The 57008-nt window shown below is 57.5% G+C and carries 54 protein-coding genes, 5 tRNA genes and 1 other annotated feature (1 of these 60 running past the window's edge); of the genes, 47 read left to right on the top strand and 12 right to left on the bottom strand.

Annotated elements, in window-relative coordinates; translation table 11 throughout:
- Both cysI and F3J36_RS20615 read left to right on the top strand, forming a co-directional pair.
- Nucleotides 1-517, top strand: partial view of an assimilatory sulfite reductase (NADPH) hemoprotein subunit gene (cysI, locus tag F3J36_RS20620; RefSeq protein WP_021507358.1) — the end only. The gene continues 1208 nt to the left of window position 1, outside the view; the window shows 517 of its 1725 coding nt (coding positions 1209-1725); its start codon lies beyond the left edge, outside the window; it ends in the stop codon at nt 515-517.
- Nucleotides 514-1248 (top strand): phosphoadenylyl-sulfate reductase, encoded by a 735-nt coding sequence (locus F3J36_RS20615; RefSeq protein ID WP_058759741.1) that lies wholly within the window; start codon nt 514-516, stop codon nt 1246-1248. The genes cysI and F3J36_RS20615 overlap by 4 nt, the downstream gene beginning before the upstream one ends.
- 55 nt (nt 1249-1303) lie before the next feature.
- Here the strand turns inward: F3J36_RS20615 and F3J36_RS20610 are convergent, their stop codons facing one another.
- Nucleotides 1304-2323: an aminopeptidase gene (locus F3J36_RS20610; RefSeq protein WP_166720471.1), complete on the bottom strand. Its 1020-nt coding sequence runs from the start codon at nt 2321-2323 to the stop codon at nt 1304-1306.
- 248 nt (nt 2324-2571) lie between these two features.
- On the opposite strand from F3J36_RS20610, the gene cysG reads away from it, so the two are divergent.
- The 17 genes from cysG (at nt 2572) to rpoS (ending at nt 20413) form a co-directional block, all read left to right on the top strand.
- Nucleotides 2572-3987 carry a siroheme synthase CysG gene (gene cysG / locus F3J36_RS20605; protein WP_021507355.1) on the top strand — a complete coding sequence of 472 codons (1416 nt, stop codon included), beginning with the start codon at nt 2572-2574 and terminating at the stop codon, nt 3985-3987.
- Nucleotides 3988-3996: 9 nt separating this feature from the next.
- The gene (cysD, locus tag F3J36_RS20600) at nt 3997-4905 is read left to right on the top strand and encodes a sulfate adenylyltransferase subunit CysD (RefSeq protein ID WP_021507354.1); all 909 of its coding nucleotides are present in this window, start codon (nt 3997-3999) and stop codon (nt 4903-4905) included.
- Nucleotides 4906-4915: 10 nt separating this feature from the next.
- Nucleotides 4916-6343, top strand: coding sequence for a sulfate adenylyltransferase subunit CysN (gene cysN, locus F3J36_RS20595; protein ID WP_166720470.1), 1428 nt, complete (start codon nt 4916-4918; stop codon nt 6341-6343).
- Nucleotides 6343-6948: an adenylyl-sulfate kinase gene (cysC, locus tag F3J36_RS20590; protein ID WP_021507352.1), complete on the top strand. Its 606-nt coding sequence runs from the start codon at nt 6343-6345 to the stop codon at nt 6946-6948. Before cysN ends, cysC begins: the two co-directional genes overlap by 1 nt.
- Nucleotides 6949-7002: 54 nt before the next feature.
- Nucleotides 7003-7323, top strand: a complete 321-nt coding sequence (locus F3J36_RS20585) for a DUF3561 family protein (protein WP_021507351.1) — start codon at nt 7003-7005, stop codon at nt 7321-7323.
- Nucleotides 7324-7493: 170 nt separating this feature from the next.
- A complete protein-coding gene (gene ftsB / locus F3J36_RS20580) occupies nt 7494-7811 on the top strand; it encodes a cell division protein FtsB (RefSeq protein ID WP_021507350.1) in 318 nt (105 codons plus the stop codon).
- Nucleotides 7812-7814: 3 nt separating this feature from the next.
- Entirely contained in the window at nt 7815-8531 is a 717-nt protein-coding gene (ispD, locus tag F3J36_RS20575) for a 2-C-methyl-D-erythritol 4-phosphate cytidylyltransferase (RefSeq protein WP_021507349.1), read from the top strand.
- Nucleotides 8531-9013: a 2-C-methyl-D-erythritol 2,4-cyclodiphosphate synthase gene (ispF, locus tag F3J36_RS20570; RefSeq protein WP_031279680.1), complete on the top strand. Its 483-nt coding sequence runs from the start codon at nt 8531-8533 to the stop codon at nt 9011-9013. The genes ispD and ispF overlap by 1 nt, the downstream gene beginning before the upstream one ends.
- Nucleotides 9010-10053, top strand: coding sequence for a tRNA pseudouridine(13) synthase TruD (gene truD, locus F3J36_RS20565; RefSeq protein WP_166720469.1), 1044 nt, complete (start codon nt 9010-9012; stop codon nt 10051-10053). Before ispF ends, truD begins: the two co-directional genes overlap by 4 nt.
- 15 nt (nt 10054-10068) lie before the next feature.
- Entirely contained in the window at nt 10069-11112 is a 1044-nt protein-coding gene (locus F3J36_RS20560) for a LacI family DNA-binding transcriptional regulator (protein ID WP_166720468.1), read from the top strand.
- Nucleotides 11113-11270: 158 nt separating this feature from the next.
- Nucleotides 11271-12341, top strand: a complete 1071-nt coding sequence (locus tag F3J36_RS20555; protein ID WP_166720467.1) for an SIS domain-containing protein — start codon at nt 11271-11273, stop codon at nt 12339-12341.
- Between the two features lie 30 nt (nt 12342-12371).
- Nucleotides 12372-13739, top strand: coding sequence for a PTS transporter subunit EIIC (locus tag F3J36_RS20550; RefSeq protein WP_166720466.1), 1368 nt, complete (start codon nt 12372-12374; stop codon nt 13737-13739).
- A 79-nt stretch (nt 13740-13818) separates the two neighbouring features.
- The gene (locus tag F3J36_RS20545) at nt 13819-15210 is read left to right on the top strand and encodes an OprD family outer membrane porin (protein WP_166720465.1); all 1392 of its coding nucleotides are present in this window, start codon (nt 13819-13821) and stop codon (nt 15208-15210) included.
- An 11-nt stretch (nt 15211-15221) separates the two neighbouring features.
- On the top strand, nt 15222-17066 hold the full coding sequence (locus tag F3J36_RS20540) for a glycoside hydrolase family 9 protein (protein ID WP_166720464.1): 1845 nt from the start codon (nt 15222-15224) through the stop codon (nt 17064-17066).
- A 385-nt stretch (nt 17067-17451) separates the two neighbouring features.
- Nucleotides 17452-18078 carry a protein-L-isoaspartate(D-aspartate) O-methyltransferase gene (locus tag F3J36_RS20535; RefSeq protein WP_021507341.1) on the top strand — a complete coding sequence of 209 codons (627 nt, stop codon included), beginning with the start codon at nt 17452-17454 and terminating at the stop codon, nt 18076-18078.
- 166 nt (nt 18079-18244) lie between these two features.
- Entirely contained in the window at nt 18245-19369 is a 1125-nt protein-coding gene (gene nlpD / locus F3J36_RS20530) for a murein hydrolase activator NlpD (protein WP_058776000.1), read from the top strand.
- Nucleotides 19370-19420: 51 nt separating this feature from the next.
- Nucleotides 19421-20413: an RNA polymerase sigma factor RpoS gene (gene rpoS, locus F3J36_RS20525; protein WP_021507339.1), complete on the top strand. Its 993-nt coding sequence runs from the start codon at nt 19421-19423 to the stop codon at nt 20411-20413.
- Nucleotides 20414-20506: 93 nt separating this feature from the next.
- Here rpoS and mutS read toward each other — a convergent pair whose 3' ends face one another.
- The 4 genes from mutS to F3J36_RS20505 all read right to left on the bottom strand — a co-directional run bounded on the left by mutS (nt 20507) and on the right by F3J36_RS20505 (nt 27211).
- Nucleotides 20507-23050 (bottom strand): DNA mismatch repair protein MutS, encoded by a 2544-nt coding sequence (mutS, locus tag F3J36_RS20520; protein ID WP_166720522.1) that lies wholly within the window; start codon nt 23048-23050, stop codon nt 20507-20509.
- A 254-nt stretch (nt 23051-23304) separates the two neighbouring features.
- Nucleotides 23305-25785, bottom strand: a complete 2481-nt coding sequence (locus F3J36_RS20515; protein WP_166720463.1) for a fimbria/pilus outer membrane usher protein — start codon at nt 25783-25785, stop codon at nt 23305-23307.
- A 123-nt stretch (nt 25786-25908) separates the two neighbouring features.
- Nucleotides 25909-26625 carry a fimbria/pilus periplasmic chaperone gene (locus F3J36_RS20510; protein ID WP_166720462.1) on the bottom strand — a complete coding sequence of 239 codons (717 nt, stop codon included), beginning with the start codon at nt 26623-26625 and terminating at the stop codon, nt 25909-25911.
- A gap of 43 nt (nt 26626-26668) precedes the next feature.
- Complete coding sequence (locus F3J36_RS20505) at nt 26669-27211, bottom strand: fimbrial protein (protein ID WP_166720461.1); 543 nt, start codon at nt 27209-27211, stop codon at nt 26669-26671.
- Between the two features lie 323 nt (nt 27212-27534).
- On the opposite strand from F3J36_RS20505, the gene mltB reads away from it, so the two are divergent.
- From mltB to luxS, 17 genes are all read left to right on the top strand, one after another.
- On the top strand, nt 27535-28617 hold the full coding sequence (mltB, locus tag F3J36_RS20500) for a lytic murein transglycosylase B (RefSeq protein WP_166720460.1): 1083 nt from the start codon (nt 27535-27537) through the stop codon (nt 28615-28617).
- A gap of 86 nt (nt 28618-28703) precedes the next feature.
- On the top strand, nt 28704-29039 hold the full coding sequence (locus F3J36_RS20495) for a zinc ribbon domain-containing protein YjdM (RefSeq protein WP_021507336.1): 336 nt from the start codon (nt 28704-28706) through the stop codon (nt 29037-29039).
- 214 nt (nt 29040-29253) lie between these two features.
- The gene (tam, locus tag F3J36_RS20490) at nt 29254-30030 is read left to right on the top strand and encodes a trans-aconitate 2-methyltransferase (protein WP_166720459.1); all 777 of its coding nucleotides are present in this window, start codon (nt 29254-29256) and stop codon (nt 30028-30030) included.
- A 102-nt stretch (nt 30031-30132) separates the two neighbouring features.
- Nucleotides 30133-30627, top strand: coding sequence for a nicotinamide-nucleotide amidase (gene pncC / locus F3J36_RS20485; RefSeq protein WP_058776003.1), 495 nt, complete (start codon nt 30133-30135; stop codon nt 30625-30627).
- Nucleotides 30628-30720: 93 nt separating this feature from the next.
- Complete coding sequence (gene recA, locus F3J36_RS20480) at nt 30721-31791, top strand: recombinase RecA (protein WP_021507334.1); 1071 nt, start codon at nt 30721-30723, stop codon at nt 31789-31791.
- 107 nt (nt 31792-31898) lie between these two features.
- Complete coding sequence (locus tag F3J36_RS20475) at nt 31899-32414, top strand: regulatory protein RecX (RefSeq protein ID WP_247653227.1); 516 nt, start codon at nt 31899-31901, stop codon at nt 32412-32414.
- Between the two features lie 135 nt (nt 32415-32549).
- The gene (alaS, locus tag F3J36_RS20470; RefSeq protein ID WP_166720458.1) at nt 32550-35177 is read left to right on the top strand and encodes an alanine--tRNA ligase; all 2628 of its coding nucleotides are present in this window, start codon (nt 32550-32552) and stop codon (nt 35175-35177) included.
- Nucleotides 35178-35426: 249 nt separating this feature from the next.
- Nucleotides 35427-35612: a carbon storage regulator CsrA gene (csrA, locus tag F3J36_RS20465; protein ID WP_088516490.1), complete on the top strand. Its 186-nt coding sequence runs from the start codon at nt 35427-35429 to the stop codon at nt 35610-35612.
- A 307-nt stretch (nt 35613-35919) separates the two neighbouring features.
- Nucleotides 35920-36012: transfer RNA gene (locus F3J36_RS20460), tRNA-Ser, on the top strand.
- A gap of 9 nt (nt 36013-36021) precedes the next feature.
- Nucleotides 36022-36098, top strand: a tRNA-Arg gene (locus F3J36_RS20455).
- 233 nt (nt 36099-36331) lie between these two features.
- Nucleotides 36332-36408: transfer RNA gene (locus F3J36_RS20450), tRNA-Arg, on the top strand.
- Nucleotides 36409-36600: 192 nt separating this feature from the next.
- Nucleotides 36601-36677, top strand: a tRNA-Arg gene (locus F3J36_RS20445).
- Between the two features lie 58 nt (nt 36678-36735).
- Nucleotides 36736-36812: transfer RNA gene (locus F3J36_RS20440), tRNA-Arg, on the top strand.
- 404 nt (nt 36813-37216) lie between these two features.
- Nucleotides 37217-37783: a fructose-1-phosphate/6-phosphogluconate phosphatase gene (gene yqaB, locus F3J36_RS20435; protein WP_058771641.1), complete on the top strand. Its 567-nt coding sequence runs from the start codon at nt 37217-37219 to the stop codon at nt 37781-37783.
- Entirely contained in the window at nt 37780-38208 is a 429-nt protein-coding gene (locus F3J36_RS20430) for a YqaA family protein (RefSeq protein WP_166720457.1), read from the top strand. Before yqaB ends, F3J36_RS20430 begins: the two co-directional genes overlap by 4 nt.
- Nucleotides 38209-38239: 31 nt before the next feature.
- The gene (gshA, locus tag F3J36_RS20425; protein WP_021507329.1) at nt 38240-39844 is read left to right on the top strand and encodes a glutamate--cysteine ligase; all 1605 of its coding nucleotides are present in this window, start codon (nt 38240-38242) and stop codon (nt 39842-39844) included.
- A gap of 150 nt (nt 39845-39994) precedes the next feature.
- Nucleotides 39995-40510, top strand: coding sequence for an S-ribosylhomocysteine lyase (luxS, locus tag F3J36_RS20420; RefSeq protein ID WP_010617126.1), 516 nt, complete (start codon nt 39995-39997; stop codon nt 40508-40510).
- A gap of 57 nt (nt 40511-40567) precedes the next feature.
- On the opposite strand, the gene F3J36_RS20415 is transcribed toward luxS, so the two are convergent.
- Nucleotides 40568-41854, bottom strand: a complete 1287-nt coding sequence (locus tag F3J36_RS20415) for an HlyC/CorC family transporter (RefSeq protein ID WP_166720456.1) — start codon at nt 41852-41854, stop codon at nt 40568-40570.
- Between the two features lie 13 nt (nt 41855-41867).
- Nucleotides 41868-42662: an inner membrane protein YpjD gene (locus F3J36_RS20410; protein ID WP_010617128.1), complete on the bottom strand. Its 795-nt coding sequence runs from the start codon at nt 42660-42662 to the stop codon at nt 41868-41870.
- 166 nt (nt 42663-42828) lie between these two features.
- On the opposite strand from F3J36_RS20410, the gene ffh reads away from it, so the two are divergent.
- The 5 genes from ffh to rplS all read left to right on the top strand — a co-directional run bounded on the left by ffh (nt 42829) and on the right by rplS (nt 46342).
- Nucleotides 42829-44190 carry a signal recognition particle protein gene (gene ffh / locus F3J36_RS20405; RefSeq protein WP_021507327.1) on the top strand — a complete coding sequence of 454 codons (1362 nt, stop codon included), beginning with the start codon at nt 42829-42831 and terminating at the stop codon, nt 44188-44190.
- A 143-nt stretch (nt 44191-44333) separates the two neighbouring features.
- Nucleotides 44334-44582 carry a 30S ribosomal protein S16 gene (gene rpsP, locus F3J36_RS20400; protein WP_007893313.1) on the top strand — a complete coding sequence of 83 codons (249 nt, stop codon included), beginning with the start codon at nt 44334-44336 and terminating at the stop codon, nt 44580-44582.
- Nucleotides 44583-44600: 18 nt separating this feature from the next.
- Entirely contained in the window at nt 44601-45149 is a 549-nt protein-coding gene (rimM, locus tag F3J36_RS20395; protein WP_021507326.1) for a ribosome maturation factor RimM, read from the top strand.
- 35 nt (nt 45150-45184) lie between these two features.
- The gene (trmD, locus tag F3J36_RS20390) at nt 45185-45949 is read left to right on the top strand and encodes a tRNA (guanosine(37)-N1)-methyltransferase TrmD (protein WP_021507325.1); all 765 of its coding nucleotides are present in this window, start codon (nt 45185-45187) and stop codon (nt 45947-45949) included.
- Nucleotides 45950-45991: 42 nt separating this feature from the next.
- Nucleotides 45992-46342, top strand: coding sequence for a 50S ribosomal protein L19 (rplS, locus tag F3J36_RS20385; protein WP_021507324.1), 351 nt, complete (start codon nt 45992-45994; stop codon nt 46340-46342).
- 57 nt (nt 46343-46399) lie between these two features.
- Here the strand turns inward: rplS and F3J36_RS20380 are convergent, their stop codons facing one another.
- A complete protein-coding gene (locus F3J36_RS20380) occupies nt 46400-46921 on the bottom strand; it encodes a GNAT family N-acetyltransferase (RefSeq protein ID WP_166720455.1) in 522 nt (173 codons plus the stop codon).
- A 303-nt stretch (nt 46922-47224) separates the two neighbouring features.
- On the opposite strand from F3J36_RS20380, the gene F3J36_RS20375 reads away from it, so the two are divergent.
- Nucleotides 47225-48304: a 3-deoxy-7-phosphoheptulonate synthase gene (locus F3J36_RS20375; RefSeq protein WP_021507322.1), complete on the top strand. Its 1080-nt coding sequence runs from the start codon at nt 47225-47227 to the stop codon at nt 48302-48304.
- Nucleotides 48305-48310: 6 nt separating this feature from the next.
- Entirely contained in the window at nt 48311-49432 is a 1122-nt protein-coding gene (tyrA, locus tag F3J36_RS20370; protein WP_021507321.1) for a bifunctional chorismate mutase/prephenate dehydrogenase, read from the top strand.
- Nucleotides 49433-49465: 33 nt separating this feature from the next.
- Here tyrA and pheA read toward each other — a convergent pair whose 3' ends face one another.
- From pheA to raiA, 3 genes are all read right to left on the bottom strand, one after another.
- Nucleotides 49466-50629, bottom strand: a complete 1164-nt coding sequence (gene pheA / locus F3J36_RS20365; protein ID WP_021507320.1) for a bifunctional chorismate mutase/prephenate dehydratase — start codon at nt 50627-50629, stop codon at nt 49466-49468.
- A gap of 22 nt (nt 50630-50651) precedes the next feature.
- Nucleotides 50652-50776, bottom strand: a sequence feature (Phe leader region).
- Nucleotides 50728-50775 (bottom strand): pheA operon leader peptide PheL, encoded by a 48-nt coding sequence (pheL, locus tag F3J36_RS24110; protein ID WP_211073251.1) that lies wholly within the window; start codon nt 50773-50775, stop codon nt 50728-50730. Its footprint overlaps the feature before it by 48 nt.
- Before the next feature lie 97 nt (nt 50777-50873).
- A complete protein-coding gene (raiA, locus tag F3J36_RS20360; RefSeq protein WP_021507319.1) occupies nt 50874-51200 on the bottom strand; it encodes a ribosome-associated translation inhibitor RaiA in 327 nt (108 codons plus the stop codon).
- A 64-nt stretch (nt 51201-51264) separates the two neighbouring features.
- Between raiA and F3J36_RS20355 the strand changes: the two genes are divergently transcribed.
- Nucleotides 51265-51456 carry a hypothetical protein gene (locus tag F3J36_RS20355; RefSeq protein WP_166720454.1) on the top strand — a complete coding sequence of 64 codons (192 nt, stop codon included), beginning with the start codon at nt 51265-51267 and terminating at the stop codon, nt 51454-51456.
- An 11-nt stretch (nt 51457-51467) separates the two neighbouring features.
- Here the strand turns inward: F3J36_RS20355 and bamD are convergent, their stop codons facing one another.
- Nucleotides 51468-52208 carry an outer membrane protein assembly factor BamD gene (bamD, locus tag F3J36_RS20350; RefSeq protein ID WP_058759616.1) on the bottom strand — a complete coding sequence of 247 codons (741 nt, stop codon included), beginning with the start codon at nt 52206-52208 and terminating at the stop codon, nt 51468-51470.
- A gap of 129 nt (nt 52209-52337) precedes the next feature.
- On the opposite strand from bamD, the gene rluD reads away from it, so the two are divergent.
- From rluD to clpB, 3 genes are all read left to right on the top strand, one after another.
- Nucleotides 52338-53318, top strand: a complete 981-nt coding sequence (gene rluD, locus F3J36_RS20345) for a 23S rRNA pseudouridine(1911/1915/1917) synthase RluD (RefSeq protein ID WP_166720453.1) — start codon at nt 52338-52340, stop codon at nt 53316-53318.
- Nucleotides 53315-54043: a purine nucleoside phosphorylase YfiH gene (gene yfiH / locus F3J36_RS20340; RefSeq protein WP_166720452.1), complete on the top strand. Its 729-nt coding sequence runs from the start codon at nt 53315-53317 to the stop codon at nt 54041-54043. Before rluD ends, yfiH begins: the two co-directional genes overlap by 4 nt.
- A 125-nt stretch (nt 54044-54168) precedes the next feature.
- On the top strand, nt 54169-56742 hold the full coding sequence (clpB, locus tag F3J36_RS20335) for an ATP-dependent chaperone ClpB (RefSeq protein ID WP_166720451.1): 2574 nt from the start codon (nt 54169-54171) through the stop codon (nt 56740-56742).
- The last annotated feature ends 266 nt before the right edge of the window (nt 56743-57008 follow it).

Here is a 57008-nt window from a genome sequence, read left to right as displayed (position 1 = left end):
ACCGGAGGCGCAGAAAGCGCAGATCGAAGCCATTGCGCGTGAGCATGGCCTGATGGAAGCGGTCACGCCGCAGCGTGAAAACTCCATGGCCTGCGTGGCCTTCCCGACCTGTCCGCTGGCGATGGCTGAAGCCGAACGCTTCCTGCCGTCCTTCGTCAGCAAAGTGGAGGAGATCATGCACCGCCACGGCGTCGGCGAAGAGCACATAGTGTTACGCGTTACCGGTTGTCCGAACGGTTGCGGGCGTGCCATGCTGGCCGAACTGGGCCTGGTGGGCAAAGCGCCGGGCCGTTACAACCTGCATATTGGTGGTAATCGCATCGGCACGCGCATCCCGCGCATGTACCGCGAAAACATCACGGAAAACGAAATCCTCGCCAGCATCGATGAGCTGGTGGCGCGCTGGGCCAGCGAGCGCACGGCGGATGAAGGATTTGGTGACTTCGTGATTCGCGCGGGCATTGTGCAGCCGGTGGTCGATCCCGCCCGTGATTTCTGGGACCCGGAGGCAGTATGACACTACCCGATCTCGCCAGCCTGAACAGCGGCAGCAAAGTCGATCGCATCATGGCGCTGGCGGAAAGCAACGTCCAGCTGGAAAAACTCTCTGCCGAACAGCGCGTCAGCTGGGCGCTGGAGCAGCTGCCGGGCGCCTTCGTGCTGTCGTCGAGTTTTGGTATTCAGGCGGCGGTGCTCCTGCACATGGTCACGCAGCAGCGCCCGGATATTCCGGTCATCCTCACCGATACCGGTTATCTGTTCCCTGAGACCTACCGCTTCATTGATGAACTGACGCAGCAGCTGAACCTGAATCTGCAGATCTTCCGCGCCGAAACCTCACCGGCGTGGCAGGAAGCGCGCTACGGCAAGCTGTGGGAGCAGGGCGTTGAAGGGATCGAGCAGTACAACCAGCTGAACAAAGTCGAGCCGATGAACCGCGCGCTGCAAACGCTGGGTGCGCAGACCTGGTTTGCCGGCCTGCGCCGCGATCAGTCTGGCAGTCGTGCCAGCCTGCCGGTACTGGCCGTGCAGCGTGGCGTGTTCAAAATCCTGCCGATCATCGACTGGGACAACCGTCAGGTGCACCAGTATCTGAAGCAGCATGGGCTGAAGTACCATCCGCTGTGGGACGAAGGTTACCTCTCCGTGGGCGACACGCACACCACGCGCAAGTGGGAGCCGGGGATGGCCGAGGAAGAGACGCGCTTTTTCGGCCTCAAACGCGAATGCGGGTTACACGAAGGCTGACGGGCGCAATTGCTGCGAGTGCGCAGCGGTGCGCACCCGCAAAACCGGCAAGATCTTACAACGTCGGATTAGCCAGCTCCGTCAGCAGCGGCTGCAAAATGCGTACGCTGTCGCGCGTGCGCTGATGGATGCGCCCCGGCAGCCAGTGGTCGATGTAAGTCAGATTATCGCGCCCGGTCTGGTGGCGCACCGTACCCTCCGGAAAGTGAGGTGACCGAGCGCGCTGCTGCTCACCGGCTTTATTGCCCAGCGCCCAGTTGGCTGCGGTAACGTCCAGCAGCGGAATCCCGGCTTTATCAAACGGATTAACGCCCGGGTAATCGCGTGCGGTCAGCGCGTGGCTGGCGGCCGTGATGCCGTAACGGTGCGCAATCTGCAGGGCGCGTGCGCTGGTCTGCTTGCGTACCGCCGCTGGCGTATTCATGCCGTTATTAAAGTAGAGACGATCGCCAACGATCAGGCTATTCAGATCGATCACCAGCAGCGTATCTTTCTTCTCCTGCACGCTCATGCGCGCCAGATAATCATCCATACCGTGTAAACCGGCTTCGCCTGCGCTCAGCGCCACAAAGCGCACGCCATAGTGCAGCGGCGTTTGACTCAGCGCCTGCGCCAGCTCCAGCATCACGCCCAGCCCGGAAGCGTTATCGTCCACGCCCTGCAAACGCAGGCCGCCGAGATTATTATCTGCCTCGTGCTGGCTGAGCGGCGTCCAGGTATCCAGATGGGTGACGACCAGAATCTCCTGCGGCACGCTGCCGGCGCGTGCGGCGATCACCGAGGTCGCCGTCACTTTATGGCGGCGCGTGATGCCCTGTTTCTCCAGCCAGTTATAGCTGGTGTTAAACTGCCGGGTATTGCTCTGATAACCAAGCTGGGTGAACTGCTGCTGCAGATAATCTGCCGTCATCAGCTCGGCGGGGCTGCCGCTCATGCGGCCGGGGAAATAGGTGGCAATGTGGCGCAGCTGCTGTTCGGCAAAGTGGCCAGGTGCGCTCGCTGCAGCCTGCGCCAAAAGAGGCAAACCGCCGGCAATCAGTGCTGCCAGCACGCTGCGGCGGAGAGTGGCAAACATAGTGGTTGTCCTTTTCTGACATCCCGTCAGGGTAAAAAAATTCTGAGTTAGTATGAAACTGTGACGCCGCCTGCACAATTTGTATCGCTCCGAAACACCAGCAATATCATTTGTTAAGCACAAATTGTTATCAACAATCCCGGTGCGTTATTCCATTTGGTAACTACTCATGCTAATTCGTAATTTCATCTGCCAGAAGGCGGGGACGTATAGTCGCGTTAACTTATTGTAAAACTAACAAGGTTAACGTGGATTACTTGCCTCTCTTTGCCGATCTCAAAAACCGTCCGGTGCTGGTGGTCGGCGGTGGCGAAATCGCTGCGCGTAAAATTGAGCTGCTGCGGCGTGCCGGTGCGCACGTGCGGGTAGCCGCGCGCGAGCTCGGCCATGAACTGCAGGCGCTGCGCGACATTAACGCCATTGAGTGGATTGCTCAGCACTTCGACGCGGCGCAGCTGGACGATGTTTTCCTCGTGATTGCCGCCACCGACGATAACGCCCTCAACGCGCAGGTATTTGATGCCGCCAATGCGCGCCACAAGCTGGTGAATGTGGTCGACGACCAGCCGAAATGCAGCTTTATCTTCCCGTCGATTGTTGACCGCTCACCGCTGGTGGTGGCGATCTCCTCCAGCGGCACCGCGCCGGTGCTGGCGCGTCTGCTGCGTGAAAAAATCGAGGCGCTGCTGCCCGCCAATCTCGGGCAGATGGCCGAAGTGGCCGGTCAGTGGCGCGACAAAGTCAAACAGCGCTACCACAAAATGTCTGACCGTCGTCGCTTCTGGGAGCGGGCTTTTAATGGCCTGTTTGCCAGCCAGATGGCGGCGGGTAACGTCAACGAGGCGCGCCGCACGCTCGATCGCGAACTGGAAAACACCTCCGATAATCAGGGTGAAATCACGCTGGTCGGTGCCGGACCGGGCGACAGCGGTCTGCTGACGCTGCGCGGGCTGCAGGTGATGCAGCTGGCCGATGTGGTGCTGTATGACCATCTGGTCAGCGACGAGGTGCTGGAGCTGGTAAGACGCGATGCCGATCGTATCTGCGTCGGCAAACGCGCCGGCGCCCATTCGGTGCCGCAGGAAGAGACCAATCAGCTGCTGGTGACGCTGGCGCAGCAGGGCAAGCGCGTGGTGCGCCTGAAAGGCGGCGATCCGTTTATTTTTGGCCGCGGCGGCGAAGAGCTGCAGGCGGCGCAGGCGGCGGGCATTCCGTTCCAGGTGGTGCCGGGCATCACTGCGGCCGCAGGCGCTACCGCGTATGCCGGTATTCCGTTAACCCATCGCGATTATGCCCAGAGCGTGCTGTTTATTACCGGTCACTGCCGCGCCGACGGCGACGGTATCGACTGGCCGTCGCTGGCGCGCGCGCGGCAGACGCTGGCAATTTACATGGGCACGGTGAAAGCGGCGGAGATTGCCGCCGGGCTGATCGAACACGGCCGCGCGCCGTCAACGCCAGTGGCAGTGATTGGTCGCGGCACGCGCCAGGATCAACAGGTGCTGACCGGCACCTTAGCACAACTCGAGGCGCTGGCAGCTGCCGCGCCGACGCCAGCGCTATTAGTGATTGGCGAAGTGGTGAATCTGCACGGGCAACTTGCCTGGTTCCAACATTCGGCACAGCAGGGGGCTCGCGAGTCCGCCGTTGTCAATTTGGCTTGAGGAAAAATTATGGACCAAAATCGTCTCACTCATCTGCGCCAGCTGGAGGCAGAGAGTATCCATATCATCCGCGAGGTGGCGGCCGAGTTCAGCAATCCGGTGATGATGTACTCCATCGGTAAAGACTCCTCGGTGATGCTGCATCTGGCGCGCAAAGCCTTCTATCCGGGCACGCTGCCGTTTCCGCTGCTGCACGTTGATACCGGCTGGAAATTCCGTGAAATGTACGAGTTCCGCGATCGCACCGTGAAAGCGATGGGCGCAGAGCTGCTGGTGCACCGTAACCCGGAAGGCGTGGCGATGGGTATCAACCCGTTCGTGCACGGCAGCGCCAAACACACCGACATCATGAAAACCGAGGGCCTGAAGCAGGCGCTGAACAAATACGGTTTTGATGCGGCATTCGGTGGCGCACGCCGTGACGAAGAGAAGTCGCGCGCCAAAGAGCGTATCTATTCGTTCCGCGATCGTTTCCACCGCTGGGATCCGAAAAACCAGCGTCCGGAGCTGTGGCACAACTACAATGGCCAGATCAACAAAGGCGAAAGCATTCGCGTGTTCCCGCTCTCCAACTGGACCGAGCTGGATATCTGGCAGTACATCTTCCTGGAAAACATCGAAATCGTGCCGCTGTACCTGGCTGCACCGCGCCCGGTGCTGGAGCGCGACGGCATGCTGATGATGATTGATGACGATCGTATCAACCTGCAGCCGGGTGAAGTGATTAAGCAGCGTATGGTGCGTTTCCGTACCCTCGGCTGCTGGCCACTGACCGGCGCGGTGGAATCCGAGGCGCAGACGCTGCCGGAAATCATTGAAGAGATGCTGGTCTCCACCACCAGTGAACGTCAGGGGCGCGTGATTGACCGCGACCAGGCCGGTTCGATGGAACTGAAAAAACGTCAGGGTTATTTCTAAGGAGACGCCGATGAATACCGTTATTGCCCAACAGATTGCCGAGCAGGGCGGCGTTGAAGCCTGGCTGACCGCGCAACAACACAAAAGCCTGCTGCGTTTTCTCACCTGCGGCAGCGTCGACGACGGCAAAAGTACGCTGATTGGCCGTCTGCTGCACGATACGCGCCAGATTTATGAAGATCAGCTGTCGTCGCTGCACAATGACAGCAAACGCCACGGCACCCAGGGCGAGAAACTCGATCTGGCGCTGCTGGTTGATGGCCTGCAGGCCGAGCGCGAGCAGGGCATCACTATCGATGTGGCCTATCGCTATTTCTCCACCGAGAAGCGCAAATTCATCATCGCCGACACGCCGGGGCACGAGCAGTACACCCGCAACATGGCGACCGGTGCCTCAACCTGCGATCTGGCGATCCTGCTGATCGATGCGCGCAAAGGCGTGCTGGATCAGACCCGTCGCCACAGCTTTATTGCCACGCTGCTGGGCATCAAACATCTGGTGGTGGCGATCAACAAGATGGATCTGGTGGCGTACAGCCAGGAGACCTTCGAGCAGATCAAACAGGATTACCTCGATTTTGCCGCGCAGCTGCCGGACGATCTTGATATCCGCTTTGTGCCGATGTCGGCGCTGGAAGGCGATAACGTCGCCACCCCGAGCGTAACCATGCCGTGGTACAGCGGCCCGACGCTGCTCGACGTGCTGGAGACGGTAGAGCTGAAGCGCGTGGTCGACACGCAGCCGATGCGCTTCCCGGTGCAGTATGTTAACCGGCCGAACCTCGACTTCCGTGGCTATGCCGGTACGCTGGCGTCGGGCGTGGTCAGCGTCGGCCAGCGGGTGAAAGTGCTGCCGTCCGGCGTGGAATCCAGCGTTGCGCGTATCGTCACCTTTGACGGCGACCTGCAGCAGGCGGCCGCCGGTGAGGCGATTACCCTGGTGCTGAACGATGAGATCGACATCAGCCGTGGCGATCTGCTGGTGGATGCTGCCGCCGATTTGCAGGCGGTGCAGTCCGCGACCGTCGACGTGGTGTGGATGGCGGAACAGCCGCTGCAGCCGGGGCAAAGCTATGAAGTGAAAATTGCCGGTAAGAAAGCGCGTGGCCGCGTCGAAAAGATTCCCCATCAGGTGGAGATCAACACGCTGGAAAAACGCGCGGTCGACAGCCTGCCGCTCAACGGCATCGGTCTGGTAGAAGTGACGTTTGATGAACCGATGGTGCTGGATGCTTACCAGCAGAACCCGGTGACCGGCGGCATGATCTTTATCGATCGCCTGAGCAACGTGACCGTCGGTGCCGGCATGATCCATCAGCCGCTGAGCGCCGCGCGCAGTCAGGCTGGTCAGTACAGTGATTTCGAGCTGGAGCTGAACGCGCTGGTGCGCCGTCACTTCCCGCACTGGAACGCACGCGACCTGCTGGGCGGTCAGTAATGGCGCAGCACGACGAAAACGTGGTGTGGCATGACCATCCGGTCACGCGCGCTGAACGCGAACAGCAGCACGGCCATCGTGGCGTGGTGCTGTGGTTTACCGGGCTCTCTGGCTCGGGTAAATCTACCGTGGCCGGTGCACTGGAGCAGGCGCTGCACCGGCTGGGCGTCAGCACCTATCTGCTGGACGGCGACAATGTGCGTCACGGCCTGTGCCGCGATCTCGGTTTCAGCGATGAAGACCGCAAAGAGAATATCCGGCGCGTGGGTGAAGTGGCGAAACTGATGGTGGATGCCGGACTGGTGGTGCTGACGGCGTTCATCTCGCCGCACCGTGCCGAGCGCCAGATGGTGCGCGATCTGCTCGGTGACGGACAGTTTATCGAGGTGTTCGTCGATACGCCGCTGGCGGTGTGCGAAGCGCGCGATCCGAAAGGCTTGTATAAAAAAGCCCGTGCCGGCGAGCTGCGTAACTTCACCGGTATCGACAGCGTTTACGAGGCGCCAGACGCGCCGGAAATCCAGCTGGATGGTGAACAATTGGTTACAAAACTGACCGGCCAATTGTTAGACCTGCTGCGCCACCACGATATCATCAGATCCTGAACCGACAGCGGCAAATCTCACGGTTTGCCGCGCTTTAGCGTCAACAGGATCTCTATGCAGAACGTTACCCCCATGCTGGCACGCAAAGATGAACGCACCCCGGATGAGCCACGCTCATCGCTGCCGGGCGGCGTGATCGGCTTTCTCTCGTACTGGTGTGCGCTGGGCATCCCGTTTCTGCTGTACGGCTCTAACACGCTGTTTTTCTTTCTCTACACCTGGCCTTTTTTCCTCGCGCTGCTGCCGGTTTCGGTGCTGATTGGCATCGTGCTCAGCCTGATGCTGCGTGGCCGGCTGTGGTGGAGCGGCCTGATTACCGCCCTGGTGGTGGTGTGCCTGTTCTGGTTGCTATTCTCCTTTCTCTCCGGCTGGTAATCCGGCGCTGATGTGCAAACGCATCGGCAGGTTACAAAACTTTACCTGCCGTCCGGCGCTTTCTCCGTCATTATTTGTCCAGACAAATCTGCTTGCGCGCCATTTTCGCTGCCGCAGTGGAGTCCGGCGTCAAGTTATGGGATGATTGAGCCGTTTTTCAGGGGGCGGGGATGGGAAAACTGACGTTACTGCTGCTCGTGCTGCTGGGATGGTTGCAATACTCTCTGTGGCTGGGCAAGAACGGTATCCATGATTACACGCGCGTCAGCGAAGACGTGGCGTCACAACAGGCGAATAACGCCAAACTCAAAGCGCGTAACGATCAGCTGTTTGCCGAAATTGACGATCTCAATGGCGGTTCAGAGGCGATTGAGGAACGCGCACGCAGCGAGCTGGGCATGATCAGGCCTGGCGAGACTTTCTATCGTCTGGTGCCAGACCAAAACAAACGTAATGCGCAACAAGCGGCGCAGAATCAACAACGATAAACCATGAATCAGCTCTCTTCCTCTGCGGATGTGATTGCCGTGGTGCCGGCTGCCGGTATCGGCAGCCGCATGCAGGCCGCCTGTCCGAAGCAGTATCTCACCATCGGTCCGTTAACCCTGCTCGAGCACAGCGTGGCGCGCCTGCTGGCGCATCCGGCGGTAAAGCAGGTGGTGGTGCCAGTCAGCCCGGATGACGGCTGGTTCGATAGCCTGCCGCTGGCGCAGGATGCCCGCGTGCTGCGCGTCACCGGCGGCGAAACCCGCGCCGAGTCGGTGCTGGCCGGATTACAGACCATCCGCCATAGCGCCTGGGTGCTGGTGCACGACGCGGCGCGGCCGTGTCTGCATCCTGATGATTTAGCGCGTCTGCTGGCGGTGCGTGAGCACAGCAAAGTCGGCGCGATTCTGGCGGCACCGGTGCGTGACACCATGAAGCGCGCGGAGCCCGGCAAAGGTGCCATTGCGCATACCGTCGAACGCGATGACTTATGGCATGCGCTGACGCCGCAGTTTTTCCCGCATGCGCTGCTGACCGCCTGCCTGACGCGCGCGCTCAATGAAGGCGCGACCATCACCGATGAAGCCTCGGCACTGGAATATTGCGGTTATCATCCTGAGCTGGTCAGCGGACGCAGCGACAATATTAAGGTAACGCGGCCGGAAGATCTGGCGCTGGCGGCCTTCTATCTCACTCAGATTCAGTTAAAGGAGCACGCATGATGCGTATCGGTCACGGTTTTGACGTGCACGCGTTTGGCGGCGAAGGTCCGCTGGTGATTGGCGGGGTGCGTATTCCCTTCGAACAGGGCTTTATTGCGCATTCCGACGGCGATGTGGCGCTGCATGCGCTGACCGACGCGCTGCTGGGCGCGGTGGCAATGGGCGACATCGGCAAACTGTTCCCGGATACCGATCCGGCATTCAAAGGCGCCGACAGCCGCGGTTTGCTGCGCGAAGCCTGGCGCCGCATCCAGCAGAAGGGCTACCGCATCGGCAACGTTGATGTCACCATCATCGCTCAGGCACCGAAAATGCTGCCGCACGTGCCGCAGATGCGCGTCAACATCGCCGAAGATCTCGGTTGCCACATGGATGATGTCAACGTCAAAGCCACCACCACCGAGAAGCTGGGCTTCACCGGTCGCGGTGAAGGCATTGCCTGCGAAGCCGTGGCGCTGCTGGTGAAGGCCGATCGGGCATGAGTGAGCTGCTCTACCTGCACGGCGTGCCCGCTGCCACCGGGGTAATCAAAGCCAGTCCCGAAGATTTCGTGGTAATTGAAGATCTCGGCTATCCCTATGATGGCGAAGGCGAGCAGCTGCTGGTGCGCATCCGTAAAATTGGCTGCAACACGCGTTTTGTCGCTGAGGCGATCGCCAAATTCCTCGGCGTGCATCAGCGCGATCTCAGCTATGCCGGCATGAAAGATCGCCACGCGGTCACCGAGCAAACGCTGTGCTTCCGCGTGCCGGGCACGGCGATGCCCAACCTTGCCGGCTTCCAGCTGGAAGGCGTGGAGATCCTGCAGGTGATTCGCCACAAGCGTAAACTGCGCACCGGCGCGCTGGCGGGCAATGCGTTTCGTCTGGTGGTACGTCAGGTGTCCGACCGCGCGCAGGTGGAGTCGCGGCTGCAGCGGATTCAGCAGCAGGGCGTGCCCAACTATTTTGGCGAACAGCGCTTTGGCCGCGGCGGCAATAACCTGACGCAGGCGCGGTTGTGGGCCGACGAGAAATTCCGTCCACGCGACCGCAGTATGAAAGGCATTCTGCTGTCGGCGGCGCGCAGCCAGCTGTTCAATCAGCTGACCAGCGCGCGTCTGCAGCGTGACGGTGCGCTGGATCGCGTGCAGCCCGGTGATGCGCTACAGCTCAGCGGGCGCGGCAGCTGGTTTGTTGCTCAGACGGAAGAGTTACCTGCGCTGCAGCAGCGTGTGGATAACCACGAGCTGCGCATTACCGCGCCGCTGGCCGGGCGCGGCGAGCTGGGCACTCAGGGCGAAACGCTGGCGTTTGAACAGCAGCAGCTGGCGGGCGCGGCCGATCTGCTGGGCTTGCTGGAGCGTGAACGCGTCGATGCGGCGCGGCGCGCCATGCTGGTGGTGCCGAAAGATCTGCAATGGAACTGGTGGGATGACGTCACGCTCGAGCTGCAGTTCTGGCTGCCGGCCGGCAGTTTTGCCACCAGCGTAGTGCGTGAGCTGCTGAGCAACGGCGCGGCGGCCCCGCTCGGCGACGAATAAGCGAACCCGGCGACGATGAGCAAAAATCTTACCATCAAGGATATTGCCGTACTCGCCGGTGTGTCGATCACCACCGTCTCGCGCGTGCTCAACAAGTATGCGTGGGTGTCGGAAAAAACCCGCACGCGGGTGGAACAGGTGATCGCCGAGCATCAGTTCAGCCCCAACCTGATGGCGCGCGGCATGATATCGCGCCAGAGCTACACCCTCGCGGTGATCGTCTCTGACATCACTAACCCTTACTTCGTCACGCTGGTGGCGCAGATTCAGCAGGCCTGTCTGGCCATCGGTTACAAAATCACCCTGTACGATACCCAGTCGGCCAACCGCAGCCCTCAGCACGACGATGACGAAAGCGCGATTTTTCAGTCGATTATCGATAGCCAGATCGATGGGGTGATCGTGCTCGGCGGCCACAGCGACTATGCGCCGATTCCGGCCGGCTACCTGACGCTGCTGGAATCGCTGATGGACAAAATGGCGGTAGTGGTGGTGGGGCAGCCGCATCCTGCTGGCCGCTGGCCGTGCGTGATGCGCGACCAGCAGCACTGCGTCGGGCTGGCGGTGAATCACCTGCTGGCGCGCGGCCTGCGTGATATCGCGTTTATTGGCGGTTCGCGCAAAGTGTGGGTGACGCGCGAGCGCGTCAGTCATTTCCACGCCACGCTGCAGCAGGCCGGCATTACGCCGCGCGACAGCTGGATCTGCCTGAATAACTTCTATCCTGAACACGGCTATCAGGCGGTTGATACGCTGTGGCAGCAGGCAGAGCAACCGCAGGCGCTGGTGGCGATCAACGATCGCGTGGCGATGGGCGCGATCCGCGCGCTACACGATCGCGGCATTAACGTGCCTGAGCAGGTCGCGGTCATCAGCTGCGAGCGCTTCCCCGGCAGCGAGTATTTTATCCCGCGCCTGACCAGCGTCGATCACCAGAATCCGCAGCTGGGGCAAAACATTATCACCATGATGATGGCGCAGCTGGACGGCAGCTTAAGCCCGCACGCGCGCTGCAGCGCACCGCTAAAGCCGGTATTGATCCCCGGCGAATCCGCCTGATCATCTCCCCTTAAACGTTCTATCTGCTTTCGTTGCGCTTTGTTAGCGCGATCGCAATTTCACGATCCTCACGTTGACTTAATATGCGCCATTAAATAAGTTGGCTCACAACCTGAAAACGTTTTCAGGTTGGCGGAAAAACAGTTTAAGGAGCGGTAATGAAACCCACCATGATGACCTACATCCACCAGCAACCCGAGGTGCTGAGCCATCTGCTGGCGTGCTATCCGCAGGGATTACCGGTGCTGGGCAAGGCAAAAACAGTGCTGATTCTGGCCACCGGCTCCAGCATCAACGCCGCGCTCAGCGCCAAATATTACGTTGAGCAACTGACTGGCGTACGCATCAGCGTGCAGGAGCCGTTCCATTTTCAGCACTACGAGCAGTGGGATCCGGCGACCGATCTGGTGATCGCGATTTCACAAAGCGGCGAGAGCACTTCGACGCTGGCAGCGATCGACGCGCTGAAAAAACAGCACGGCGTGGCAACCTGGGGCATCACCAGCAAAATCACCAGTCCGCTGGCGCAGGCGGTGGATCACGCCGTAGACATCATGAACGGCGAAGAGCGCGTCGGGTATGTCACCAAAGGCTATGTCGCCACGATCCTGACGCTGATGCTGATTGGCGTGCACAGTGCGCGCCACAGCGGTCGCCTCAGCGCAGAGCAGGAGCAGCAGGCGCTGACGCAACTGCAGCACGGCGTCGACGCGATTCCGGGCATCATCGCCCGCACCGAGCGCTTCTGGCAGCGCTGGCAGGACGATCTCACTGCGGCGCCACGCTTTATCTCGATTGGCTTTGGTCCGGCGATTGGCGTGATCAAAGAGATGGAGACCAAATTCAGCGAAACGGTGCGCGTGCCGTCGCAGGGCATTGAACTGGAAGCGTTTATGCATGGCCCCTATTTCGAAATCAATCCGCAGCACCGGCTGTTCTTTATCGATGTCGAGGCGCCGGTGCGCGAACGCCTGCAGCTGCTGCGCCAGTATGAGCAGCGCGTGACGCCGCACGTCTGGAGTCTGTGTCTCGGGGAGAGCGATGATGCGCGCACGCTGGCACTCGGCGTGGAGGTCAGCGAATGGATAGCGCCGCTGCTGATGGTGATTCCGTTCCAGATCCTCGCGCATCACATCGCTGAAGCCAAAGGCAACAATCTGCCGCAGCGCATATTCACTGATTTTGGCGTGGCGATGAAGAGCAAAACCAAACCGGGTGATTACGACTAACGCCGGGCGCGAGCCATAAGGATAACAACAATGAAACTCGATTACGTGAAGCTGGCGCAGGCCATCAGGGAACAGGTCGGCGGCGACGATAATATCAGCCACATTTCACACTGCGCCACGCGGCTGCGGCTGACGATAAACGATCTGTCCAGTGTCGATATGCCGGCCATCAGTAGCCTGCCGGGCGTCATCCGCGTGGTGAACGCGTCCGGACAGCTGCAGATTGTGGTCGGGCCGCAGGTCGAACAGCTGTTTCAGGCGATGCAGCAGGGCGCAGCGCCGGTGGCCGAACCGGTGAAGCCCGGCAAAGACGAGCGCGGCGTTGCGGGCAAAATGCTGGCCACGCTCGGCGCTATCTTCACGCCCTACATTGGCGTACTGGCCGGCATCGGGGTGATCAAAGGCATCATGGTGCTGCTACAGACACAGGGCTGGGTGGCGGACGATGACCTGCTGTTCGCCATGTTCAACGCGCTGGCCAGCGGCGTGTTTGTCTTTCTGCCGCTGTTTATTGCGGTTACCGCGGCGGACCGTTTCGGCGCCAGCCGTTTCACCGCGCTGGCGCTGACGGCGGCGATGGTGTTTCCGCTGACCCAGCCGGATCTGCCGGCGCACTTCGCGCTGTTCGGCCTGAGCATCAGCCTGAAGATTTACGGCGGCGCGGTGATTCCGGCAATTCTGGCGGTGCTGCTGCTGAGCAAGGTTGAGCGCCGACTGAAACAGTGGATCCCCGAGGTGGCAGCGCTGGTGTTTGTCCCGTGCCTGTCGCTGCTGATTTGCGGCTTTGTGGTGTTCACGGTGATTGGCCCGCTGGCGGATTACGTTGGCGTCGGCATCGCCAGCGGCTACAGCTGGCTCTATCAGCTCAGCCCGATGATCTCCGGCGCGCTGCTGGCGGGCATTGGTCAGCTATTTGTGGTGTTTGGTGTGCACTGGGGCATCATCCCGCTGGCGCTGATCAATATTCAGGTGCAGGGCTACGACACCATCATGGCGATGTTTATGTCGGCGGTGATGGGGCAGTTTGGCGCGGTCACCGGCGCGATCTTCATCGCCCGCAGCCTGCGCGACCGGCAGATTGCAATCTCGGCGTCGCTGTCAGCGTTCTTTGGCATCACCGAACCGGCACTGTACGGCGTCAATCTCAAGTACCGCATGCTGTTTATCTTCGGCTGCATCGGCGCGGCGCTCGGCGGTGGCATCACCGGGCTGCTGCAGGTGAAAACCTACAGTTTCCTGCCGGTGCTGAACGTGTTTGAACTTGGCCTGTTCGAAGGTCCTGAGTCAAAGATGATCTATGAAGTGGCGGCAATTGCCGTGGCTTTCCTCACCCCATTCATTCTGACGCTGATTTACGGCCGCTGGACGCTGCGCAGCGTGAATAAAACCGGCGCCTGATGCGCTGATTCGTTAACACCAAAACAGGGAAATCGCATGCGGCTGCTTCGCAGGGCCGCGTGCACCTTAAGGAAAGGTCATGAACACATTCACCAGGAGAAAAAAGGCAGCGCTGCTGCCGCTGGCCACCCTGATGCTGGGCGCGGCACCGCCGGCGCTGGCGGAAGGATTTGTTGAAGACAGCACGCTGGAGGGCACCGTCTATTACTGGCAGCGCCACCGTGAGCGTAAAGATCTCGATCCGCACAGCGCGCACTATCAACACTATCAGACCAACCTGCATCACAGCACGCTGACCGGCGCGCTCGATTATCAGTCCGGCTATCTGGCCGATACCGTGGGCATTGATGTGGCGGCCTTCGCCACCAGGGATCTGTTTGAAGGCAGCCCGGCGCATCCCAACGAGATCAGCTTCAGTCACGGGCCTTCGATGTGGGAAGACCGTGGCGTCGGCGAACGTAACGGGCTGGATCTCTACCGTGCCGCGCTGAAACTCAAAGCCGGCGACTACTGGCTGCGGGCCGGTTATATCCAGCCGAGCGGCCAGACGCTGCTTGGCACCCAGTGGGGATTTCTGCCCGGCACCTACCAGGGCGTGGAAGTCGGGGCGGTCTATGATTATGGCGCTGCCGGCGCGCTGTCGCTGTCGTGGATGGGCGCCAACAAGTACAAAGCACCGTGGTATCGCAAAATGTATGAGTTTCGCGAAATCGACCGGCAAACACGCATTCCTTATCTGCACTCGCTGGGCGCGAAGTATGACTTCAAAAACGGCAACACGCTGGAGCTGGCGTGGGGGGAATCTCCGCATTATCTCGACAAATATTTCGCCAAAGCGGCACGCCAGACCACGCTGTGGGATAACCCGTTCAGCGTCAGCTGGCAGTTCTACGGCTCGCAGGATCGTACCGGCCGCCATGATGTTTACGATGAGTTTGCCTGGCAGCAGGGCCTGACGCTGGCGTACCAGTGGGATCGCTACCAGTTCCGGCTCGAGGGCAGCGCAGTACACGCACCGGGGAAACAGGGTTACTACACCGTGGCGATGACGCCGATCTATCCCAACTCCGCAGGCCGCATCGATATGTGGTGGGATTCGCGCTCTGACTTTAACGCCGACGGCGAAAAAGCGCTGTTTGCAGGCCTGATGATCGATCTCAGCGACATCGTCTGGCCGGGCGTCAGCATAGGTGGCTCGTTTGCCTGGGGCTGGGACGGTAAACCGGCGCGCGGTGGCGACTGGTCGCAGCAGCAGCGTCTGACGGAAACCGCCATCAATGGCGATCTGGTGTGGCAGGTGCAATCCGGCAGGGCCAAAGACACGGTATTTAAGCTGCATCTCACCGCCTACAACAACCATAGCGATAACCCCAGCTGGGGCGGCGGCTATGGCAACGTTTTCCAGGATGAAAAGGACGTCAAATTCATGATGATTGCCCCTTATAGCCTGTTCAATCACTCACGACACTAAGGATGATGACCATGAGGATTCGCTTCTCCGCGCTGACCGCAGCGCTATTACTGGCCGGGCTGGCGCACGCCGAAACCCACGTTTTAATCAATCAGGTGGGCTACGATGTTGCCGCGCCGAAAAACGCCATCGTGCAGCTGACCGGCGACTCGCGTGCTAAACCGCCGGTGAAATTTACCCTGCTGGATAATGAGACCAATAAAGCGGTGCTGAGCGGCACGCTGCAGCCGCAGGGTGATGTGCCGGGCTGGGGCGATCGCACCTTCTATCGTGCCGATTTCTCCGGCTGGCAAACGCCGGGCCGCTACGTGCTGCAAACCACCAGCAGCGACGGCGATGTGCGCTCCGGGCCGTTCATTATTGGTGCCGATCTGCTCGAGCGCTATACATTGTCTGATGTGATTGCCTATTTCAAAAGCCAGCGCGTCACCGGCCTGTTCGATAAGGCGGACCGCAAACTTCCGCTGCCAGCGGGCACCGGCAGCGGCACGGTTGACGTCCATGGCGGCTGGTATGACGCCACCGGCGATTACGGCGTGCACCTGTCGCACCAGAATCTGACCTCTTATTTCAATCCGCAGCAGGCGCCGCTGGTGGCGTGGAGTTTATTGCGCGGTTATCAAAATCTCGGGGCGCGTGATAACCCGAACTTTGACGAGTATCGCCGGCGCATGCTCGACGAAGGGCTGTACGGTGCCGATTTCCTGGTGCGCATGAAGCGGCCGGGTGAATCCTTCTTCCAGGCGATCTCGTCGCCGGGCAAAGAGAAGCTGGCTCAGGACCGGGTGATCGCCAATCCCAACTGGCGCACGCAGATCAAAGAGAAGGAGTCAGATTCCACCATTGTTGAAGAGGAGGCGGTCGGCCCGCTGGCGTGGCAGGCCAGCTTCCGCTCTGGTGCCGGCATGTCAATTGCCGCGCTGGCGCTGGCCAGCACCATGGAGAATGACGGTAACTTCTCGCGGCAGCAGTATCTGCAAACCGCAGAAGATGCCTTTGCCTTCCTGCAGAAAAATAATCTGCGCATGGTGAACGACGGCAAAGAGAACATCGTGGATGATTACACCGCGCTGCTGGCGGCAACCGAACTGTATCGTGCCTCGCAAAAAGCGGTCTATCTGGCTGCGGCGCAGCAGCGCGCGGAGAGCCTGATGGCGCGACTGACGTCGCTGGATAACTGGCATGACTACTGGCGTGCCGACGGCGAAAAACGCCCGTTCTTCCATCCGTCCGATGCCGGTCTGCCGGTGATCGCGCTGCTGGAGTACGCGCGCATCGCGCCGCAGGCGCAGCAGGCGAACATCCGCCAGACGGTAAAACGCTCGCTGGGCTTTGAGCTGGCGGTCACCAAAGAGAGCAATAACCCGTTTGGCTATGCGCGCCAGCTGATTCAGCTGAAAGACGGCGTGAAGCGCACCAGCTTCTTCTTCCCGCACGACAGCGAAGCTGCGCCGTGGTGGCAGGGCGAAAACGCGCGTATCGCCTCGCTGGCCGCCGCCGCCCGTCAGGCGATGCCGCTGTTTGCCGACGATAAAGCCTTTACGCAGCAGCTGCAGAGCTATGCCTGGGATCAGCTCAACTGGATCCTCGGTCATAATCCGTACGACGTCAGCATGCTGACCGGCAGCGGCTATCGTCACATCAGCTATCTGTTCTTCAATTCGTGGAAATACACCACGCTGCCGGGCGGTATCGTCAACGGCATCACCGGCGCGTCGAATCAGGTGGCGGACGGTATCGCCTTTGACGAAGGTTATGCGGTCACACGGAAGGATGACGACTGGCGCTGGGCGGAAGGCTGGCTGCCGCACTCGGCCTGGTATCTGTATGCGGTGAGCTTACCGGATCGTCACTGAGGTGATAAATCAGCCCGGCATTTCGCCGGGCTTTTTACTGGGTGCCATTGCGTTTGACTGCTTATTGTTGCGACAACTGCCGACGGTTGCGTGATTTACGCCTACCACTTCCCGCGCCTCACCGCTAGAATGCAAACATCCTTGTGCCGCCAGCGCAGGACCGCTTGCGCCGCTGAAGGCGCAAAACGGGCGCGGCGGTCGGTGGACCGGTTAATGAAAAAGGTCAGAATCAGATGCGGATACGGCTCAGCAACGATGATGGAATTCAGACTCCCGGCATTGGCGTGTTCCCTGGCGTGAAGACATTACGACAGGTTGATCCTGGCGCCGGCGTGGCGCGGAAGAGGGCAGGCGACGGGCTGTACCAGGCTGAGGTGAATCCGGCATGGTAAACCGGCGCATCGAAACGCTTCTGGCCCAACTGCGCACGCAGGGTATTCACGATGAGCATCTGCTGAAAGCCATCGCTGATGTCCCGCGTGAACGCTTTATTGACGAGGCTTTTGAACATAAAGCCTGGGAGAACGTGGCGCTGCCGATTGGCAATGGCCAGACTATTTCTCAGCCTTATATGGTGGCGCGCATGACGGCGCTGCTGGAGCTGAACCCGACCTCGCGCGTGCTGGAAATTGGCACTGGCTCGGGTTATCAGACCGCCATTCTCGCGCATCTGGTTAACCACGTTTACTCGGTTGAACGCATCAAAGGGCTGCAGTGGCAGGCGAAACGCCGCCTGAAGCAGCTCGATCTGCATAACATTTCCACACGCCACGGCGACGGCTGGCAGGGCTGGGCCGCGCGGGGGCCGTTTGATGCCATTATTGTGACTGCCGCACCGCCAGAAATTCCGACTGCGCTGATAGCGCAACTGGGAGAAGGCGGCAAAATGGTGCTGCCGGTGGGTGAGGACCAGCAGGTACTTAAGCGCCTGCGTCGTCAGGGTGGTGAAATCATTGAAGAAACGATTGAGCCGGTGCGCTTTGTGCCGCTGGTTCAGGGCGATCTGGCATAAAGCCATCTTACGTATTTCTTCACAATCGTTACATGGCATGGCGCAGTTGATATTGTTACTATCCTTGTTAATCAATGCGAAAGCGCGTTTTTGACGGCACAGACAGTGAATCATGCGGTCAACGTCGACACACAGTTTTATCCAGGATTGCCATCACGGGGGATCAATGAGCACGGGAAGCACAGTATTTCAATTACGCCGTCTGGCGGCACTTTCACTGGTCGGTTTTTGGCTGGCAGGCTGTAGCTCTGGCGACAACACACAAGCCCCCATCAGCCAGATTGGCAGTAACAGCGGCGACAGCGGTATGGCTGCTGCTCCCACCACTGGCGGCGGCATGATCGCCGCGCAGAACAGCACCGTGCCGGCGATGCCGCGTGGTGGAATGTTAAGCGGTGGTACACCATCAGCCGCGCCTGCGGGTGGAATGGTTAGTGGCAATAATAATGTGACCACCGAAAATGGTCGTATTGTGTACAATCGCAATTATGGGAATATTCCTAAAGGCAGCTACGGCGGTGAAACCTACACCGTTAAGCGAGGCGATACGCTGTTCTATATTGCCTGGATTACCGGCAATGATTTCCGCGATCTGGCACAGCGCAATAATATCGCGGCGCCCTATAGCCTGAGCGCCGGGCAGACGTTACAGGTGGGTAACGGTAACGGTCAGACCATCACCGGTGGTAACGCGATAACCGCAGCGGATGCCACGCAGGGCGGCGTTCCGGTGGCATCGAATCAGACGCAAATTAAATCCACCCCTGTTGCACAGCAACCTGTTATTACGTATTCTGATGATTCGGGTTCGACAGGCGGGAAAATGCTGCCGTCGAAAGGGGCAAATAATGTGGCAACGACCACAGCTCCGGTTACCGCACCGCCCACAGTTAGCAGCACAACTAATAGCACAACACCAGTGGGAAGCTGGCGTTGGCCGACTGATGGGAAGATCATCGATAACTTCTCCGCTGCGGAAGGCGGAAACAAAGGGATCGATATCGCCGGGTCGCGTGGACAACCTGTCGTCGCCACTGCATCAGGAAGAGTGGTATACGCAGGCAACGCGCTCCGCGGGTACGGTAATTTAATCATCATCAAACACAACGATGATTACCTGAGTGCCTACGCCCACAACGATACCATGCTGGTCCGGGAACAACAGGAAGTTAAGGCGGGGCAAAAAATCGCTACCATGGGTAGCACCGGAACCAGTTCAGTAAGATTGCACTTTGAAATTCGTTACAAGGGGAAATCCGTAAACCCGTTGCGTTATTTACCGCAGCGATAATCCGGCAGAACCTTAGGTGTTCTGCCCTTGGATCACGGGTAGGAGCCGCTTATGAGCCAGAATACGCTGAAAGTTAATGAGTTACACGATGATGCGGAATTCGAGGAGAACGGAGCTGAGGTTTTTGATGAGAAGGCTCTCGTTGAGAACGAACCTGGTGATAATGAAGTAGCTGAAGAAGAGTTGCTGTCACAGGGTGCGACGCAACGCGTTCTGGATGCGACGCAGCTTTACCTCGGCGAGATTGGTTATTCACCACTGTTAACGGCGGAAGAAGAGGTGTTCTTCGCCCGTCGCGCATTACGCGGTGACATTCCTTCTCGTCGTCGCATGATCGAAAGTAACTTACGCCTGGTGGTAAAGATTGCCCGTCGTTATAGCAATCGTGGTCTGGCGCTGCTGGACCTGATTGAAGAGGGTAATCTCGGCCTGATTCGCGCCGTAGAGAAGTTTGACCCGGAACGCGGGTTCCGCTTCTCAACTTATGCCACCTGGTGGATTCGTCAGACCATTGAACGGGCTATCATGAACCAAACCCGTACTATTCGTCTGCCGATTCACATTGTTAAAGAACTGAACGTTTACCTGCGTACCGCGCGTGAACTGTCGCACAAGCTGGACCATGAGCCGAGTGCGGAAGAGATCGCCGAGCAGCTGGACAAGCCAGTTGATGACGTAAGCCGTATGTTGCGTCTCAACGAGCGCATTACGTCGGTTGATACGCCGTTAGGCGGTGATTCCGAGAAAGCGCTGCTGGATATCCTGGCCGATGAGAAAGACAACGGTCCGGAAGACACCACGCAGGACGATGATATGAAACAGAGCATCGTTAAGTGGTTGTTTGAACTCAATGCCAAGCAGCGTGAAGTGCTGGCACGTCGTTTCGGCCTGTTAGGCTATGAAGCGGCAACGCTGGAAGATGTGGGCCGCGAAATCGGTTTAACCCGTGAGCGTGTCCGTCAGATTCAGGTAGAAGGTCTGCGTCGTCTGCGCGAAATTCTGCAGACGCAGGGTCTGAATATCGAAGCACTGTTCCGCGAATAAGCCGTAGCTGGCAATAAAAACGGTGACCATAAGGTCACCGTTTTTTTATGCCTGACATTCAGGCCGGCACGCCGTGCACGCGCCGGTGGCAGGTTACATCAGGGTTTTCAGACGGTAAATCCACTCCAGCGCCTGTTTGGGCGTCAGGCTGTCCGGATCGAGCGCTTCCAGCGCCTCCACTGCCGGCGAGGTTTCAGCCACCAGCAGCGGCAGCTGTGAGCCTTCCACCGTTGAGCCGGCAGAACTGCCCGACAGCGCTTCCAGCTCTTTTAGCTTGTGGCGCGCACGCTTAATCACCTCTTTCGGCACACCGGCCAGCGCCGCCACGGCCAGGCCGTAGCTCTTGCTCGCGGCACCATCCTGCACGCTGTGCATAAAGGCGATGGTGTCACCGTGTTCCACCGCATCAAGATGCACATTCACCACGCCTTCCATTTTCTCCGGCAGGGTCGTGAGCTCGAAGTAGTGGGTAGCAAATAGCGTCATGGCTTTGATGCGATTCGCCAGGCTTTCGGCACAGGCCCAGGCGAGCGACAGGCCATCATAAGTGGACGTACCGCGGCCGATTTCGTCCATCAGCACCAGGCTGTTTTCGGTGGCGTTATGCAGAATGTTGGCGGTCTCGGTCATCTCGACCATAAAGGTAGAGCGCCCGGAGGCGAGATCGTCGGCGGCACCGACACGGGTAAAGATGCGATCGATGGGGCCGATCACCGTCTCTTCCGCTGGCACATAGCTGCCGATCCAGGCCATCAGTGCAATCAGGGCCGTCTGCCGCATATAAGTACTCTTACCGCCCATGTTGGGTCCGGTAATGATCAGCATGCGACGCTGCATCGAGAGCGACAGTGGGTTGGCAATGAACGGCTCTTTCAGCACCTGTTCCACCACCGGGTGGCGACCGGCGGTGATGCGAATCCCGGCTTTCTCCTGCAGCACCGGGCGGAAGTAGTTGAGCGTCCAGGCGCGCTCGGCCAGGTTGGCCAGTACGTCCAGTTCTGCCAGCGCCGCGGCGCTCTGCTGCAGCGCTTCGAGGTGTGGCAGCAGACGATCAAACAGCTCATCATACAGGCTCTTTTCCAGCGCCAGCGCTTTGCCTTTCGACGTGAGGACCTTGTCTTCGTACTCTTTTAGTTCGGGAATGATATAGCGCTCGGCATTTTTCAGCGTCTGGCGGCGGACGTAATGGATAGGCACCAGATGGCTCTGTCCGCGGCTGACCTGAATGTAATAGCCGTGCACAGCGTTGAAGCCAACCTTCAGCGTATCCAGCCCCAGTTTTTCGCGCTCGCGAATCTCCAGGCGGTCAAGGTAGTCGCTGGCGCCGTCGGCCAGCGCGCGCCACTCATCCAGCTCGGCGTTATAGCCGGGCGCGATAACACCACCGTCGCGCACCAGCACTGGCGGCGATTCAATAATGGCGCTTTCCAGCAGTTCGCGCAGTTCGCTGAAATCCCCCATCCGATCGCGCAGCACATTGAGATGGGGCGCGGCCACGCCCGCTAACTGGGTATTAAGTTCTGGAAATTGCTGGAAGGCATGACGCATGCGCGCCAGATCGCGCGGACGCGCGGTGCGCAGCGCCAGACGTGCCAGAATACGCTCCAGATCGCCCACCTGGCGCAGCACCGGTTGCAGTTCTTCGCTCAGCGACTGCAGTTCGGCAATTGATTCCTGGCGGCGCGTGATGGTGGCCACGTCGCGCAGCGGCATATGCAGCCAGCGCTTCAGCATGCGGCTGCCCATCGGCGTGACGGTTTTATCCAGCACCGCCGCGAGCGTATTTTCGCTGCCGCCCGCCAGATTCTGGGTGATTTCCAGATTGCGCCGGGTAGCCGCATCCATGATGACGCTGTCCTGCTGGCGCTCCATACTCAGCGAGCGGATATGCGGCAGTGAGGTGCGCTGCGTATCTTTGACATACTGCAGCAGACAGCCCGCCGCCCGCAGCGCCAGATGCGCCTGCTCGACGCCAAAGCCGCTGAGATCGCGCGTGCCAAACTGCAGGTTTAACTGCTGACGCGCGGTGTCGATTTCGAATTCCCACAGCGGACGCCGCCGCAGCCCGCGGCGCTGATCGATCAGCGTCATGGCCTGCAAATCCTCCGGATAGAGCAACTCTGCCGGATTGGTGCGCTGCAGTTCGGCCGCCATGGTCTCGACATCGCCCGGTTCGCTGAGGCGGAAACGCCCGGAGCTGATATCCAGCGTGGCGTAGCCAAAACCGCGCTGGCTCTGGAAGATGGCTGCCAGCAGGTTATCCTGGCGCTCCTGCAGTAACGCTTCATCACTGATGGTGCCGGGCGTTACAATGCGCACCACTTTACGCTCAACCGGCCCTTTGCTAAGTGCCGGATCGCCAATCTGCTCGCAGATCGCCACCGATTCGCCCAGCTGCACCAGCTTCGCCAGATAGCCCTCCACGGCATGATAGGGCACGCCGGCCATCGGGATCGGTTCACCGGCGGACGCACCGCGTTTGGTCAGCGAGATCTCCAGCAGCTGCGAGGCGCGTCTGGCATCGTCGTAGAACAGCTCATAGAAATCGCCCATGCGATAAAACAGCAGGATGTCAGGATGATCGGCCTTCAGGCGCAGGTATTGCTGCATCATGGGGGTGTGGCCACTGAAGTCCATTTGCTCTGCTCCTTTCATCTCATTCTCACTCAGGATTCACTCTTTTGATTTCCGCTGGCTGGACAGGGGCAGCCGGGGATAGATGGTTATCACACTGGCGGATAACGAAAGGGCAGATGTTAGCATTTTTGCGCAGCCCGCTTCATCCGCCAGCCGATGTTTCTGGCTGGCGACCATATCAAATTGCGACCGGCGGTAAAAAGCAAATTTTACGCGGCGGGGAAAACTGTGGAGCCAGCGCGCAAATTCGGCGCTTAGCCGCGGCCGGGCGAGGCCGCGGCCGCGCTACAGGTGAGCGTCAGTTCGGTCAGCGTCACTTTCTCGCCTTCCCGCACGTCGGGCAGGCGATAAGGCAGCTGGCAGCGTTCATTGCTGTTGCTACCCCAGCGTACCGTCAGGACACCCTGCGGCTGGTGTACGCGCGCGTACAGCTGCCCGCCCTGGCCGGTACTGCCGACGCTGGCACCGCTCTCATCCACCACTTCCGCACCAAACGGCAATGGTTTACCGGCAAAGCTGCCGTTGATCAGCAGTGGCAGGCCGCGCTGAGCGTTGAAATTCACTTTCACCACAGCACCGGCCCAGGGGGCGACGCGCTGCTGGGTGTTGTTCAGCTCCAGATCTTCCGGCGCGTTTTTGGTGTCGATGGCAATATCGTTGAGCTGATAGGGGTTGAGGTACGGCACGGCAGCATAGCCTGCGCTATCGATTTCCACGCCCGGATAGCCGGAAACATTCGCACCGTGCGCACCTTTCGCTTCAACCAGTGCGAAGGTTTCACCGCTGTAAGGCGACGGCGTGATACCACCGCTGTGCACCAGCAGCGTGCCGCTGGCACCTGCCGAGAGGCTGCGGTAACCGTTACCCTGGGCTGCGCTGGCATTCAGGCTGCTCCACGGCGCACGGTACTGACCGTTGAGCGATCCGCTGTCGCCGTTACGCACGTCGTGGCTGCCGGTAACGCTATAGCCAAACTGATTGTCGGCACCCAGATTGCCTGAGACCGACGCCTGCTGACTGTTGCCGCCCTGACTATCACGGTTCCAGTCAAGGCGCACGTAAGGCTGATGCGCATTGTCATCGCTCCCCAGCGGGAAGCTGAGTGAGAACAACCAGGTATCCTGCTGCATGCCCTGACGATTGCGCGAGCGGCCGGCGCTGATGCCCCAGGTGACGGAACGGTAGCGGTTGCTATAACCCAGCTGATACTGCACATCACTACCGTGATTGTTCCAGTAGTTTTGCACCGAACCACTGACATAAAACTGCCCCCACGCTGGCGGTAATGTCTGCGAGGCGGTGAGCGTGGCGCGATTCTTTATCCGGCTAAAGCCACGGGCATCACTCCCCTGCAGGACCGCTTCGCGTGACTGGATGGCGGTCATGAAATCCATAAAGCCGCTGGTGGAGAAACGGTAGGTGGCCAGCGAAATATTACTGCCGGTGTCGGTGATGGTTTTGTTCCAGCTCAGACGGTAGCTTTGCCCGCTCATGCTGTCGCCACGATTGCTCAGATGCGCACGCGCCTGCGTTACGTCGGCCGCGACAGCGCCAATCGGCGTGGATACCGCCCCGCCAAACAGCAGCGCATAGTAGTTCTGGCTAAGCTGCATGCCACTGTAGGCGGTGAGAGCGTTGGTCAGGCCATGCTGGATGGTGCCCTGATACAGTGCGGGACGTCCGGCGACAAAATCGCTGCGCAGCCGGCCTGCGGTCAGTGAGTAGCGCGAAGTGCCGGGACGCAGTAGCTGCGCGACTGAAGCATAAGGCACGCTGAAACGCTGCACGCTACCGTCCGCTTCGGTTACGGTCACCTCGAGATCGCCACCGTAGCCGGTGGGATAGAGATCGTTGATCAGGAATTCACCGGGTGAAACCGTGGTTTCATAAATCACCTGGCCGGCCTGGCGCACGGTGACGCGGGCGTTAGTGCGTGCGATGCCGCGAATATCGGGCGCATAGCCACGCTGTGACGCGGGCAGCATGCGTTCATCGGTGGCCAGCTCCACGCCAGTAAACGGCAGGGTATCAAACAAGACGCCGGAGGTGGCCGATTCACCGGCCAGCAGGCGCGCGCGCAGCGGCGTAATGTCGCGCTGCATATAGCTGTTCAGCGCGCTGTAGCGGGCACCCGTAGTACTGCCCTGATTAAACACGCCGTTATGGCGAAAATACCAGCCGGCGACGTTATAGCCAGCGTTAACCTGCGCATACAGAGAGTTTTCGTTGCCGTAGCGCGTGGTATTTTGCCAGGCGTTGAGGCTATAGCCGAGCAGGCCGCCGTTAATACCGCGGTCCCAGCGCGACGGACTGACTTCACCAAAGGCATGATTATCCAGATACCGCTGCGGTACGGAGATATCGAGACGTTGTTCACTGCTATTAAAGCTGACGCGCGCATCCGGCATGATCGCCGCCAGGTCGGTACAGGCTGCGGGCTGAGCCAAAGCCTGACGCATCGCCGCAGAGAGCTGCGACTCGCGAAAGGTGACCAGCGCCAGCAGCCCCGGCGATAAACAGGGTGCGACGCGCTTGCCTTGCTGCTGCAGCTCTACGTCTTCGCTGGCAATGAAGCTGTCATTGAGATAAACGGTTGCCGGATAGCGTCCTGGCGTGGCGCTGGCTCCATCGGCAAAACGCGACAGATCATAGTGCTGACCGCCAAAGCTATTCAGAAAGGCAGGATCAAATTGCGCGTGGGTGGCGACGTCTCTTTCCGCCTCCGCGCCAGCCACGGCGGGAAGCAGAAAGCCTGAGCATAATAACAGTGTCTTGACGGCGGCGGAGGGCCGCGCTGCTTTTAATAAGGGGTTTTTAGTGGTCATAACAGACTTGTTTATGCAGGTTCAGGCCGATCGTCAGTGGATAACGGCTTCGCTGGAGACGATGGCGCCGTAATCATTCACCCAATCAGCAACAAGGGTTTTTCCGCTCGCCGCGCCCGTCAGCCTGAAGCTGGCATTGCTCTCCGGCGCCACCATTTCTGCGCTGGCGGCTTTAGCATTGCTCTCTTTCAGGCGCACCGAGACCAGCGAAACGTGCCAGGGCGAGGCGTTGATTGCCGTGACTTCGCCGTTATGCAGCGTCCAGCGCAGCGATTTGGCGGCTTCCGCTGGCGTGCCCGGCAGTCCGGTCGGCCGGAAAAACAGCTTGATGCGCGTGCGGAAGGCCATCTGCAGAAAGTTGTTACTGCTGGCATCCGCTGGCTTCGACGGTATTTCCAGCACGTTCAGCCAGAACACGCTTTCACGATCCGTCGGTAGCGGCTGACCGGTATAGCTGATGCGCAGCGTTTGCCCCTGTTTCGGCTCGATGCGATTAATGGGCGGCGTCAGGACAAAGGGCACCTGCAGCGTTTGCGGATTGGCATTTATATCGCCCTTGTCCAGCCAGCTCTGCACCAGTACCGGCGCCGTCCCTTCATTACTCAGCTGAACGGTGACGTTCTTCTCTTTTTGCGGATAGATAACCCGCGTGCCGTTGATAACCACCCCGGCCTGCGCACCGCCGGACAGCAGGACAAGCAGAGTCAATAAAAGCGCGGACACGGCCGCGCGCCCGGTGTTGCAACGCATGGAAGCTCCAGAAAGAAAGGGGGCAGCATCAGCCCCCGAAAAATTATTTGTATTGAAGGGAGTAGGTGACGTTGCTCACCACGGTGCCGGCCGTCGCGGCGTTAGTCGCGTAGTAACGTACGGCGTAGGGCAGGGTGGTGTTACCGCTGGAGATATCCACGTACTGGGTGTTGGTCATCTGGTTGCTGTTACCTACATCAATCGGTGCCTGAGTGGTGCTTGAGCCATCCAGCAGCTGCAGCTGTACGTTGGTGGCGCTGCCGGTAGTGTTTTTCAGACGGCCGCTGGTCATGTCTACGCTGGGACCGGCTTCGAAAAAGGCGGACGCGGTCTTCAGCGTGCCCTTACAGTTAGTCAGCGTCATGAGGAACTTCGTCGTACCACCGGTTTCACCCGCTTTCTGGAAATCGCTGGTGCTCAGCGTTGGCAGCACGACAGTCGAGCTTGGGCCTTTGCCGTCGACGGAGACGTCGCAGGTAGAGGCGGTCAGTTCACCGTTGAAGGTAATGGTGCCTGAAGAGGCGGCCTGTGCACCTGATACGGCAGCCATCGCGACCAGAGCGGAAAGAAGGGTTAATTTTTTCATTTTTACTATCCATATGCGTGTTATGAGGGGAGCGGAATGCCTGCGTGCAGGTGAGCACTCCGGGACGAAGCGTCCTTTCTTTGCTGAAGGTACCTAAGGCACCGACACTGGCGCGTCCGGTATCTCCGGCACGGGGATATATTCAGTCAGCGTGAAGATGAGAAAAATCAGACGGGATGTTTCGACTTGTAAGTTGCGGACTACAAAATGATCAAAAATTGAACCCGGTGTATGGCGGCGTAAATTTACGACATTGCTCTGTAAGTCGCTTCGTTGAACGATTACCATGAGCATTCGTGTTTCATCTGGCTTATGGATATCCGATGCGTTTTAAGGTTGCTCTTCTTCCGCTTATGTGTTTGCTTGCTGCCTGCAGCAGTAAGCCTGCCCCCCAGCAGCAATCCGCCGTTGTGCCTGCACCGAAAGGGGGGTTTTTACTGGAACCTTCTCACGCCATTCAGCCGATGTTTGGCGACTTTGCCGGTAATCCGGCGGCAGAACAATTTATCGATCAGATGGTGGCGAAGCACGGTTTCAATCGCGACCAGCTGCATGCGGTCATTGGTCAGGCGAAGCGACTGGATTACGTGCTGCGTCTGATGGATCAGCAGGCGCCGAGCTATACGCCGCCGAGCGGGCCGAACGGCGCGTGGATTCGCTATCGCAATAAATTCATCACCCCGGATAACGTGCAGAACGGCGTCGCCTTCTGGAATCAGTATCAGGATGCGCTGCAGCGCGCCCAGCAGGTGTATGGCGTACCGCCGGAGATCATTGTCGGGATTATCGGGGTGGAAACACGCTGGGGTCGGGTGATGGGCAAAACCCGTCTGCTGGATGCGCTGGCGACGCTCTCGTTTAGCTATCCGCGCCGTGCCGCTTACTTCAGCAGCGAGCTGGAAACCTTCCTGCTGATGGCGCGCACCGAGCAGGACGATCCGCTGGATCTGCGCGGCTCTTTCGCCGGTGCCATGGGCTACGGCCAGTTTATGCCATCCTCCTATAAGCAGTATGCGGTCGATTTTAATGGCGACGGCCATATCAATCTGTGGGATCCGGTGGATGCCATCGGCAGCGTTGCCAACTACTTCAAAGCGCACGGCTGGCGTTCCGGTGAAAACGTCGCCGTGCCCGCCAGCGGTCAGGCACCGGCGCTGGAGAACGGTTTCAAAACCTCTTATTCAGTGAATACGCTGGCGGCCAGCGGTCTGGCACCGCAGGGTTCGCTGGACGGCAACAGCCAGGTCAGCCTGCTGCGGCTGGATCTCGGCACCAGCTATCAATACTGGTACGGTCTGCCTAATTTCTACGTGATTACGCGCTACAACCACAGCACGCACTATGCCATGGCGGTGTGGCAGCTGGGGCAGGCGGTCGCCCAGGCGCGTCAGGGCAACATGCTTTAATCCTGTCCTTATAAAGTATGAGGGTATAAGATGGCGCCCGTTTTGCGGTGCCTTTTTCATCGCATACCGACCACTGAGGAATATGTATGACGACTTTACCTGCCTGCCCGGCCTGCCAGGCAGATTACACCTGGCAGGAGGGTGAAAACCTGAACTGCCCCTCCTGCGGCCATATCTGGTCCGCCAGCGCGGATGACAGCAGCGAAGGGCTGGTGGTGCGCGATGCCAACGGTAACCTGCTGGCAGATGGCGATAGCGTAACCGTAGTGAAAGATCTCAAGGTGAAAGGCAGCTCTTCCACCCTGAAAATCGGCACTAAGGTGAAAAGCATCCGTCTGGTTGAAGGTGACCACAATATCGATTGCAAAATCGACGGCTTCGGTCCGATGAAACTCAAATCTGAGTTTGTGAAAAAGAACTAATTGCAGGACGGCCATGCGCCGTCCTGTTGCTTTCTCCCTTCTGGTTGGGCTGGTAACCACAGCCTCACCAGCGCGCGATATCGCCACGCCCGAACCTGCTGTCTCTGCTTCCGCTGCGCCACTCACACTTTTCCGGCAACCGCACTTTTCTCTTCGCACCTCGCGCAGCAAAACAGGTAGTGTGTGACTCTTCCACACAGACAGGAGCGTTGCTATGCAAGACTGGAATCCCCAGCTGTATCGTCAGTTTGAATCTGAGCGTACGCGCCCGGCACAGGAGTTGCTGGCGCGTATTCCCGTCAATGAGGTGCGCTTTGCTACGGACCTGGGATGTGGCCCGGGCAACAGCACGGAACTGCTGGTGCAGGCCTGGCCGCAGGCGCACATCACCGGCATCGACAGCTCTGAGGCGATGCTGGAACAGGCGCGGCAACGCCTGCCGGACTGTGATTTTCGTCAGGCCGATATCCGCAGCTGGCAGCCTGAGCAGCCGCAACAGGTCATTTATGCCAATGCGTCGCTGCAATGGCTGACCGACCACGAAACCTTGTTGCCGCATCTGGTAAACCAGCTGGCACCGGGCGGTGCACTGGCGGTGCAAATGCCGGATAACCTGCAGGAGCCGTCGCATCGTCTGATGCGTGAGGTGGCGGCCAGCTCACGCTGGCAGGCGCATATTTCGCCTCAGGCGGCAGAACGCAAACGCCTGCTGAGCAGCGATCGCTACTATGATTTATTAGGCGATGCAGGCTGTCAGGTCGATATCTGGCGCACCACTTACTATCATCCGATGGCGGATGCGCAGGCGATCATCAGCTGGCTGCGTGCCACCGGGCTGCGTCCGTTCCTTGCCGCGCTGGATGAAGCGCAGCAGGCTGACTTTTTACACGACTATCATCAGGCGCTGCTGCCCGCTTACCCGACGCGCAGTAATGGACAGGTTTTGCTGGCCTTTCCGCGTTTATTTATGGTGGCGGTGAAAACGCGCTGACCTCACCGGAACGCAGCGCGCAAAATGCGACGGTGGCGGTTGAAAAGGGCTTGTTGCCGCACCATTTACTGCTAACGTGAAGCGCCACAACAGGAGAAGGCGATGAACGACGAACAACTTCAGCAGCTCAGCCGACGTATTGGCGAACAGCTCAGGCATCGTCAGGCGACGGTGACGGCGGCGGAGTCCTGTACCGGCGGCTGGATTGCTAAGGTATTTACCGACATCAGCGGCAGTTCGGCGTGGTTTGAGCGCGGCTTCGTAACCTATAGCAATGAGGCCAAGCAGCAGATGGTTGGCGTGCAGGCGGCGACGCTGGCGCAGCACGGTGCCGTCAGTGAGCAAACGGTACGCGAAATGGTGACCGGCGCCTGTGCCGCGGCCGGCGCCGGCTACGGTATTGCGGTGAGCGGTATCGCCGGGCCGGATGGCGGCACGGCAGAAAAGCCGGTCGGTACCGTCTGGTTTGCGCTGGCAGGTCCGGAGGGCCGCGTGCTGGCGCAGCGCCAGCAGTTTGCCGGCGATCGTGATGCTGTCCGGCGTCAGTCGGTTAGCTGGGCGCTGCAGGCACTGCTGGATGAATTTCTGACAAATTAAACTTGATACTGTATGACTATACAGTATAATTAGCGGCAACAGAACGAGCAGGCATACACGGTGCCCGCTCACCCGGCATGATTAGGAGTGGAAATGGCGATTGACGAGAACAAACAGAAGGCTTTAGCTGCCGCGCTGGGCCAGATTGAGAAACAATTTGGTAAAGGCTCCATCATGCGCCTGGGTGAAGACCGCTCGATGGATGTTGAAACCATCTCTACCGGCTCCCTGTCGCTGGACATCGCGCTGGGCGCGGGTGGCCTGCCAATGGGCCGTATCGTTGAGATCTACGGACCTGAGTCCTCCGGTAAAACCACGCTGACCCTGCAGGTCATTGCTGCTGCGCAGCGTAAAGGCAAAACCTGTGCCTTTATCGATGCCGAGCACGCGCTGGATCCGGTATACGCCAAGAAACTGGGCGTCGACATTGATAATCTGCTGTGTTCGCAGCCGGATACTGGTGAGCAGGCGCTGGAGATCTGTGATGCGCTGGCCCGTTCGGGTGCGGTAGACGTGATCATCGTTGACTCCGTGGCGGCGCTGACGCCGAAAGCGGAAATCGAAGGTGAAATCGGTGATTCGCACATGGGTCTGGCTGCGCGTATGATGAGCCAGGCGATGCGTAAGCTGGCGGGTAACCTTAAGCAGTCCAACACGCTGCTGATCTTCATCAACCAGATTCGTATGAAGATTGGTGTGATGTTCGGTAACCCGGAAACCACCACCGGTGGTAACGCCCTGAAATTCTACGCCTCTGTGCGTCTGGATATCCGCCGTATCGGCGCCATTAAAGAGGGCGACGAAGTGGTGGGGAGCGAAACCCGCGTTAAAGTGGTGAAGAACAAAGTGGCAGCACCGTTTAAGCAGGCTGAGTTCCAGATCATGTACGGTGAAGGCATCAACACCTTCGGCGAGCTGGTTGACCTCGGCGTGAAGCACAAACTGGTGGAAAAAGCCGGTGCGTGGTACAGCTACAACGGCGATAAAATCGGCCAGGGTAAAGCGAACGCTACCAACTTCCTCAAAGAGAACCCGGCGATTGCCAATGAACTCGACGTTAAGCTGCGTGACATGCTGCTGACCGGTGCAACGGCAGAAGCGGCGACAGCGGATAGCGCGGCTGATAAATACGAAGAAGCCAGCGAAACCAACGAAGATTTCTAATCATACCCACGGGAGCAGCAATGCTCCCGTTTTGCTTTTTCCCGCCCGTGCTTTTCCTCTCTGCCTTCTTGCTTTACCCTGCGCAACAGTCACAACAAGGTAATCCTATGTCATCGACCTCATCACAGGCTCCGGAGCCAACCTTTTCCCGGGTACTCGATCGTGCCATGCGTATTTTGTCGCAGCGCGACCATAGCCGCGACGAGCTGAAACGCAAACTGCAGCTGAACAATCAGCGTGCGGCCTGGCTGCAGCAGCAGGAGAGCCAGCCGATACCGGAAGCGCTGCTGGAGAAAGTGCTCGACTGGTGTCAGGAGAATGGCTGGCTCAACGACCAGCGTTTTACTGAACGCTTTATTCAGAGTCGCGCGCGCAAAGGCTATGGTCCACAGCGGGTGCGCATGGAGCTGCAGCAAAAAGGCATCGACCGCGATGAGATCAACCAGGCGCTGTTCGATAGCGAGGTTGACTGGAGTCAGTGCGCGGCCGAGGTCGCTAAACGTAAATTCGGCGAACCGCTGCCGCAAAGCTGGGCGGAAAAAAGCAAAGTCCAGCGCTTTCTGATGTCGAAAGGCTTTATGATGGAAGACGTTCAGGCGATTTTCAGAAATATTGACGACTGAAAGGCGATGGGATTTTACTTCCCATTGAAGAAAATTTATCTTATTCCCACTTTTTGTTCCTCAGTCAGTGGCGGGCCGGGCGCATGCGGTTTGCCAGCGAAAGGGAACGTTCGTTAGCGTGATTCCAGGAATTTTATGAGCAAGAGCACTGCTGAGATCCGTCAAGCGTTTCTCGACTTTTTTCATAGCAAGGGACATCAGGTTGTAGCCAGCAGCTCCCTCGTACCAAACAACGATCCGACGTTGCTGTTTACTAACGCCGGCATGGTGCAATTTAAAGACGTTTTCCTTGGTCAGGACAAGCGCGATTATTCGCGTGCCACCACGTCGCAGCGCTGCGTGCGTGCCGGCGGTAAGCACAATGACCTGGAAAACGTCGGCTACACCGCGCGTCACCACACCTTCTTTGAAATGCTGGGCAACTTCAGCTTTGGCGACTACTTCAAGAAAGAAGCTATTGCCTACGCCTGGGAACTGCTGACGGGCGAGCAGTGGTTTAAGCTGCCGAAAGAGCGTCTGTGGGTAACCGTATACGAAACCGATGGCGAAGCCTTTGAAATCTGGGCCAATGACATCGGCGTACCGCGCGAACGTATTATCCGCATTGGCGATAATAAAGGCGGTGCTTACGCCTCTGACAACTTCTGGCAGATGGGTGACACCGGCCCTTGCGGCCCGTGCACCGAAATCTTCTACGATCACGGCGACCATATCTGGGGCGGTCCTCCGGGCAGTCCGGAAGAAGATGGCGATCGCTATATCGAAATCTGGAACATCGTATTCATGCAGTTCAACCGTCAGGCCGACGGCACCATGCAGCCACTGCCGAAACCGTCGGTGGATACCGGTATGGGCCTTGAGCGTATCGCCGCGGTACTGCAGCATGTGAACTCCAACTATGAAATCGATCTGTTCGCGAAGCTGATTAACGCGGTGGCGCAGGTAACCGGTGCCACCGATCTGAACAACAAATCACTGCGCGTGATCGCCGACCACATCCGTTCGTGTGCCTTCCTGATTGCCGATGGTGTTATCCCGTCGAATGAAAACCGTGGCTATGTGCTGCGTCGCATCATTCGTCGCGCGGTGCGTCATGGCAACATGCTGGGCGCGAAAGAAGCGTTCTTCTACAAACTGGTGGCTCCGCTGATCGAGGTGATGGGCGCAGCAGGTGAGGATCTCAAGCGTCAGCAGAAGCACGTTGAGAACGCCCTGAAAAATGAAGAAGAGCAGTTTGCTAAAACGCTGGAGCGCGGCCTGGCACTGCTGGACGACGAGCTGGCGAAGCTGAAAGGCGACACCCTCGACGGCGAAACGGTGTTCCGTCTGTATGACACCTTCGGCTTCCCGGCGGACCTGACTGCTGACGTATGCCGTGAGCGCAATCTGAAGATTGACGAAGCGGGCTTTGAAGCGGCGATGGAGCAGCAGCGTCAGCGTGCGCGTGAAGCCAGCGGCTTCGGTACCGATTACAACACGGTTATCCGCTTTGATACGCCGACTCAATTCAAAGGTTACGACCACCTGTCGCTTGAGGCGACGGTGCAGGCGCTGTTTGTGGACGGCCAGCAGGTTGAGCAGGTGGCTGCCGGGCAGGATGCGGTGGTGATTCTGGATCAGACCCCGTTCTACGGTGAGTCTGGCGGCCAGGTGGGCGATACCGGTACTCTGACCGGGCAAAATGCTGAATTTAGCGTGCAGGATACGCAAAAATATGGCAAAGCCTTTGGTCATATCGGTAAGCTACGCCAGGGGCAGCTGCGGGTGGGCGATCGCCTGCAGGCGCAGGTTGATGAAGTGCGTCGTTCGCGCATCATTCTCAACCACTCAGCGACGCATCTGATGCACGAAGCGTTGCGCGAAGTGCTGGGCGATCACGTTGGCCAGAAAGGCTCGCTTAACAACGACAAGTACCTGCGTTTTGACTTCTCACACGGCGAAGCCATGAAGCCGCAGCAGATTCGTGCGGTTGAGGATATCGTTAACGCCCAGATTCGCCGCAACCTGCCTATCACTACTAACGTGATGGACCTGGAAGAGGCGAAAGCGCTGGGCGCCACCGCGCTGTTCGGTGAGAAGTACGATCAGCGTGTGCGCGTGGTCAGCATGGGCGAATACTCCATTGAGCTGTGCGGCGGTACGCACGCGGCCCGCACCGGTGACATCGGCCTGTTCCGCATTCAGGGCGAAGCCGGCACGGCGGCGGGTATTCGCCGTATCGAAGCGGTGACCGGTGAAGCGGCGATTGCACAACTGCATGCGCAGAGCGATCAGCTAACCGACATTGCTCAGGTGGTGAAAGCCAACCACAGTAATCTGAACGAGAAAGTGCGCGGACTGGTAGAAAACGTGCGTGCGCTGGAAAAAGAGCTGCAACAGCTACGCGATCAGCAAGCGGCGCAGGAAAGCGCTTCACTGAGTAGCAAAGCGGTTGAGGTGAAGGGCGCGAAACTGCTGGTAAGCGAACTCAGCAATGTCGAGCCAAAAATGCTGCGCACGATGGTGGACGATCTGAAAAATCAGCTTGGTTCTGCTGTCATCGTACTGGCAACCGTTGCAGAAGGTAAGGTGTCGCTGATTGCTGGCGTCACCAAAGATCTGACCGATCGGGTGAAGGCCGGTGAGCTGATTGGCGAACTGGCTGCGCAGGTTGGCGGTAAAGGCGGCGGGCGTCCGGACCTGGCGCAGGCTGGCGGAACCGACGCCCAGGCACTTTCTGGCGCGCTGGCTGGCGTGCCGGAGTGGGTGAGTAACCGGCTGTAACGAAATAAAATTAAGCATCGTGAAGAGCGCCAGAAACATCTGTTTCGGCGCTTTTTAACGCGGTGTGCACCAGGTAATGACAAAGTCCGGTTGATGTAGTGTATTTCGGCTAAACTAACTATCAGCAGAATGTATTGGCATGGCAGAATACAATGGTGTATTTGTCATAGGCATTGTTCAGCGTTATATGATGGATATGGCCGGGAGACCGAACAGGCCCGACTCTTTTAATCTTTCAAGGAGCAAAGAATGCTTATTCTAACTCGTCGAGTTGGTGAAACCCTCATGATTGGTGATGAGGTAACTGTAACGGTGCTGGGTGTTAAGGGTAACCAGGTCCGCATAGGCGTAAACGCGCCAAAAGAAGTGTCGGTTCACCGTGAAGAGATCTATCAGCGTATTCAGGCTGAAAAAACACAGAGTACATCTCAATAACGTATTCAGTGCCTCGCTGTGTGGCGAGGCGCTACCGCTTCTCTCCCTCCCGTCGCTGTTTTTATCCGTTCACGCTTTCCTGATTTTTCCGCGAATTATGTCGGCTGCCGCACGCTTTTACTGTTGATAAATCACTCTTTTTGTCGGCAAAACATGCGGATTGCACGTCATTTGCGCAATCAAACCTGAATCGGTAAAAAGTCGGGAAAAATTGTTTGACTTATAAGTCCGGGAAAGTAATATGTGCGCCACGCAGTGCCGATGAGCGGAAACAAAGTTCAAAAGCACGGTTCGCAAGAACGCGTAAGGTGAGGTGGCCGAGAGGCTGAAGGCGCTCCCCTGCTAAGGGAGTATGCGGTCAAAAGCTGCATCCGGGGTTCGAATCCCCGCCTCACCGCCATTTTCCGATGCATCCATAGCTCAGCTGGATAGAGTACTCGGCTACGAACCGAGCGGTCGGAGGTTCGAATCCTCCTGGATGCACCATCTTTTTCAGGATGGAAAGTGCCTCAGTGTGTCATGAAGCGATGAGCTTTCAGGGCGTACTAAGGAGGATAACGTTGCTTCAGCAACGGCCCGCAGGGTGAGGCGCAAGCCGAATAATCCTCCTGGATGCACCATCTTCGGATATGGTATTTACTTCAGAGTAGTAAGAGTGAACGAGTAGTTCCTTTCATGGTGAGTTGTTAGCTCCCTGCGTTGTACAAGAATCATTTAATGCATCCATAGCTCAGCTGGATAGAGTACTCGGCTACGAACCGAGCGGTCGGAGGTTCGAATCCTCCTGGATGCACCATCTTCTCCGAGATGGAAAGTGCCTCAGTGTGTCATGACGCGATAATCGTTCAGGACGTGCTAAGGAGGATAACGTTGCTTTAGCAACGGCCCGTAGGGTGAGGCGCAAGCCGAATAATCCTCCTGGATGCACCATTCTTTGTATCATTCCCAGGTTGATTTCAGTTAGTCCATCGTAAGAAAATCTCTCAATGCATCCATAGCTCAGCTGGATAGAGTACTCGGCTACGAACCGAGCGGTCGGAGGTTCGAATCCTCCTGGATGCACCATTCTTTGTATCATTCCCAGGTTGATTTCAGTTAGTCCATCGTAAGAAAATCTCTCAATGCATCCATAGCTCAGCTGGATAGAGTACTCGGCTACGAACCGAGCGGTCGGAGGTTCGAATCCTCCTGGATGCACCATTTTCTCCGAGATGAAAAGTGCCTCAGTGTGTCATGATGCGATAATCGTTCAGGACGTGCTAAGGAGGATAACGTTGCTTCAGCAACGGCCCGCAGGGTGAGGCGCCAGCCGAATCATCCTCCTGGATGCACCATCAAATAAAAAGCAAACTGCCCTTGTGCGCTGTTCCGCTTGATTCCTGACCCGTTTCAACATCCGCATTCCGAAAGATTTTCTCACGCGCCGTCTCCATCAAAAAATCACTGCATTTACCGCCATTTATCCCCGGTCGCGCGCTCTGACCTTATTCTGAAAACGAAAATTGCTAATGCTTTCAAAGCATTTGCGGTTAAGCCTGCCTGGCGACAACCTGAGCGCATTACGTTAAAGTAATGGCTCATTTTGTGGTGTTAATGGAGTCACAATGTACGACCACTATGACGCCCTGATTTTCGATATGGACGGCACCATTCTTGATACCGAGCCGACACATCGAAAAGCCTGGCAGCAGGTGCTGAGCCGCTATGGTTTCACCATGGACGAAGCAAAGATGGTGGCATTCAATGGGGCACCCACCTGGCAACTGGCCCGCTACATTCTGGAACAGAATCAGGCGCAGCACGATCCGCATCAGCTGGCGGCAGAGAAAACGGCGGCATTGAAAGCGATGCTGCTGGAAGACGTGCGTCCGCTGCCGCTGATGCAGGTGGTCAAAGCCTATCACGGTCGCCGTCCGATGGCGGTTGGCACCGGCAGCGAACACAGCTTAGCCAAAGCGCTGCTGGAAGCGCTCAACGTTTATCATCTGTTTGATGCGGTAGTCGGCGCGGACGATGTCCAGCGTCATAAGCCGCAGCCTGATACCTTCTTACGCTGTGCAGAGCTGATGGGCGTTGCGCCTGCGCGCTGCGTGGTATTCGAGGATGCTGACTTTGGCGTGCAGGCGGCTAAAGCGGCGGGCATGGATGTGGTTGATGTCCGTTTACTGTGAATGAATTTCTGACGTATGGATCGTTATTCGGCAGTAGCTTTCTGAGTGCAACGCTGCTTCCGGGCAGCTCAGAAGCGGTGCTGATTGCGTTATTGATCGCCCAGAAAGGGTCGGTCTATGGATTGTTACTGGCTGCATCAGTGGGAAACACGCTGGGCGGCCTGACCAACATTCTTCTTGGTCGCCTGATGCCAGCAACAGGGCCGGGGCGATGGCACGACACAGCAATGACGTGGCTACAACGATGGGGACCCGCAGCGCTGCTGTTTAGCTGGCTGCCAGTGGTGGGCGATTTACTCTGCGTGCTCGCAGGGTGGTTGCGCTTCTCCTGGCTGCCCTGCGTGCTGTTTCTCGCCCTGGGTAAAACGCTGCGTTATATCGTTATCGCGACCGCCACTTTACAAGGTATGCAATGGTGGCATTGATTCGCACAGATTCGAGGCTACGGTTAACATTATGCTGAACAAAAATAAATTATTCACACAGCGGGAGGTTAATGTGATCCCGGACGTATCAAAAGCGCTCTCCTGGCTGGAAGCGCATCCCGACGCGTTAAAGGGTATCGGCCGTGGCATTGAGCGTGAAACACTCCGCGTCCAGCCAAATGGTCATCTGGCTACTACTGGCCACCCTGAATCGCTGGGTTCAGCGCTGAAGCACGACTGGATTACCACCGATTTTGCTGAAACGCTGCTGGAGTTCATCACCCCGGTGGATCAGAACATCGATCGCTCCCTGGCATTTCTGCGCGACATCCACCGTCACGTGGCGCGCGAGCTGGGCGACGAGCGCATGTGGCCGTTCAGTATGCCGGGCTATGTTGAAGATGTGGACAACATTGAGCTGGCGCAGTACGGCAGCTCCAATATCGGCAAAATGAAAACCCTGTATCGTCAGGGGCTGAAAAACCGCTACAGCGCGCTGATGCAGATTATTTCTGGCGTGCACTATAACTTCTCGCTGCCGCTGTCGTTCTGGCAGGAGTGGGCGGATGTCAAAGACGCGGAGAGCGGCAAAGAGACCATCTCGGCGGGCTATCTGCGCCTGATTCGCAACTACTATCGCTACGGCTGGGTGATTCCTTATCTGTTTGGCGCTTCGCCAGCCATCTGCTCTTCCTTCCTGCAGGGACGGGAAAGTAAGCTGCCGTTCGAAACCAACGGCGAAGGGACATTGTGGCTGCCGTATGCCACTTCGCTGCGCCTGAGTGATTTGGGCTACACCAATAAATCACAAAGCGGGCTGGGCATTACCTTCAACTCGCTGGAAGGGTATGTCGCTGCGCTGAAAGCGGCGATCAAAACGCCGTCTGCCGAATATGCGGCGATGGGCACCAAAGACGCGGAAGGCAACTGGCTGCAGCTCAATACCAACGTGCTGCAAATCGAGAACGAACTGTACGCGCCGATTCGTCCGAAACGCGTGACCCGCTCGGGTGAGGCGCCGTCCGATGCGCTGCTGCGCGGCGGCATTGAGTACATTGAAGTGCGTTCACTGGACATCAACCCGTTCTCTGCCATCGGTGTGGACGCCGATCAGGCGCGCTTCCTCGACCTGTTCCTGATTTGGTGTACGCTGGCCGATGCGCCGGAGATGAGCGCAGATGAGCTGCTGTGCAGCCGGAAAAACTGGAATCGCGTGGTGCTGGAAGGGCGCAAGCCGGGTCAGGTGATCGGCGTGGGCTGCAGTGATACGGAACATCTGCTGGTTGATGTCGGTAAAGCGCTGTTTGCCGATCTGCGCCGGGTGGCTGAAGTGCTGGATAGCAACGACGGCAGCACGCAATATCAACAGGTTTGCGATCAACTGGTAGCGTCGTTTGACGATCCTGAGCTAACCTATTCGGCGCGCATTCTGCAAGCCATTAAAGAGCAGGGGCTGACCGGAGCTGGCGTGGCGCTGGCCGAGCAGTATCGTCATCTGCTGTGCGAAGAGCCGCTGGAAATTCTCACCGAAGCCGATTTTAGCCGTCAGGCGCAGGAGTCGGTGCTGAAACAGCAGCAGCTGGAGCAGAGTGATACACTGGATTTTGCCAGCTATCTGGCAGGTCGCGAAGGCTAGAAAAGAAAATGGCCACATCACTGTGGCCTAAATTAACATCTCTGTTGTCAGGGATGATGATAACAAATGCGCGTCTTTCATATATTCAGACGTTGGGCGAACAGAAAAGTTTCATCGTTTTAAAAAAAATCTCAAAACAGGAGGTGACGTATGCCACTACTGGATAGTTTTACTGTTGATCACACCATCATGGGCGCGCCAGCGGTACGCGTGGCGAAGACCATGAACACTCCGCATGGCGATACCATCACCGTTTTCGATCTGCGTTTCTGCCGTCCGAACATCGACATCCTGACCGAACGCGGCATCCACACGCTGGAGCACCTGTTCGCGGGCTTCATGCGTAACCACCTCAACGGTGACGGCGTGGAAATCGTCGATATCTCACCGATGGGCTGCCGCACCGGCTTCTACATGAGCCTGATTGGTACGCCAGACGAGCAGCGTGTGGCAAAAGCGTGGAAAGGCGCGATGGAAGATGTGCTGAAGGTAAAAGATCAGAACCAGATTCCGGAACTGAACGAATACCAGTGCGGCAGCTACAAGCTGCACTCGCTGGACGAAGCGCAGCAGATTGCGCGCAACGTGCTGGCGCACGATATTGGCGTTAACCGTAATGAAGATCTGAAGCTGCCGGCTGAAAAGCTGAAAGAGCTGCAACTTTAGTTGCCGCTTCTGCCATAAAAAACGCCGCGATTATCGCGGCGTTTTGTTTTTATCGTCTCAGGAACCGATGGACGCTTTCAGCGGCTGATGGGGCGTAATGCGCACCTGCTTCACCATGTTGTCCTGCACATCAAGAATATCAATGTCGTAATGGCCAACCTGTACTTGCGTGTCCATCTGCGGGATCTCTTCCAGCGCTTCCAGCAGCATACCGTTGATGGTGCGCGCTTCCTCTTCCGGCAGCGTCCAGTTGAACGCCTTATTGATTTCCCGCACGTTGGCGCTGCCTTCAATCAGCACCGAACCGTCGTTTTGCGGCATCACTTCTTCGGCCAGTGACGGTGACATGGAGGTGGTAAAGTCGCCGACGATCTCTTCCAGAATATCTTCGATGGTAACCAGTCCTTTGATGTCGCCGTACTCATCGATCACCAGCCCCACTTTCTTCTTATTGCGCTGGAATTTTACCAGCTGCACGTTAAGAGGCGTACCTTCCGGCACGTAGTAGATTTCATCGGCAGCGCGCAGCAGTCGCTCTTTATTGAACTCTTTTTTACCGGCCATCATGCGCCACGCTTCGCGCACGCGCAGCATGCCGACGCTATCGTCCAGTGAGTCGCGGAACAGCACAATACGGCCATGCGGTGAGTTGCTTAGCTGACGCTCGATCGACTTCCACTCATCGTTGATGTTGATGCCGACGATCTCATTGCGCGGCACCATGATGTCGTCAACATTGACCTTCTCAAGGTCCAGCACCGACAGCAGCATGTCCTGGTTGCGGCGCGACATCAGCGAGCGGGATTCATACACGATGGTGCGCAGCTCTTCTTTGCTGAGGGCGGAGTTAATCGACCCTTCGGTCTTAATGCCCACCATGCGCATCAGAATGCGGGTAATGGTATTGAGCAGCCACACCAGCGGCAGCATCACGTACTGCAGCGGCGTCAGCAGAAAGCTGCTGGGATACGCAACTTTTTCCGGATAGAGCGCCGCGACGGTTTTAGGCAGCACTTCGGCAAACACCAGTACCACGAAGGTCAGCACGCCAGTGGCGATGGCCACGCCGGCATCGCCGTACAGGCGCATACCGACAATGGTGCCGAGCGCTGAGGCGAGGATATTCACGAGGTTGTTGCCAATCAGCACCAGACTGATTAGCCGGTCGGGACGGCGCAGCAGTTTCTCAACGCGACGCGCGCTGCGGTTGCCGCTTTTGGCTTTGTGGCGCAGTTTGTAGCGGTTGAGCGTCATCATGCCGGTCTCTGAACCCGAGAAGTAGGCCGAGACCAGCACCATAATGATCAGCGTGATAATGAGCGTGGTGGTTGAAACATGTTCCAACGCAAAAATTCCTTTAGTGAGAGGTGAGCAGGTGCTGCAGAACGCGGCTGCCGAAATAGGCCATGGTCAGCAGCAGCGCACCGCCGCAGTTGAACCACACCACACGGCGACCGCGCCAGCCTTCATGATAGTGGCCCCACAGCAGCACGATGTAGACAAACCAGGCGATAATCGACAGCACCGCTTTATCAATGTTTTCCGGGCTGAACAGGTTATTCATAAAGAACAGGCCGGTGCACAACACCAGCGTCAGCAATACCACGCCAATCTGCGTAATGTGGAACATCTTACGCTCGATGCTGAGCAGCGGCGGCATATCCTGGGTAAACGTCAGCTTTTTGTTCTTTAACTGATAGTCGATCCACGCCAGCTGCAGCGCATACAGCGCCGCGATGATCAGCGTGGCATAGGCAAAGAGCGACAGACCGATATGCACCATCATGCCAGGCGTGGTCTCAAGATGGGTGATAAAGGCGTTTGGCACAAAGGTGGCGAAGGCCAGATTGATTAGCGCAAAACTGTAAACAATCGGCAGCAGCAGCCAGCCGCGATTGCGCGACGCGACGATAGTCATGATGGCGCAGATGAGCAAACTGACCAGCGAACCAATATTCAGCAGGCTAAGGTTTTGTCCATTATCGACGGCAAATATGCGTTGCTGCAGCGCTACCGCATGGGCAATCAGCGCCACGCAGGCGGATAACACGGCAAAACGCCGCCAGCCGCTGTTGCGTTTCAGCAGGCTCGGAATGATCAATGCAAGACTGAGAGAGTAGGCGAACAGCGCCACGATCGCGAAAACGAACATAGATCCTTTCAGGTGTCGGTCAGATAAGGAAAAAAGCAGTATAGCGCCAGCGGCAGCAGGCTCCAAACGATCTCACGGTCAATTGCAGAGATCGGCCTGGCTTCGTGTTATAATCCGCCGCATTGTGTCGCCCTGGCGGCCTCGCTACGCTATTAAGTGAGAGAGCATGTTTGATAATTTAACCGATCGTTTGTCGCAAACCCTGCGCAATATCAGTGGCCGCGGAAGGCTGACCGAAGACAACATCAAAGATACGCTGCGCGAAGTGCGTATGGCGCTGCTGGAGGCCGACGTTGCGCTGCCGGTGGTGCGCGATTTCATCAACCGCGTGAAAGAAGCCGCGGTGGGGCAGGATGTAAACAAAAGCCTGACGCCGGGTCAGGAGTTTATCAAAATCGTGCGCAACGAACTGGTTGCGGCGATGGGGGCCGAAAATAACGCGCTGAACCTTAATGCTCAGCCGCCGGCCGTGGTGCTGATGGCGGGCCTGCAGGGTGCCGGTAAAACCACCAGCGTCGGTAAACTCGGTAAATTCCTGCGCGAAAAGCACAAGAAAAAGGTGCTGGTGGTGTCTGCGGACGTCTACCGCCCGGCGGCGATCAAACAGCTGGAAACCCTGGCGCAGCAGGTCGGTGTGGATTTCTGTCCGTCCGACCTCAGCCAGAAGCCGGTGGATATCGTTAACAACGCGCTGAAAGAAGCCCGTCTGCAGTTCTATGACGTGCTGCTGGTGGATACCGCCGGCCGTCTGCACGTTGACGAAGCGATGATGGATGAGATCAAGCAGGTGCATGCTGCGATTAATCCGGTTGAAACGCTGTTTGTTGTCGATGCCATGACCGGCCAGGATGCCGCCAATACCGCCAAAGCGTTCAACGAAGCGCTGCCGCTCACCGGTGTGATCCTGACCAAGGTCGACGGCGATGCGCGCGGCGGTGCGGCGCTGTCGATTCGTCACATCACCGGCAAACCGATCAAATTTATGGGGATGGGCGAGAAGACCGATGCGCTGGAGGCGTTCTATCCGGACCGTATCGCATCGCGCATTCTCGGCATGGGCGACGTGCTGTCGCTGATTGAAGATATTGAGAGCAAAGTTGACCGCGAGCAGGCGGAAAAGCTGGCGAAGAAGCTGAAAACCGGCGACGGTTTCGATCTCAACGACTTCCTGGAGCAGCTTAAGCAGATGCGCAACATGGGCGGCATGGCCAGCCTGATGGGCAAACTGCCGGGCATGGGCCAGCTGCCGGATAACGTTAAATCGCAGATGGATGACAAAGTGCTGGTGCGCATGGAAGCCATCATCAATTCGATGACGCGCAAAGAGCGTGAGAAGCCAGAGATCATCAAAGGTTCGCGCAAGCGCCGTATCGCCACCGGTTCCGGTATGCAGGTGCAGGACGTCAACCGGCTGCTGAAGCAGTTTGATGATATGCAGCGCATGATGAAGAAAATGAAGAAGGGCGGCATGGCCAAAATGATGCGTGGCATGAAAGGTATGATGCCGCCAGGATTCCCCGGCCGCTAAGGCGACACAGCCCGAACCAGAAAAGTTGAGACACTCAGGTTGCTTTTTGCGCCAAAATGAGTAAAATTTTCGGGCTTTTTATATTGCACCCGGGCCCCGTTCCTCGATGGGGCCCGGTTGTTTTATTAACTAAAGAGGATGTTATGGTAACCATTCGTTTGGCACGTCACGGCGCTAAAAAGCGTCCGTTCTATCAGGTCGTCGTCACTGACAGCCGCAATGCTCGCAACGGTCGTTTCATCGAGCGCGTAGGTTTCTTCAACCCGATCGCTTCTGGTCAGGCTGAAGGTCTGCGTCTGGATCTGGACCGTATTGAGCACTGGGTTGGCCAGGGCGCAACGCTTTCTGATCGCGTTAACGCGCTGATCAAAGAAGCAAAAAAAGCAGCTTAATCTGTCACGGTGGTGAGCATGAGCAGTAAACCTGCCGCACAGCCTCCCGTTAACCCAATCATTCTGGGCAAAATGGGTGCCGCTTACGGAATTCGGGGTTGGCTCAAAGTGTTTTCCTCCACTGAAGACGCTGAAAGCATCTTCGACTATCAACCCTGGTTTATCCAGCGCGCCGGTCAATGGCAGCAGGTCGAGCTTGAGGGTTGGAAGCACCACAATCAGGACCTGATCATCAAAGTCAAAGGCATTGACGATCGGGACGCTGCGGCACAGTTGACCAATTGCGAAATTACGGTTGACTCCACGCAGCTGCCGGCGCTGGAAGAGGGCGATTACTACTGGAAAGACCTGATGGGTTGCAAAGTGGTAAACCTCGACGGCTACGAGATGGGCAAAGTCATTGATTTGATGGAGACCGGCTCGAACGACGTTCTCGTCGTAAAGGCAAACCTGAAAGATGCATTCGGTGTACAGGAGCGGTTAATACCGTTTCTTGATGAACAGGTTATCAAGAAAGTCGATCTCGCTACTGGCACCATTGAAGTAGACTGGGATCCTGGTTTTTGATCTCCGGACAATCCGGTAACGTAACGGCGAACGCGATGTGGATTGGTGTTATTAGCCTGTTTCCAGAGATGTTTCGCGCTATTACCGAGTACGGGGTAACTGGCCGGGCAGTAAAAAATGGCCTGCTCAACATAGAGAGCTGGAGTCCACGTGACTTCACGCACGACCGGCACCGTACCGTGGACGATCGTCCTTACGGCGGCGGACCGGGTATGTTGATGATGGTGCAACCCTTACGGGATGCTATCCACGCAGCGAAAGCGGCGGCGGGAGAAGGCGCTAAGGTGATTTATCTTTCACCTCAGGGTCGCAAACTTGACCAGCAAGGCGTTTGCGAACTGGCGACCAGCCAGAAGTTAATTCTGGTTTGCGGTCGTTATGAAGGGATAGATGAGCGTGTGATTCACACTGAGATTGATGAAGAATGGTCAATCGGTGATTACGTGCTCAGTGGCGGTGAGCTGCCAGCGATGACGTTAATTGACTCGGTCGCCCGGTTTATTCCTGGCGTGCTGGGGAAACAGGCGTCAGCCGATGAGGATTCGTTCTCGGAAGGTTTGCTGGATTGCCCGCACTATACCCGACCTGAAGTGTTAGAAGGGATGGAGGTTCCGCCAGTTCTGCTGTCGGGCAACCATGCCGATATTCGCCGCTGGCGCCTGAAACAGTCGCTGGGCCGTACCTGGCTAAGAAGACCTGAACTTCTGGAAAACCTGGCTCTGACTGAAGAGCAAGCAAGGTTGCTAAGTGAGTTCCAGCGGGAACATCAGCAGCAACAAAACGATGAGGTGGAAGAGTAATCTTCCCTGACTATCAGTTTACCCAGGATAAGAGATTTAATTATGAGCAACATTATCAAGCAACTTGAACAAGAGCAGATGAAACAGGACGTACCTTCCTTCCGTCCGGGTGATTCCGTGGAAGTGAAAGTATGGGTCGTTGAAGGTTCTAAGAAACGTCTGCAGGCATTCGAGGGCGTGGTTATCGCTATTCGTAACCGCGGTCTGCACTCTGCATTCACTGTTCGCAAGATTTCTAACGGCGAAGGCGTTGAGCGTGTCTTCCAGACTCACTCTCCGGTAATTGACAGCATCACTGTCAAACGTCGTGGTGCTGTGCGTAAAGCCAAACTGTACTACCTGCGTGAGCGTACCGGTAAGTCAGCTCGTATCAAAGAGCGTCTTGGCGCGTAAGCGACATCCCAAAGTTAATAGCAAACAAGGGGTTGGCCATAAGGCCAGCCCCTTTTTTTATGGGCGTCTGAGGTGATAGATCGCCGTGTTGACCGGCCCGCTCTCCAAAACAATCAACCCGTAGCGGTAATCCACAAACGAGAAGCCGCTACGCAGGGCCACGGCGCGGCTGGCGTGATTCTCTTCTGCAACAAGAATCTCCAGCACAGTTATGTGTGGCTGGGCGAACGCCAGATTCACCAGCTGTGCCACCGCCCGGCGGGCAACGCCCTGTTGCTGCGCCTCGCTGCGAACCCAGTAGCCCAGCGCACTGAACTCACCGGGCTGACGCGCATAACGTAAGCCAGCACCGCCCAGCAACCGATCGTTGCCATCGACAATCGCGAACTCTTCAGCTTCACCCTTTTGACGCTGCAGATGGGTGAAGTTGATCCAGCTGACGGCTTCATCAACGCTGTAATCCGCATGTGCCCATACCATCCACGGCAGCAGGCTGCCCAGAGACTGATTAACGGCATGCGTAAACGCTTCGGCATCCTGCAGAGTAAAGGGACGCAGCGCGACTTCAGGGATGGACATAGAGCGATCCTGGATTAATTAAATGGATAACAGCATGTTAGCGGTATCGTCGGGAAAAAACATCTGGCCTGGTCAGATAGGTGTAATTATAACTTTACAGGGGTGTTTGGTGGATCTTACAGGCTCTGATGCTGTTAAGTTCATGATTTATATATTTTAACTAACTTTTATTTTGTGGTCTAAAAGGTAGTGGTAATAAAAGTGTACATGCATGGATTGCATGATTTACATGCTGTGGTAAAGTAAGCGTCATCCTCAGTGAGGATCGTAAAACCGCATAACGAGTGAAAAAGGATCGCCATCATGCAAAAAGACGCGCTGAACAATGTGCATATCGCCGACGAACAGATTTTAATCACGCCACAGGAACTGAAAGCGAAGTTCCCGCTGACTGCGGCGCAGGAAGCGCAAATTGCCGCTTCCCGCCAGACCATCGCGGATATCATCGCGGGTCGCGATCCGCGTCTGCTGGTGGTGTGCGGTCCCTGCTCGATCCACGATACCGAAGCCGCACTGGATTACGCTCGTCAGTTACAAACACTCTCTGCACAGTTGAAGGATCAGCTGTATATCGTTATGCGCGTCTATTTTGAGAAACCCCGTACCACCGTCGGCTGGAAAGGGTTAATCAACGATCCTTACATGAACAACTCGTTTGATATGGAAGCCGGCCTGCACATTGCGCGTCAGCTGCTGGTCAATCTTGTGGAGATGGGCCTGCCGCTGGCCACCGAAGCGCTCGACCCCAATAGCCCGCAATACCTCGGCGATCTGTTTAGCTGGTCGGCGATTGGGGCGCGTACCACAGAATCGCAGACGCACCGTGAAATGGCGTCTGGCCTGTCGATGCCGGTAGGCTTTAAAAACGGCACCGATGGCAGCCTCGGCACCGCGATCAACGCCATGCGCGCCGCCGCGATGCCGCACCGCTTTGTCGGCATTAACCAGGCCGGTCAGGTGTGCCTGCTGCAAACCCAGGGCAACCCGGATGGTCACGTGATTCTGCGCGGCGGTAAAGCGCCAAACTACGGCCCGGAGGATGTCGCGCAGTGCGAAAAAGAGATGCTGAAAGCGGGACTGCGTCCGGCCTTAATGATAGATTGCAGCCATGGCAATTCTAACAAAGACTATCGCCGTCAGCCTGGCGTAGCCGAATCGGCTATCGCGCAGATTAAAGATGGAAACCGCTCCATCATTGGCCTGATGCTGGAAAGTAATATTCACGAAGGCAACCAGTCTTCTGAGCAACCGCGTAGCGAGATGAAGTACGGGGTTTCCGTCACTGATGCCTGCATCAACTGGGAAACCACTGAAACCTTGCTGCGTGAAATCCATCGGGATCTGCAGGGAGTGCTGTCGGCGCGTCTGTCACACGAGGTGTAATGAGTCATGGTGGCTGAACTGACCGCGCTGCGCGATCAAATTGATGAAGTAGATAAAGCCCTGCTGGGGCTGCTGGCGAAACGACTGGCGCTGGTGGCCGAAGTCGGCGAAGTCAAAAGCCGCTACGGTTTACCGATTTATGTGCCTGAGCGCGAGGCCAGTATGCTGGCCTCGCGTCGTCAGGAAGCGGAAGCGCTCGGCGTGTCGCCGGACCTGATCGAAGATGTACTGCGTCGTCTGATGCGTGAATCCTATGCGCATGAAAATGACAAAGGCTTCAAAACGCTGTGTCCTGAACTGCGTCCGGTGGTGATTGTCGGTGGTGGCGGTCAGATGGGACGCCTGTTCGAGAAGATGCTGACGCTCTCCGGTTATCAGGTGCGTATTCTCGATAAAGATGACTGGCCGCGCGCGGACGAACTGCTGCACGATGCGGGCATGGTGATCATCAGCGTGCCGATCCATCTAACCGAACAGATCATTGCCGATCTGCCAGCGCTGCCTGATGACTGCATTCTGGTGGATCTGGCGTCGGTGAAGAACCGTCCGCTGCAGGCGATGCTGGCGGCGCACAGCGGTCCGGTACTGGGACTGCATCCGATGTTCGGTCCGGACAGCGGCAGCCTGGCGAAGCAGGTGGTGGTATGGTGCGATGGCCGTCAGCCGGAAGCCTATCAGTGGTTCCTGGAGCAGATTCAGGTGTGGGGCGCGCGCTTACACCGCATCAGTGCGGTTGAGCATGATCAGAATATGGCGTTCATTCAGGCGCTGCGCCACTTCGCCACGTTTGCTTACGGTTTGCATCTGGCGGAAGAGAACGTCAATCTGGATCAACTGCTGGCGCTGTCCTCGCCTATCTATCGTCTCGAACTGGCGATGGTGGGGCGGCTGTTTGCGCAGGACCCGCAGCTGTACGCCGACATCATCATGTCGTCGGAAAGTAATCTGGCGCTGATTAAACGCTACTATCAGCGTTTTGGTGAAGCCATCACGCTGCTGGAGCAGGGCGATAAACAGGCGTTCATCAACAGCTTTGAGCGTGTGGAACACTGGTTTGGCGACTACGCGAAACGCTTCCTCGTCGAGAGCCGCAGTATGCTGCGCTCCGCCAACGACAGTCGCCAGTAATGATTAAGGCATCCGTGAGGATGCCTTTTTGTTTTACAGACGCGGCTCTACCGGTACCACGTTCTCACCCGGATAACAGCCCAGCACCTTCAGTGAACGCGTGAGCGCGCGCAGTTCTTCCAGCGCCTGCTGCATGTTCTCCGACTGCAGATTGCCCTGCACATCAATGTAAAACATCTCTTCCCATGGGTTACCGTTGATAGGCCGGTTTTCCAGCTTGCTCATGATCAGATTGTGATTACGCAACACCAGCAGTGCTTCAACCAGCGCGCCGGCCTGCTGGCCCGTCGCCATAATCAGCGTGGTTTTGGCCGGCACCTGGCTGGAGACTTCAATCGGTTTACGCGCCAGCACAATGAAGCGGGTATGGTTCTGCTGCTGATTCGCCAGGTTGCGCTCCAGCACCTGCAGACCATACAGCTCACCGCCGGCTTCACTGCCCAGCGCGGCCACGTGCGGCGAGTTCATCGCGGCTACTTTCTCCATCGCCGCCGCCGTGCTTTCGGTGTATTCGATTTTCCACTGCGGGAAGCGGTTGATGAACTGGCTGCACTGCTGGAACGGCTGCGGATGGCTATACACCGTTTCAATCTGCTGCAAATCGGTATTACCGCTGACCAGCACACAGTGTTCGATAGGAATGGTCAGCTCGCCGACGATCGACAGCGACGTTTGCTGCAGCAGATCGTACACGTCATTGATCGAGCCGGAGCTGGTGTTCTCAATCGGCATCACCGCGTAATCCGCCTGACCGCTTTCAACCTGCTGAATGATGTCGTGGAATTTCAGACACCCCATTTCCACCATCGAATCGAAGTGGCGCGTGGCGTATTTACGGGCGGCAAGGTGCGAGTAGGAGCCTTTTGGGCCGAGGAAGGCGATGCGCGGCGCGTGCGCATGTGGATGATTCAGGTTTTTCTGCAGCAGCGCCTGCTGGGTCAGCACCGAATCCTCAATCACTAACTGAAACAGGCGCGTGATGTAGTGCGCATCCAGCTGATGTTTTTTACCCAGCGCAATGAGATTTTCCAGCAGGGCGCGTTCGCGCTCGACGTCACGAATCGGGCGATGGGTGGCCAGCTTGGCCTGCGCTACCTCAACGGCCAGCGCGCGCCGTTCAGCCAGCAGTGTTAACAGCCTGGCATCGACGGCGCTGATCTTATCGCGTAACGCCAGCAGCGGATTCTCGGGATTCATAGGGCTCACCTGTAAAATGTCCAATAAAAAAGCCTCCCGGTTGGGAGGCTTTGTTGTTCGTCTTCGCATTCATTTTCACACGACGAATCGCCTCCCAATCAGGGGAAGTTAAAAAAGAATGCGAAGAAGAACGGCAGTAGTTTCATGATCAATTCCGGCAATAAAGTGAACTGAGAGTAACCGCACAGCTTAAAAGCTGTCAATAAAAAACGCGCCCGCAGGCGCGTTGCTGAAAAGCGATAAATTACCCGGCAGGGGTGAAATCTTTAACACTGCTGGTGGCACGTCGTGCTTCAGGCTTGTGCTGTGCTTTATTTAGCTGGCGCTCCAGCTTGGCGATCAGGTCATTGATGGCCGTATACATATCATCGTGTTTCGCGCTGGCGACCAGCGTGCCGTTTGGCGTGTTAATGGTGGCATCGGCCACAAATTCTTTCGGCTCTTTCGATAACACAATGTGCGGATTTATCAGGTGGGTTTGCCATTTTTCCAGCTTGGCGAGACGGTCTTCGACATGGTTGCGGATTGCCGCAGTGATTTCCATTTGTTTGCTGGTAATGTTCAGAATCATAGTTAAACCTCTCTGTCATTTCCGTCTGGGTAGGACCAGCATACCGCGCAAATCAGGAAAATGTGTGATCTGGATCACATTGGAATGTCACTTTTTGTCAATGCCAGCGAATTGTGAGAAAGGCCGGGAAAAGGGCGAAAAAAGCTTGATGCACAGCGGGGATAGGGGCAAGATTGATGAGTTAACCGTAGCGGAAAAACCCATTTCAGACGGTTTTCTGACCAAAAAAAGCAGCCACAGCGGCTGCTTTTTTTAATGGAACGAAAATCAGGACGCGCTATTCGCCGCAATGATTTTCGCGACTTTGTCGGCTTCCGTCGTCAGCTGCAGCTGGCGATAGGCATTTTCCATCAGCGGCAGCGCGTCACGCGTGGCCTGGGTGTCCGGATAATCGCGCATCATACCTTCAACCCGATTAACAACGGCGACATAGGCACCGCGCTTGGTATAGAATTGCGCCACGGAGAGTTCATACTTCGCCAGGCGATCTTTCAGGAACGTCAGACGTTTCTGCGCATCTGCCGCGTACTGGCTGTTCGGATAGCCGCGCAGTAGCTGAGAGAAGTCACGGAATGCATCACGCGCATGGGTAGGATCGCGGTCGGAACGATCGATCCCGAAGAAGCCCTGCAGCGCGGAATCATCCAGTGCCATGTCCGTCAGGCCCTTCATATAGATCACGTAATCAATGTTAGGGTGCGTCGGGTTCAGGCGCATAAAGCGGGAAATGGCGGCTTGCGCCAGTGGCAGATCGGCATTTTTGTAGTACGCGTAGATCAAATCCAGCTGCACTTGCTGCGAGTAAGGACCAAACGGATAACGGTTATCCAGCGCTTCCAGTTGCTTAATCGCCGCTTTAAAGTTACCGTCCTGCAGCTTTTGCTGCGCTGTGGCGTAAATTTCAGACGGCGGGCTGTCCGGGACCGGGTCCGATGAGCCGGAACAGCCCACCAGTGCCAGGCTCAGGCTCAGTGTGGCAGCAGCCACCAGATGTTTCATACGCGTCATGACGAAATGATTATCCTCAAAGTGTTATGGCGGAAGCTGTCCGTATAGCTCCCGGTAATGACCAGTACGATAGCACATTATATTAAACGGCATCGCCGTGAAAACCCAACGTTAACGAAGAAGCTGTATATGGCACAACAAGTTCAACTCACCGCAACGGTGTCCGAAGCACAGCTTGGACAACGCTTAGATCAGACTTTGGCGGAATTGTTCCCTGATTATTCACGTTCCCGCATAAAAGAGTGGATCCTTGAGCGTCGGGTCAGCGTCAACGGCACCATCATCGATAAACCGAAAGAGAAAGTACTCGGCGGTGAGCGGGTGGCGATTGATGCCGAGATCGAAGAGGAGCAGCGCTGGGAAGCGCAAAATATTTCGCTGGATATTGTTTATGAAGATGACCACATCCTGGTGATCAACAAACCGCGCGACTTAGTGGTCCACCCTGGCGCCGGTAATCCGGACGGCACGGTATTGAATGCGCTGCTTTATCACTATCCGGCGATTGCCGACGTGCCGCGCGCCGGCATCGTGCACCGTCTGGATAAAGACACCACCGGACTGATGGTAGTGGCCAAAACGGTACCGGCGCAGACGCATCTGGTTGAAACGCTGCAGCTGCGTGAAATCACCCGCGAATATGAAGCGGTGGCGATTGGCACCATGACCGCCGGCGGTACGGTGAATGAGCCGATGGCGCGTCACTCTACCAAGCGTACCCACATGGCAGTGCATCCGATGGGTAAACCGGCCACCACGCACTATCGCATCATGGAGCATTTCCGCGCCCATACGCGCTTACGCCTGCGCCTGGAAACCGGTCGTACTCACCAGATTCGCGTGCACATGGCGCACATTAATCATCCGCTGGTGGGCGATCCGCTGTACGGTGGTCGTCCGCGTCCGCCAAAGGGCGCTTCTGAGGCTTTTATCAGTACGCTGCGCGGTTTTGACCGCCAGGCGCTGCACGCCACTATGCTGCGTCTTTATCATCCGATCACCGGGATTGAGATGGAGTGGCACGCGCCATTGCCGCAGGACATGGTTGATCTGATTGAGGCACTGAAAGCCGATACCGACGAGTTCCGCGATCAGCTGGACTGGCTATGAGTGACTGGATCGTGCCGCAGTGGCCGGCGCCGGCGCGCGTGCAGGCTTATTCGACCACGCGGCACGGCGGCGTTAGCGCGGCGCCATGGGATTCCCTCAACCTCGGCGCGCACGTCGGGGACGAGGCGGATCGCGTGATGCACAATCGTCAGCGCGTGGTCGGGCAACTGGCGCTACCGGCGATGCCGCAGTGGCTGGAGCAGGTACACGGCCAGACGGTGGCGCGTCTGCCGGCGGCTGCGTCCCTGCCACGAGCCGATGCGGCGATAACGCGGGAAAGCGGCGTGGTGTGTGCAGTGATGACCGCCGACTGCCTGCCGGTGCTGTTTTGCAGCCATGATGGCAGCGAAGTTGCCGCGGCACATGCCGGCTGGCGCGGGTTGTGTCATGGGGTGCTGGAGCAAACGCTGGCACAGTTTCATTGCCCGGCGAGCGAGATTCATGCCTGGCTCGGTCCGGCGATTGGTCCGCAGGCATTTGAAGTGGGGGCCGAGGTGCGCAGTGCGTTCCTGGCGCAGGATGCCGCTGCCGATGCGGCTTTTCGCCCGGCCGGCGAGAAATATTTTGCCGATATCTGGCTGCTGGCAACCCAGCGTCTGCAGGCCGCTGGCGTGCGATCTGTCACGGCTGAGAAGCGCTGTACCTATCAGGAAAGCGCCGATTTTTTCTCCTTCCGACGCGACGGAATCACCGGGCGTATGGCAACTTTGATTTGGCTGAGATAACCTTACGCCGCAAGACGATCCAGTAAGCGTATTTTTTGCTCACAACTCAGGTCATTAACCTTGAAAATTTGAGGGATGACCTCATTTAATCTCCAGTAGCATTTTGACCTGTAATGGGAGGAATCATGCGTCTGGATCGTCTTACCAACAAATTCCAGTTGGCCCTGGCCGATGCACAGTCCCTTGCTCTGGGACACGATAATCAATTCATCGAACCCCTGCACCTGATGAGCGCGCTGCTCAACCAGGAGGGCGGATCGGTACGTCCGCTGCTCAGTGCGGCGGGGGCGGATGTCGCTAGCCTGCGTACCAGCATCGAACAAGCCATCAATCGTTTGCCACAGGTCGAAGGGACCGACGGCGACGTTCAGCCATCAGCGGATTTGGTCCGGGTACTGAATCTGTGCGACAAGCTGGCGCAAAAGCGCGGCGACAACTTTATTTCATCTGAATTATTTGTTCTGGCGGCCCTCGAATCGCGCGGCTCGCTGGCGGACTTACTGAAGTCTGCCGGTGCCACGGCGGACAAACTCGCTAAGGCCATCGAGCAACTGCGGGGAGGGGAAAACGTGAACGATCAGGGGGCTGAAGATCAGCGCCAGGCTTTGAAAAAATACACCATCGATCTGACGGAGCGCGCTGAGCTCGGCAAGTTAGATCCGGTTATCGGGCGTGACGAAGAGATTCGCCGCACCATTCAGGTATTGCAGCGTCGTACCAAAAACAACCCGGTGCTTATCGGTGAACCGGGCGTTGGTAAAACCGCCATCGTTGAAGGGCTGGCACAGCGCATCATTAACGGCGAAGTGCCGGAAGGGTTGAAAGGCCGGCGCGTTCTGGCGCTGGATATGGGCGCGCTGGTGGCCGGTGCGAAATATCGCGGCGAGTTTGAAGAGCGCCTGAAAGGCGTACTGAATGACCTCGCCAAGCAGGAAGGCAACGTCATTCTGTTTATCGATGAACTGCATACCATGGTCGGCGCCGGTAAAGCCGACGGCGCGATGGATGCCGGCAACATGCTGAAGCCGGCGCTGGCGCGCGGTGAACTGCACTGCGTGGGTGCCACCACGCTGGATGAATATCGCCAGTACATTGAGAAAGATGCCGCGCTGGAGCGCCGTTTCCAGAAAGTGTTCGTCGCCGAACCGAGCGTGGAAGACACCATCGCCATTCTGCGTGGCCTGAAAGAGCGTTATGAGCTGCATCACCATGTGCAAATTACCGATCCGGCGATTGTCGCTGCGGCAACGTTGTCGCACCGCTATATTGCCGATCGCCAGTTGCCGGATAAAGCCATCGACCTGATTGATGAGGCGGCGTCGAGTATTCGTTTGCAGATTGATTCCAAGCCGGAACCGCTCGATCGTCTCGAACGGCGTATCATCCAGCTCAAACTGGAGCAGCAGGCGCTGAAGAAAGAATCGGATGACGCCAGCGTTAAGCGTCTGGAGATGCTGGAAAGCGAGCTGGATCAGAAAGAGCGCGAATATGCTGAGCTTGAAGAAGAGTGGAAAGCGGAAAAAGCCTCGCTGACCGGCACGCAAAACATCAAAGCCGAGCTGGAGCAGGCGCGTCTGGCTATGGAGCAGGCACGGCGTGTGGGTGACCTTGGCCAGATGTCGGAACTGCAGTACGGCAAAATTCCGGAGCTGGAAAAACAGCTGGCAAGCGCCACGCAGGCTGAAGGTAAAACCATGAAGCTGTTACGCAACCGCGTAACGGATGTCGAGATCGCCGATGTGCTGGCGCGCTGGACCGGTATTCCGGTGGCCCGCATGATGGAAGGCGAGCGCGATAAACTGTTGCGGATGGAGCAGGAGCTGCATGACCGGGTTATCGGCCAGGACGAAGCGGTTGAAGCAGTATCGAACGCCATTCGCCGTAGCCGCGCCGGTTTGTCTGACCCGAACCGGCCAATCGGATCGTTCCTGTTCCTTGGACCGACCGGTGTCGGTAAAACCGAGCTGTGTAAGGCGCTGGCTAATTTCCTGTTCGATAGCGACGACGCGATGGTGCGTATCGATATGTCGGAATTCATGGAGAAACATTCGGTGTCGCGTCTGGTCGGGGCACCTCCAGGCTACGTCGGTTATGAAGAGGGCGGTTACCTGACAGAGGCGGTGCGTCGTCGCCCTTACTCGGTGATTTTGCTGGATGAGGTGGAAAAAGCGCATCCGGATGTGTTCAACATTCTGCTGCAGGTGCTGGACGACGGGCGTCTGACCGATGGTCAGGGGCGCACCGTGGACTTCCGCAATACCGTGGTGATCATGACATCTAACCTCGGTTCGGATCTGATTCAGGAACGTTTCGGCGCGCTTGATTACGCGGAAATGAAAGATGTGGTGATGACGGTCGTCGGACACCATTTCCGTCCGGAGTTTATCAACCGTATTGATGAGGTGGTGGTATTCCATCCGCTGGGTGAAAAACATATTGCCTCGATTGCGCAGATTCAGCTGCAGCGGCTGTATCAGCGTCTGGAAGAGCGCGGTTATCAGCTGCACATTTCCGACGCGGCGCTGAAACTGCTGGGCGAAAATGGTTACGATCCGGTTTATGGCGCGCGGCCATTGAAACGGGCTATTCAGCAGCAGATTGAAAACCCGCTGGCGCAGAAGATTTTGTCTGGCGCGCTGGTTCCGGGAAAAACCATCGAAATGGATGTGCAGGACGATGCCATCGTCGCACATCAATAACGCAACGTGACAAAAACGGGCCTCAGGGCCCGTTTTTTTATGCTGTTTCGCAAGAATCAGCTGGTTTTTGCAACGTGTTGCCTGGAAAGTGAGCGGTCGCGCAAAAACTGCAAATTAGCGCTTGTCAGGCGAAACGAAGTCCCTATAATGCGCCACCACTGAGACGGCAAAGCGGCAACGCAGACGGCTCAGCAGGGCGTGAAGTGATTCACCCCGCCGGAGAAAAACGCTGAAAAAAGTGTTTGACTCTGAAGGAGGAAAGCGTA

The organism is Pantoea sp. Cy-640 (genome assembly GCF_011752635.1).
GTDB classification, from domain to species: Bacteria; Pseudomonadota; Gammaproteobacteria; order Enterobacterales; family Enterobacteriaceae; genus Pantoea; species Pantoea dispersa.
The sequence above is the reverse complement of the archived record's forward strand: the minus strand, read 5'-3'. Positions and strand labels throughout refer to the sequence as shown.

Bases quoted from the DNA above. Each gene is read 5' to 3' on its own strand.
- F3J36_RS20615 (WP_058759741.1), top strand. From the start codon at position 514: ATGACACTACCCGATCTCGCCAGCCTGAACAGCGGCAGCAAAGTCGAT.
- F3J36_RS20610 (WP_166720471.1), bottom strand. From the start codon at position 2,323: ATGTTTGCCACTCTCCGCCGCAGCGTGCTGGCAGCACTGATTGCCGGC.
- cysD (WP_021507354.1), top strand. From the start codon at position 3,997: ATGGACCAAAATCGTCTCACTCATCTGCGCCAGCTGGAGGCAGAGAGT.
- cysN (WP_166720470.1), top strand. From the start codon at position 4,916: ATGAATACCGTTATTGCCCAACAGATTGCCGAGCAGGGCGGCGTTGAA.
- cysC (WP_021507352.1), top strand. From the start codon at position 6,343: ATGGCGCAGCACGACGAAAACGTGGTGTGGCATGACCATCCGGTCACG.
- F3J36_RS20585 (WP_021507351.1), top strand. From the start codon at position 7,003: ATGCAGAACGTTACCCCCATGCTGGCACGCAAAGATGAACGCACCCCG.
- ftsB (WP_021507350.1), top strand. From the start codon at position 7,494: ATGGGAAAACTGACGTTACTGCTGCTCGTGCTGCTGGGATGGTTGCAA.
- ispD (WP_021507349.1), top strand. From the start codon at position 7,815: ATGAATCAGCTCTCTTCCTCTGCGGATGTGATTGCCGTGGTGCCGGCT.
- ispF (WP_031279680.1), top strand. From the start codon at position 8,531: ATGCGTATCGGTCACGGTTTTGACGTGCACGCGTTTGGCGGCGAAGGT.
- truD (WP_166720469.1), top strand. From the start codon at position 9,010: ATGAGTGAGCTGCTCTACCTGCACGGCGTGCCCGCTGCCACCGGGGTA.
- F3J36_RS20560 (WP_166720468.1), top strand. From the start codon at position 10,069: ATGAGCAAAAATCTTACCATCAAGGATATTGCCGTACTCGCCGGTGTG.
- F3J36_RS20555 (WP_166720467.1), top strand. From the start codon at position 11,271: ATGAAACCCACCATGATGACCTACATCCACCAGCAACCCGAGGTGCTG.
- F3J36_RS20550 (WP_166720466.1), top strand. From the start codon at position 12,372: ATGAAACTCGATTACGTGAAGCTGGCGCAGGCCATCAGGGAACAGGTC.
- F3J36_RS20545 (WP_166720465.1), top strand. From the start codon at position 13,819: ATGAACACATTCACCAGGAGAAAAAAGGCAGCGCTGCTGCCGCTGGCC.
- F3J36_RS20540 (WP_166720464.1), top strand. From the start codon at position 15,222: ATGAGGATTCGCTTCTCCGCGCTGACCGCAGCGCTATTACTGGCCGGG.
- F3J36_RS20535 (WP_021507341.1), top strand. From the start codon at position 17,452: ATGGTAAACCGGCGCATCGAAACGCTTCTGGCCCAACTGCGCACGCAG.
- nlpD (WP_058776000.1), top strand. From the start codon at position 18,245: ATGAGCACGGGAAGCACAGTATTTCAATTACGCCGTCTGGCGGCACTT.
- rpoS (WP_021507339.1), top strand. From the start codon at position 19,421: ATGAGCCAGAATACGCTGAAAGTTAATGAGTTACACGATGATGCGGAA.
- mutS (WP_166720522.1), bottom strand. From the start codon at position 23,050: ATGGACTTCAGTGGCCACACCCCCATGATGCAGCAATACCTGCGCCTG.
- F3J36_RS20510 (WP_166720462.1), bottom strand. From the start codon at position 26,625: ATGCGTTGCAACACCGGGCGCGCGGCCGTGTCCGCGCTTTTATTGACT.
- F3J36_RS20505 (WP_166720461.1), bottom strand. From the start codon at position 27,211: ATGAAAAAATTAACCCTTCTTTCCGCTCTGGTCGCGATGGCTGCCGTA.
- mltB (WP_166720460.1), top strand. From the start codon at position 27,535: ATGCGTTTTAAGGTTGCTCTTCTTCCGCTTATGTGTTTGCTTGCTGCC.
- F3J36_RS20495 (WP_021507336.1), top strand. From the start codon at position 28,704: ATGACGACTTTACCTGCCTGCCCGGCCTGCCAGGCAGATTACACCTGG.
- tam (WP_166720459.1), top strand. From the start codon at position 29,254: ATGCAAGACTGGAATCCCCAGCTGTATCGTCAGTTTGAATCTGAGCGT.
- pncC (WP_058776003.1), top strand. From the start codon at position 30,133: ATGAACGACGAACAACTTCAGCAGCTCAGCCGACGTATTGGCGAACAG.
- recA (WP_021507334.1), top strand. From the start codon at position 30,721: ATGGCGATTGACGAGAACAAACAGAAGGCTTTAGCTGCCGCGCTGGGC.
- F3J36_RS20475 (WP_247653227.1), top strand. From the start codon at position 31,899: ATGTCATCGACCTCATCACAGGCTCCGGAGCCAACCTTTTCCCGGGTA.
- alaS (WP_166720458.1), top strand. From the start codon at position 32,550: ATGAGCAAGAGCACTGCTGAGATCCGTCAAGCGTTTCTCGACTTTTTT.
- csrA (WP_088516490.1), top strand. From the start codon at position 35,427: ATGCTTATTCTAACTCGTCGAGTTGGTGAAACCCTCATGATTGGTGAT.
- yqaB (WP_058771641.1), top strand. From the start codon at position 37,217: ATGTACGACCACTATGACGCCCTGATTTTCGATATGGACGGCACCATT.
- gshA (WP_021507329.1), top strand. From the start codon at position 38,240: ATGCTGAACAAAAATAAATTATTCACACAGCGGGAGGTTAATGTGATC.
- luxS (WP_010617126.1), top strand. From the start codon at position 39,995: ATGCCACTACTGGATAGTTTTACTGTTGATCACACCATCATGGGCGCG.
- F3J36_RS20410 (WP_010617128.1), bottom strand. From the start codon at position 42,662: ATGTTCGTTTTCGCGATCGTGGCGCTGTTCGCCTACTCTCTCAGTCTT.
- ffh (WP_021507327.1), top strand. From the start codon at position 42,829: ATGTTTGATAATTTAACCGATCGTTTGTCGCAAACCCTGCGCAATATC.
- rpsP (WP_007893313.1), top strand. From the start codon at position 44,334: ATGGTAACCATTCGTTTGGCACGTCACGGCGCTAAAAAGCGTCCGTTC.
- rimM (WP_021507326.1), top strand. From the start codon at position 44,601: ATGAGCAGTAAACCTGCCGCACAGCCTCCCGTTAACCCAATCATTCTG.
- trmD (WP_021507325.1), top strand. From the start codon at position 45,185: ATGTGGATTGGTGTTATTAGCCTGTTTCCAGAGATGTTTCGCGCTATT.
- rplS (WP_021507324.1), top strand. From the start codon at position 45,992: ATGAGCAACATTATCAAGCAACTTGAACAAGAGCAGATGAAACAGGAC.
- F3J36_RS20380 (WP_166720455.1), bottom strand. From the start codon at position 46,921: ATGTCCATCCCTGAAGTCGCGCTGCGTCCCTTTACTCTGCAGGATGCC.
- F3J36_RS20375 (WP_021507322.1), top strand. From the start codon at position 47,225: ATGCAAAAAGACGCGCTGAACAATGTGCATATCGCCGACGAACAGATT.
- tyrA (WP_021507321.1), top strand. From the start codon at position 48,311: ATGGTGGCTGAACTGACCGCGCTGCGCGATCAAATTGATGAAGTAGAT.
- pheA (WP_021507320.1), bottom strand. From the start codon at position 50,629: ATGAATCCCGAGAATCCGCTGCTGGCGTTACGCGATAAGATCAGCGCC.
- raiA (WP_021507319.1), bottom strand. From the start codon at position 51,200: ATGATTCTGAACATTACCAGCAAACAAATGGAAATCACTGCGGCAATC.
- bamD (WP_058759616.1), bottom strand. From the start codon at position 52,208: ATGACGCGTATGAAACATCTGGTGGCTGCTGCCACACTGAGCCTGAGC.
- rluD (WP_166720453.1), top strand. From the start codon at position 52,338: ATGGCACAACAAGTTCAACTCACCGCAACGGTGTCCGAAGCACAGCTT.
- yfiH (WP_166720452.1), top strand. From the start codon at position 53,315: ATGAGTGACTGGATCGTGCCGCAGTGGCCGGCGCCGGCGCGCGTGCAG.
- clpB (WP_166720451.1), top strand. From the start codon at position 54,169: ATGCGTCTGGATCGTCTTACCAACAAATTCCAGTTGGCCCTGGCCGAT.